The following is a 56,552-nucleotide window of genomic DNA, read 5'->3' as shown; positions in this document are numbered from 1 at the left end:
GCAGCCACGTAGGCCAGGTCCAGGCTGGCGGAGCCTGCGCGGCGGATGCCGGCGGTCTGGCCAGTCAGGGCGCGGAACATGCCCAGGTAGTTGTCCAGGTCAGCCATCTGGTTGTCACGGAACGGGAAGCCGGTGCCCAGCAGTGCGCCTTCCAGGCTGGTGCGCGAGCTGACGCGCAGGCGACGGCCATTGAGCTGGGCGCCACGGCCACGGCTGGCGGTGAATTCTTCCTGGCGAACCGGGTCGAGGACGACCGCGTGCTCGAGGCGACCGCGGTACTTGCAGGCGATGCTGACGGCGAAGTGCGGGATGCCGCGCAGGAAGTTGGTGGTGCCATCCAGCGGATCGATGATCCACAGGTAGTCCTTGCCTTCTTCGCCGGTGCCCGCGTGCATGCCCGTCTCTTCACCCTGGATCGAGTGGTTCGGGTAGGCCTTGCGCAGTGCGTCGACGATTTTCTGTTCGGCGGCGCGATCAACTTCGGAAACGTAGTCCTTAGCCTCTTTCTCGTCGACCTTGATGGTATCCAGGCGTTCGATGGAGCGGAAGATCAATTCACTGGCGCTGCGAGCGGCGCGCAGGGCGATATTCAGCATAGGCTGCATGGGCGGGTCACCTGGAGATGTTAAAGAGGAAAGCCGGCCATTCTAGCAGAAATTTTTGAAGGCAGAAGTGCCACATTTGCTTTCGTGGCGTTACGCCTGTCGGTTCTGTAAGATCGAAGGCCCTGATTCCTGCATCTGTGAGCACAACACCTTGCTGCAAAATATTCGTGTTGTTCTGGTCAATACCAGCCACCCCGGCAACATCGGCGGCGCTGCGCGTGCCATGAAAAACATGGGCTTGTCGCGTCTGGTGCTGGTGCAGCCAAAAGAGTTCCCGTCCGGCGACGCCACTGCGCGTGCCTCGGGCGCCGACGACATCCTGGCCAATGCCCAAGTGGTCGACAGCCTTGAAGACGCGCTGGTCGGCTGCAGCCTGGTCATGGGCACCAGTGCCCGTGAGCGCAGCATCCCCTGGCCTTTGATCGACCCGCGCGAATGCGGGGCCAAGGCCGTGGAGCACGCCACCGGCGGCGAAGAGATCGCCTTGGTGTTCGGGCGTGAACACGCTGGCCTGACCAACGAAGAACTGCAGCGATGTCACTTCCACGTGCACATTCCCTCGAACCCCGACTTCAGTTCGCTGAACCTTGCCGCCGCGGTCCAGGTGCTCTCCTATGAGGTGCGCATGGCCTGGCTGGCAGCCGAAGGCGCGCCCTCGAAAGTCGAGAAGTTCGATGCCAACTCGCTGCGCAGCAACGAGCTGGCGACCATGGACGAAATGGAGCTGTTCTATGAACACCTGGAGAACACCCTGGTGGACATCGGCTTCCTCGACCCTGAGAAGCCCAAGCACCTGATGGCGCGCCTGCGCCGGCTATATGGGCGCAGCTCGGTCAATCGTTCGGAAATGAGCATTTTGCGCGGCATCCTCACCGAGACCCAGAAGGTCGCACGGGGCGAGCCGCATAAACGGAAGGACTGACAGATGTTCGAGCGTCTGCGTGAAGATATCCAGAGCGTATTTCATCGAGACCCGGCGGCGCGCAATGCCTTCGAGGTGTTGACCTGCTACCCCGGCATGCACGCCATCTGGCTGCATCGCCTGGGCAACGCCCTGTGGAAGCGCGATTTCAAGTGGCTGGCCCGCCTGGTGTCGAACTTCGGTCGCTGGCTGACCGGTATCGAGATCCATCCCGGCGCGACCATCGGTCGACGCTTCTTCATCGATCACGGCATGGGCATCGTCATCGGCGAAACCGCCGAGATTGGTGACGATGTCACCCTTTATCAGGGTGTGACCCTGGGCGGCACCAGCTGGAACAAGGGCAAGCGCCACCCGACCCTGGAAAACGGTGTGGTGGTAGGGGCGGGTGCCAAGGTGCTTGGCCCGTTCACCGTCGGTGCCGGGGCCAAGATCGGCTCCAATGCGGTGGTGACCAAGGCGGTGCCGGCCGGCGCCACGGCCGTCGGCATCCCGGGGCGGATCATCGTCAAGAACAGTGAAGACACCGAGCTCGAGGCCAAGCGCAAGGCGATGGCCGAGAAGATCGGTTTCGATGCCTATGGTGTCAGCGGCGACATGCCGGACCCGGTAGCCCGGGCCATCGGCCAGATGCTCGACCACCTGCAGGCCGTCGACGAGCGCCTGGAGGGCATGTGTGGCGCGCTGACCAAGATGGGCAGTGACTACTGTGCCAAGGAACTGCCGAAGCTGCCGGAAGATGACTTTGCGGTCGAAACCCAGGCTGCCCAGCGCGACACTCAGTCGCATTGATTACGCCGCAGTGACGTCACCCTGACATATGGGGCGTGTGCTCACGCCCCATTACTGCTACAATCGCGCCCGCCTCCCAGATGCAAACCCGACTAAAGCAGTAGGTCTAATAGTTGACTTAAATGCTCGGGAATCGCATACTCGCACACATCCCGTAACTCCCGTGGTACCCAATAGCCATGCGACTGACTACCAAAGGCCGATACGCCGTGACTGCCATGCTCGACCTGGCACTGCACGCGCAGCATGGGCCGGTGTCTTTGGCCGACATTTCCGAGCGCCAGGGCATTTCCCTCTCTTATCTGGAACAGCTGTTCGCCAAGCTGCGCCGCAGCAGCCTGGTCTCCAGCGTGCGCGGTCCGGGCGGTGGCTACCAGTTGTCGCGCGGCATGGAAACCATCCAGGTGGCCCAGGTCATCGACGCGGTCAACGAGTCGGTAGATGCCACCCGTTGCCAGGGCCTCGGGGATTGCCATGCCGGTGACACCTGCCTGACCCACCACCTGTGGTGCGACCTCAGCCAGCAGATCCATGAATTCCTCAGCGGCATCAGCCTGGCCGACCTCGTCATGCGCCGTGAGGTGCAGGAAGTCGCCCAGCGCCAGGACCTGCGGCGTGTCGCAGGCCGTACTGCCCAGCTGGACAAGATTGAGACGTCCGCCGTCGACTGACCTTTTATTTTAACAGTGACGAGCGACGCCACCGCCTGATAGGAGATACCCATGAAGTTGCCGATCTACCTCGATTACTCCGCTACCACGCCGGTCGACCCTCGCGTCGCCCAGAAGATGGCCGACTGCCTGCTGGTCGACGGCAACTTCGGTAACCCGGCCTCGCGTTCCCACGTGTTCGGCTGGAAGGCCGAAGAAGCGGTCGAGAACGGTCGCCGCCAGGTTGCCGACCTGATCAACGCCGATCCGCGCGAAATCGTCTGGACCAGCGGTGCCACCGAGTCCGACAACCTCGCCCTGAAAGGCGTGGCGCACTTCTATCAGACCAAGGGCAAGCACATCATCACCTCCAAGATCGAGCACAAGGCGGTCCTGGATACCGCTCGCCAGCTCGAGCGTGAAGGTTTCGAAGTCACCTACCTGGAACCGGGCGAAGACGGCATCGTCACCCCGGCCATGGTCGAAGCCGCCCTGCGCGACGACACTATCCTGGTCTCGCTGATGCACGTGAACAACGAAGTCGGTTCGATCAACGACATCGCCGCCATCGGTGAACTGACCCGTTCGCGTGGCGTGCTGTTCCATGTCGATGCTGCGCAGTCGGCCGGCAAGGTCGAAATCGACGTTCAGAAGCTGAAGGTCGACCTGATGTCGTTCTCGGCGCACAAGGTCTACGGCCCTAAAGGTATCGGCGCGCTGTACGTCAGCCGCAAGCCGCGTGTGCGTCTGGAAGCCATCATTCACGGCGGTGGCCATGAGCGCGGCATGCGTTCGGGCACGCTGCCGACCCACCAGATCGTCGGCATGGGCGAAGCCTTCGCCATCGCCAAGCAGGAAATGGCCGCCGAGAACGTGCGCATCAAGGCCCTGAGCGACCGCTTCTTCAAGCAGGTCTCGGACCTCGAAGAGCTGTACGTCAACGGCAGCAAGACTGCCCGCGTACCGCACAACCTGAACCTGAGCTTCAACTACGTCGAAGGCGAGTCGCTGCTGATGTCTCTGAAGGACATCGCCGTATCGTCCGGTTCGGCCTGTACCTCCGCTTCGCTCGAGCCGTCGTATGTACTGCGCGCTCTGGGCCGCAACGACGAGCTGGCGCACAGCTCGATCCGCTTCTCCTTCGGCCGCTTCACCACCGAAGAAGAAGTCGACTACGCCGCGCAGCAAGTCTGCATGGCTGTCAACAAACTGCGTGAGCTGTCGCCGCTGTGGGACATGTACAAAGACGGCGTTGACATCTCCAAGATCGAGTGGGCCGCCCACTAAGCAGTCGCCGGCAAGAGCGGCTCCCTGATGAGGAAGGAATTGCACCATGGCATACAGTGAAAAGGTCATCGACCACTACGAAAACCCACGCAACGTCGGCAAGATGAACGCCGAGGACCCGGATGTCGGTACCGGCATGGTCGGCGCTCCAGCGTGCGGTGACGTGATGCGTCTGCAGATCAAGGTCAACGAGCAAGGCATCATCGAAGACGCCAAGTTCAAGACTTACGGCTGCGGTTCGGCCATCGCTTCCAGCTCCCTCGCCACCGAGTGGATGAAGGGCAAGACCCTGGACGAAGCCGAAACCATCAAGAACACCCAGCTGGCGGAAGAACTGGCGTTGCCGCCAGTGAAGATCCACTGCTCGGTACTCGCCGAAGATGCCATCAAGGCAGCCGTTCGCGACTACAAGCAGAAGAAAGGCTTGATCTAAGCCGCCCGTTGCAAGGTAAGACTCAAGGAGTTCCGATGGCTATCAGCATGACAGAAGCCGCCGCCAACCACATTCGCCGCTCCCTCGACGGGCGCGGCAAGGGTGAGGGCATTCGCCTGGGCGTGCGCACCACCGGCTGCTCGGGCCTGGCCTACGTGCTGGAGTTCGTCGACGAGCTGGCCGCAGAGGACCAGGTGTTCGAGAACCATGGCGTCAAGGTGATCATCGATCCCAAGAGCCTGGTGTACCTCGATGGCACCGAGCTGGACTTCGTCAAGGAAGGGTTGAACGAAGGCTTCAAGTTCAACAACCCCAACGTGCGCGGTGAGTGTGGCTGCGGCGAAAGCTTCAACGTCTGAGGCTGGCCGTGGGTACTCCTTGTCATTTCGCTCTGTTTGACCTCCAGCCCTGCTTCCGCCTGGACCTCGACAAACTGGCCACTCGCTATCGCGAGCTGGCCCGCGAGGTCCATCCGGACCGCTTCGCCGACGCCTCCGAACGCGAGCAGCGGGTAGCGCTGGAAAAGTCCGCGGCTCTCAACGACGCCTATCAGACCCTGCGCAGTGCGCCGCGCCGTGCCCGCTACTTGCTGGCTATCGGTGGCCACGAAGTGCCCCAGGAAGTCACGGTCCATGACCCTGATTTCCTGTTGCAGCAGATGCAGTGGCGCGAAGAGCTCGAAGAGCTGCAGGATGAAGCCGACCTCGATGGCGTGGCCGTGTTCAAGAAGCGCCTCAAGGCTGCCCAGGACACCCTCAACGAGGATTTCGCCGCCTGCTGGGATGTGCCTGCCGAGCGCGACAAGGCCGAGCGCCTGATGCGCCGCATGCAGTTCCTCGACAAGCTCGCTCAAGAAGTGCGCCAACTGGAAGAGCGCCTCGACGATTAACCCGGTGTCGCCCGTGATGACGCCTAAGGTATTCAGATAAGCATGGCCCTACTGCAGATCGCCGAACCCGGTCAAAGCCCTCAGCCGCACCAGCGTCGCCTGGCGGTGGGGATCGACCTGGGTACCACCAATTCTCTGGTCGCTGCCGTGCGCAGCGGTCGCAGCGAGCCCCTGCCCGATGCGCAGGGCAACGTCATTCTGCCGTCGGCGGTGCGTTACCTGGCTGGCCACAACGAAGTCGGCCTGGCCGCGCGCGAAGCGGCATCCAGCGACCCGCTGAATACCGTGCTGTCGGTAAAGCGCCTGATGGGCCGTGGCTTGGCAGACGTCAAGCAGCTCGGCGAGCAGCTGCCGTACCGCTTCATCGGCGGCGAGTCGCACATGCCGTTCATCGACACCGTCCAGGGGCCGAAAAGCCCGGTGGAAGTGTCCGCCGACATCCTCAAGGTGCTGCGCGAGCGTGCCGAAGCCACCCTGGGTGGCGAGCTGGTGGGTGCGGTAATTACCGTGCCGGCCTATTTCGACGATGCCCAACGTCAGGCTACCAAGGATGCTGCGCGCCTGGCCGGCCTGAACGTGCTGCGCCTGCTCAACGAACCGACCGCCGCTGCCGTGGCCTATGGCCTGGACCAGAATGCCGAAGGCCTGGTGGCCATCTATGACCTGGGTGGCGGTACCTTCGATATTTCCATACTGCGTCTGACTGCTGGTGTGTTCGAAGTGCTGGCTACCGGTGGCGATACCGCACTGGGCGGCGACGATTTCGACCACGCCATTGCTGGCTGGATCATCGAGCAGGCCGGCCTCTCCGCTGATCTCGACCCGGCCACCCAGCGCCAGCTGCTGCAGGCTGCCTGCGCCGCCAAGGAAGCCCTGACCGACGCTGATACTGTCAGTGTCAGCCACGGCGCCTGGACGGGCGAGCTGAGCCGTACCGCCTTCGAAGCGATGATCGAGCCCTTGGTTGCCCGCAGCCTGAAAGCCTGCCGCCGCGCCGTGCGCGACAGCGGCGTCGAGCTGGAAGAAGTGGGCGCAGTGGTGATGGTCGGTGGTTCGACCCGCGTGCCGCGCGTGCGCGAAGCCGTGGGCGCGCTGTTTGGTCGCACCCCGCTGACGTCGATCGACCCTGATCAGGTGGTGGCCATCGGTGCCGCCATCCAGGCCGACACCTTGGCCGGTAATCGTCGCGAAGGTGGCGAACTGCTGCTGCTCGATGTCATCCCGCTTTCCTTGGGTCTTGAGACCATGGGCGGGCTGATGGAGAAGGTGATCCCGCGCAACACCACCATTCCGGTGGCCCGCGCCCAGGAATTCACCACCTACAAAGATGGCCAGTCGGCCATGATGATCCATGTCCTGCAGGGTGAGCGCGAGCTGATCAGCGACTGCCGCTCCCTGGCGCGCTTCGAGCTGCGCGGCATTCCGGCCATGGTTGCCGGCGCTGCGAAGATTCGCGTGACCTTCCAGGTCGACGCCGACGGCCTGCTCAGCGTTGCAGCCCGTGAACTGGGCTCGGGCGTGGAAGCCAGCATCCAGGTCAAGCCGTCCTACGGCCTGACCGACGGCGAGATCGCCCGCATGCTCAAGGATTCCTTCGAGCACGCAGGCTCCGACAAGCAGGCGCGCCAGCTGCGCGAGCACCAGGTCGACGGCGAACGCCTGCTCGAAGCGGTGCAGGGCGCCCTGGATGCCGACGGTGACCGCCTGCTCAGCGAAGACGAGCGGGTCGCCATCGAGTACCAGATGCAAGAATTACGTGATTTGCTCAGCGGCACCGATGGCGCGGCCATCGAGCAGCAGACCAAGCGTCTGTCGCAGGTGACCGATGCATTTGCCGCCCGTCGCCTTGATTCGACGGTCAAAGCCGCACTGGCCGGGCGCAACCTGAATGAGATCGAGGAGTAACCGATGCCCCAGGTGATTTTCCTGCCGCACGAGAAGTTCTGCCCGGACGGGCTGGTGGTTGAGGTGGAGCCAGGTACCAACATCCTGGAGCTGGCCCACGAGCACCACATCGAGATGGAAAGCGCGTGCGGCGGCGTGTGCGCCTGCACCACCTGCCACTGCATCGTGCGCGAAGGCTTCGATTCGCTCGAGGAAGCCGACGAGCTGGAAGAGGATATGCTGGACAAGGCCTGGGGCCTGGAGGCGCAATCGCGCCTGGCCTGCCAGGTGACCGTTGGTGAGGATGACCTCACCATCGAGCTGCCCAAATATACGCTCAACCACGCTGCCGAAGCGCCGCACTGAGGTTTGCCCCATGAGCTTGAAATGGATTGATGTACTTGAGATCGCCATCCAGCTTGCGGAAAGCAAGCCGGACGTCGATCCTAAATATGTGAATTTCGTCGATCTGCACCGTTGGGTGCTGGCGTTGCCAGAGTTCAGCGACGATCCGTCACGTGGCGGTGAGAAAGTGCTCGAGGCCATCCAGGCGGCCTGGATTGAAGAAGCCGACTAAGCGTGACGCTGCAGGTTAGGCAATCCCCTGGAACCCGCGTATAATTCGCGGGTTTAATTTTTCGTAACACTCAATATTCTGGAGTTTTCCATGGCTGTTCAACGTACTTTCTCGATCATCAAGCCTGACGCCGTTGCCAAGAACGTAATCGGCAAGATCACCACCCGCTTCGAAGAAGCCGGCCTGAAAATCGTTGCCTCGAAAATCAAGCAACTGTCCAAAGCCGAAGCCGAAGGCTTCTACGCCGAGCACAGCGCTCGTGGCTTCTTCGGTGACCTGGTTGCCTTCATGACTTCCGGCCCAGTTGTTGTTCAGGTTCTGGAAGGCGAAAACGCCATCGCTCTGAACCGTGAGCTGATGGGCGCTACCAACCCTAAAGAAGCTGCTCCAGGTACCATCCGTGCTGACTTCGCCGAGTCGATCGACGCCAACGCCGTTCACGGTTCGGACTCCGAAGCTGCCGCTGCTCGCGAAATCGCTTACTTCTTCGCTGCTACCGAGGTAACCACTCGCTAAGCGAAAGCTTACGGGTGAGGGTGAATCCATGACGACATCTACTGGCAAAATCAACCTGTTGGGGCTGACCCAGCCGGAAATGGAAAAGTTCTTCGACTCGATAGGGGAGAAGCGCTTCCGTGCCGGTCAGGTGATGAAATGGATTCACCATTTTGGCGTGTCCGACTTTGCGGCCATGACCAACGTTGGCAAGGTCTTGCGCGAAAAGCTCGAGGCCGTTGCCGAGATTCGCCCCCCGGAAGTGGTCAGTGAAGACATTTCCGCCGACGGCACCCGCAAGTGGGTGATCCGCGTTGCCTCCGGCAGCTGCGTCGAGACCGTCTACATCCCCACCGACGACCGCGGTACCCTCTGCGTTTCGTCGCAAGCCGGCTGCGCCCTGGACTGTAGTTTCTGCTCCACCGGCAAGCAAGGCTTCAACAGCAACCTCACTGCCGCCGAAGTAATCGGCCAGGTGTGGCTTGCGAACAAATCCTTCGGGACCGTCCCGGCCAAGATCGACCGCGCGATTACCAATGTGGTCATGATGGGCATGGGCGAGCCCCTGCTGAACTTCGACAACGTCATCGCCGCCATGCACATCATGATGGATGACCTGGGCTATGGCATTTCCAAGCGCCGCGTCACCCTGTCCACCTCGGGCGTGGTGCCGATGATCGACGAACTGGCCAAGCACATCGACGTGTCCCTGGCGCTGTCGCTGCATGCGCCGAACGATGAACTGCGCAACCAGCTGGTACCGATCAACAAGAAGTACCCTCTGAAGATGCTGCTGGAATCGTGCATGGGCTACATGTCGACCCTGGGCGGCAAGCGCGTGCTGACCATCGAGTACACCCTGCTCAAGGACGTCAACGACCAGCCTGAGCATGCGGCACAGATGATCGAGCTGCTGCGCGACGTACCGTGCAAGATCAACCTGATCCCGTTCAACCCGTTCCCGCATTCGGGCTACGAGCGGCCGAGCAACAACGCGATCCGCCGCTTCCAGGACCTGCTGCACCACGGTGGTTTCAACGTCACCACCCGCACCACCCGTGGCGACGACATCGACGCCGCCTGTGGTCAGCTGGTCGGCCAGGTCAACGACCGTACCCGCCGCAGCGAGCGCTACATCGCGGTACGCCAGCTGTCCGCTGACGCCGAGCTGCAAGACAGCGCCGTGCGTCACTGAGTCCGGCCTTGCCATGAGCCTGCGCGCCGCGCTGTCGATCCTTGCGCTTTCGCTGCTGGCCGGCTGCGTGTCGGGCGGCGCGAGCGATCCCCTGGCCAGCCGCCAGGGGCGGACGGAGGCAGGGCGAGCCTATTCGCAGCTTGGCCTGGGTTATTTGCAACAAGGTTTGACCCAGCAGGCCAAGGCCCCCTTGGGCAAGGCCCTCGCGCTCGATGCCGGGGATGCCGATGCTCACGCGGCCCTGGCCCTGGTGTTCCAGGCCGAAGACGAGCCAGCCCTTGCCCAGGCGCACTTCGAAAAAGCGCTTGCAGCCCGCCCGGGTGACACGCGAATTCGCAACAACTACGGCAGTTTCCTATATGCTCAGCAACGTTTTGCCGAAGCCGAGCAGATGTTTCGCCTGGCCAGTGCCGATACCCTGTATCCTGAACGTTCGCGGGTGTACGAGAACCTTGGCCTGACGGCCCTGGAGCTCGACGATCGCGACCAGGCACACGCGTATCTGACCAAGGCCCTGCAACTCAATCGACGCCAGCCCAGAGCGTTGCTGGAAATGGCTGAGTTGTCCTACGAAAACAGGCATTATGTGCCGGCCCGGGATTACTACGATCGTTTCAGCCAGTTGAGCGATCACAGCGCCCGTAGCCTTCTGCTGGGCAGCCGCCTTGCCCGGGTATTCGACGAGCAGGGCACCCTGGCCGATGTGGGCCAGCAATTACAACGACTTTATCCCGGTACGCCGGAATATCAGCAATACCTGTCGGAGCAACGATGAAAGCCGCGCATCCCGAAGTAGCAGCAGCGACTGGCCAGAACCCCGGTGACCTGTTGCGCCAGGCCCGCGAGAAACGGGAGTGGTCGCAAGCCGAGGTGGCTCGCAAGCTCAATCTCACCGTAAGTTCGCTGAACCACGTGGAAACCGGCGCCTTCGACAAGCTGCCTGGGCATACCTTCGCCCGTGGTTACATCCGCGCCTATGCCAAATTGATGGACATGGACCAGGCACCACTGGTCGAGGCTTTCGACCGGTACACCGGCACCCACGCCAAGGGCAGTGAAGTGCATTCCCTGGGTCGTATCGAAGAGCCGGTGCGCCTGTCGCACAACATCATGCGCGGTGTCACCCTGTTGCTGCTGGTCGCGGTGGTCGGCGGCAGCTTCATCTGGTGGCAGGACCAGGGCAGCCTGAAAGGCAAGGACCTGGCCAAGATGGCGCTGGAGCACGTGGAAGTCGAAAGTGCCGACGGCACCACCCAGATTCACCCGCTGGACGAGCCTGAAGACCAGGCCGTGTCGGCGGGACAGCAGCCTGAGAGCGCACCGCTGCCACTGGAACCGGCCTCGGTCGAAGCCGCAGCCGAAACCACCAGCGAAGCCGCACCGTCTGCGCCTGCACCGGCTCCAGCGCCTGCTACTGCGCCGGTTCAGCAGGCACCGGCCCATGCTGTCACACCAGCCCCGGCTCCGGTAGCGCCGGCCGCGCCAGTTGCCAGCGTGCCGGCCGTCGCCGCCGCCGAGCCTGCCGCCCCTGCGGCCGTGCCGGCTGGTAGCGCCAAGGTTGCAATCCAGTTCACCGCCGATTGCTGGACCCAAGTGTCCGATGGCAACGGCAAGGTGCTGTTCAGCGCCATCAAGCGCAAGGGGGACAACCTCGAGCTGACCGGCAAGCCGCCGTTCGCGGTTCGCCTGGGCTTTGCCCGTGGCGCCCAGGTCAGCTACAACGGCCAGGCCGTCGATGTTGCCCCGTTCACCAGTGGCGAGACCGCTCGCCTGAAGTTGGGACAGTAAGTCATGCACGGCGAATCTCCGATCAAACGTCGCGAATCCCGCAAAATCTGGGTCGGCAATGTGCCGGTGGGTGGTGATGCGCCCATCGCGGTGCAGAGCATGACCAACACCGATACCAACGATGTCATGGCCACCGTGGCGCAGATCCAGCGCCTGGTTGATGCCGGTGTCGACATCGTCCGCGTCTCGGTGCCGGACATGGACGCCGCCGAGGCGTTCGGCAAGATCAAGCAGCTGGTCAGCGTGCCGCTGGTTGCCGATATCCATTTCGACTACAAGATCGCCCTGCGCGTGGCCGAGCTTGGCGTCGATTGCCTGCGCATCAACCCGGGCAACATCGGCCGTGAAGACCGTGTGCGCGCGGTGGTCGATGCAGCCCGCGACCGTGGTATCCCGATCCGCATCGGCGTCAACGCCGGTTCCCTGGAAAAGGACCTGCAGAAGAAGTACGGCGAGCCGACCCCGGCCGCGCTGGTCGAATCGGCCCTGCGTCACGTCGAGCACCTCGACCGCCTGGACTTCCAGGACTTCAAGGTCAGCGTCAAGGCCTCCGACGTGTTCATGGCCGTCGAAGCCTACCGCCTGTTGGCCAAGCAGATCATCCAGCCGCTGCACTTAGGGATCACCGAAGCTGGTGGCCTGCGCTCGGGGACGGTGAAATCCGCCGTCGGCCTCGGTATGCTGCTGGCCGAAGGCATCGGCGATACCATCCGTATCTCGCTGGCGGCCGACCCGGTCGAGGAAGTGAAGGTCGGCTACGACATCCTCAAATCGCTGCACCTGCGTTCGCGTGGCATCAACTTCATCGCCTGCCCGAGCTGCTCGCGGCAGAACTTCGATGTGGTCAAGACCATGAACGAGCTGGAAGGCCGCCTGGAAGACCTGCTGGTGCCGCTGGACGTGGCGGTGATCGGTTGTGTGGTCAACGGGCCTGGCGAAGCCAAGGAGTCCCATGTGGGGCTGACCGGTGGTACGCCGAACCTGGTCTACATCGACGGCAAGCCGGCGCAGAAGCTGACCAATGACAACCTGGTCGATGAGCTGGAGAAGCTCATCCGCCAGAAAGCGGCCGAAAAGGTCGAAGCTGACGCGGCGCTGATCGCCCGCAGCTGACACATAGATTCGTAAGGACTTTTCGTGAGCAAATCGCTGCAAGCCATCCGTGGCATGAACGACATCCTGCCAGAGCAGTCACCACTCTGGCGCTACTTCGAAGGCACAGTCGCCGGCCTGCTGGACACCTACGGGTACAGCCAGATCCGCACGCCGATCGTCGAGTTCACCGAGCTGTTCAAGCGCTCCATCGGTGAAGTGACCGACATCGTCGAAAAAGAGATGTACACCTTCGAGGACCGCAACGGCGATTCGCTCACCCTGCGCCCTGAAGGCACTGCCGCCTGCGTGCGCGCCGTGCTGGAGCATGGCATCACCGGCAACGGCCAGGTGCAGAAACTCTGGTACATCGGCCAGATGTTCCGCCACGAGCGCCCACAGAAGGGCCGCTATCGCCAGTTCCACCAGATCGGCGTGGAAGTGTTCAACCTGGACGGTCCGGACATCGACGCCGAGCTGATCATGCTGACCTGGCGCCTGTGGGGCCTGCTGGGCATCCAGGACGCAGTCAAGCTCGAACTCAACAGCCTGGGCACCAGTGAAGCCCGTGCCCGCTACCGTGATGCGCTGGTCGAGTTCCTCTCGGCGCGCCTGGAGCAGCTCGACGAAGACAGCCAGCGCCGCCTCAAGAGCAACCCGCTGCGCATCCTCGACAGCAAGGACCAGGGCACCCAGGCGGTGCTGGTCGGCGCGCCGAAGCTGGAAGACTACCTGGACGAAGATTCCCGCGTGCACTTCGAGGGCCTTAAGGCACGCCTCGACGCCGCTGGCATCCCGTTCGTGATCAACACCAAGCTGGTTCGCGGTCTGGACTACTACAGCAAGACCGTGTTCGAGTGGGTCACCGACAAACTCGGCGCCCAGGGCACCGTCTGCGCCGGTGGCCGTTACGACGGCCTGGTCGAGCAGATGGGCGGCAAGCCGACCACTGGCGTTGGTTTCGCCATGGGCATCGAGCGCCTGATCCTGCTGCTGGAAACCCTCGGCAAGGTCCCCGAGTCGATCAACCGCACCATCGACGTCTACCTGTGCGCCTTCGGCGAGCAGGCGGAACTGGCCGGCCTGCGCCTGTCCGAAGGCTTGCGCGATCGCCTGCCGGGCCTGCGCCTGGCGGTCAACGCCGGTGGTGGCAGCTTCAAGAGTCAGTTCAAGAAAGCCGACAAGAGCGGCGCGCTGTTCGCCCTGATCCTCGGCGACGACGAACTGGCCAAGCAAGAAATCGGCTTGAAGCCCCTGCGTGGTCAGGGCGAACAACAGAACATTGCCTGGGATGCTCTGGCTGAGCACCTGGAAACCGCGATCGCTCAGGCGTAACGCGGTTCAACAAGCGAATAGGCGAAAAGGAGTATTGGGGTGTCGAGTACCGATGATGAACTGGCAGGGGTCAAGGACTGGTGGAACCGCAACGGCAAGCCGCTGCTGACCGGTGCCCTGCTGGCTGGCGTGGTGGTGTTGGGCTGGAATACCTGGCACAAGTACCAGAACAACCAGTCGCAAGGTGCCTCGCAGCTGTATCAGGCCCTGCTTGAGACCAGCCTGACGCCGAATGGCCAGCCAGACGCGACCAAGGTCGCGGAGTTGGCCGGCAAGCTCAAGAGCGAGTTCGGCGGTACGGCGTACGCCCAGTACGGCAGCCTGTTCGTGGCCAAGGTCGCGGTCGAGAGCGGCAAGCTCGACGACGCCGCTGCCGAGCTGAAGAGCGTGCTGGACAAGCCGGCCGACGTCACCCTGGGCGAAATCTCGCGCCAGCGCCTGGCGCGCGTGCTCGCCGCTCAGAACAAGGCCGAAGAGGCCCTCAAACTGCTCGACGGCGATGCTGACAAGGCTTTCCTGGCCAGCCGCGAAGAACTGAAGGGTGACCTGCTGGTGCAGCTGGGTCGCGGCGACGATGCCCACAGTGCCTACGAAAAAGCCAAGGCCGCGCTATCTGATGAAGCAGCGGTCGGTGGCCTGCAACTGAAGCTGGATGACCTGGCCAAAGGGGACGCGTAAGTGATCGGTTGGAAACAAGCAGCAGTGCTGACCCTGGCCGTGCTGGCCGCAGGTTGCAGCAGCAACAGCAAGAAGGAACTGCCACCGGCCGAGCTGACCAAGTTCACCGAAGAAGTGGTGCTGAAGAAGCAGTGGAGCCGTTCGATCGGTGACGGCCAGGGTGAAACCTACAACACCCTGGTTCCGGCGATCGAGAACGACCGTATCTACGCCTCCGACGTCAACGGCGAAGTCTTCGCCCTCGACCGCATCACCGGTGACGTGGTGTGGAAGAAAGACCTCGAGCTGCCGGTGTCCGGCGCTGTCGGCGTGGGCTACGGCCTGGTGATGCTCGGCACCCTCAAGGGTGAAGTGGTCGCCCTGGACTCCAGCACCGGTGAAGAGCGTTGGCGCTCGCGCGTGACCAGTGAAGTGCTGGCGCCGCCTGCCAACAACGGTGACGTGGTGGTGGTGCAGACCCAGGACGACCGCCTGATCGGCCTCGACGCCAGTACCGGCAACCGCCGCTGGATCTACGAAAACACCCCGGCCGTGCTGACCCTGCGTGGCACCGGCGCGCCAATTGCCACCAACCGCCTGGCCGTCGCCGGCCTGTCCACCGGCAAGGTGGTGGCGGTGGATATCAACAACGGCGTGCCGGTGTGGGAGAGCCGCGTGGCCATCCCGCAGGGCCGTTCCGAGCTGGACCGCGTGGTCGACATCGACGGCGGCCTGCTGCTGTCTGGTGGTACCCTGTACGTCAGCACCTACCAGGGCCGCGTAGCGGGCCTGGACCTGGAAAGCGGCCGCGTGCTGTGGCAGCGCGATGCCTCCAGCTACGTGGGCGTCGCCCAGGGCTACGGCAACGTCTATGTCAGCGAAGCTACCGGTACCGTTGAAAGTGTCGACGAGCGCTCTTCCAGCGCGCTGTGGACCAACGATTCGATGGCCCGCCGTCAGCTGACCGCGCCTGAAGTGTTCTCCAGCTACGTGGCTGTGGGGGACTTTGAGGGTTACCTGCACCTGCTGAGCCAGGTCGATGGCCGCTTCGTCGGCCGTGAGCGTATCGACAGCGATGGCCTGCGCGCCCGCCCACTTGTGGTCGGCGACACCATCTACGTCTTCGGCAACAGCGGCAAGCTCGAGGCACTGACCATCCGCTGAAGCTATGCTTGAAGCCTTGGCGGGCTTCAGGCCGCGGCGTAGGACACGCCGCCCGAACTCCGGCCGCTGCCTTGCAGCGGCCTTTGCATTTTCAAGAATTCAAGAGTGGAGAGCCGCATGGTTCCCGTAATCGCCCTGGTGGGCCGCCCGAACGTCGGCAAATCCACCATGTTCAACCGCCTGACCAAGACCCGCGATGCCATCGTCGGTGACTTGTCGGGCCTGACCCGTGACCGTCAATACGGTGATGCCACCTGGCAGGGTCGTTCCTTCATCCTCATCGACACCGGCGGTATCACCGGTGACGAAGTGGGCATGGACGAGAAGATGGCCGAGCAGTCGCTCATGGCCATCGAAGAAGCCGACTACGTACTGTTCCTGGTCGACGCCCGCGCCGGTATGACCGCCGCAGACCAGATGATTGCCGAGCACCTGCGCAAGCGCAACAAGTCGGCCATCCTGGTGGCCAACAAGATCGACAACATCGACGCCGACGTCGCCCGCGCCGAGTTCTCGCCGCTGGGCATGGGCAACGCCATTCCGGTGGCCGGTTCCCAAGGCCGTGGCATCAACGCGCTGATGGAAAGCGTACTCGGCCATATTCCTCGTGACGCCGAGGAAGAAGCTCTGGACCAAGAAGTCGCCGAAGGCGAGGAAGCGGTTCGCATCCCCGGCCCGAGCGAGAAAGATGGCATCAAGATCGCCATCATCGGCCGCCCGAACGTGGGCAAGTCGACCCTGGTAAACCGCATGCTCGGCGAAGAGCGTGTGGTGGTATACGACCAGCCGGGCACCACCCGCGACAGTATCTACATCCCGTTCGAGCGTGATGGCGAGAAGTACACCTTCATCGACACCGCCGGCGTGCGCAAGCGCGGTAAGATCCACGAGGAAGTCGAAAAGTTCTCGGTGGTGAAGACGCTGCAGGCGATCAAGGACGCCAACGTGGTGATCTTCGTCATGGATGCCCGCGAAGGTGTGGTCGACCATGACCTCAACCTGCTGGGCTTCGCCCTGGAAGCCGGCCGCGCCATCGTCATCGCCCTGAACAAGTGGGATGGCATGGAGTCGGGCGAGCGCGACTACGTGAAGACCGAGCTGGAGCGCCGGCTGTTCTTCGTCGACTTCGCCGACATCCACTTCATCTCTGCCCTGCACGGCACTGGCGTTGGCCACCTGTACAAGTCGGTACAGGCTGCGTTCAAGTCGGCGGTCACCCGCTGGCCGACCAGCCGCCTGACGCAGATCCTCGAAGATGCCGTGAGCGAGCACCAGCCGCCGCTGGTCAACGGTCGCCGCATCAAGCTGCGCTATGCCCACCTGGGTGGTGCCAACCCGCCGCTGATCGTGATTCACGGCAACCAGACCGAGAAGATTCCGAAGTCCTACTCGCGTTACCTGGAAAACACCTACCGCCGCGTGCTGAAGCTGGTCGGTACGCCGATCCGTATCGAGTACAAGGGCGGTGAGAACCCGTACGAGGGCAAGAAGAACACCCTCACCGATCGCCAGGTCAACAAGAAGCGCCGCCTGATGTCGCACCACAAGAAGGCCGAGAAGAAGCGCCGCGACAAGCGCTGATTCCGCGTCTGCTTCTTCGCGGGCTTGCCCGCGAAGAAGCCCTTTGATCCAAAGCAATCCCCCTATTGTTTCAACCTTTTTCCTGACCGCTCGATCCGCTATGCTCGGACTCCACCCCGTGCCGGATACACCCCAGGAAAGAGGGCTCCATGATCCGCAGCAAACTGCCGAATGTCGGCACGACCATCTTCACCACCATGTCCCAGCTCGCCGTGCAGACCGGCGCGCTCAACCTGTCCCAGGGTTTCCCCGACTTCAACGGCCCGCAGGCGCTGCTCGATGCAGTCGGCCGGCACGTGGCCGCCGGGCACAACCAGTACTCGCCGATGACCGGCCTGCCGGCCCTGCGTCAGCAAGTGGCGGCCAAGGTTGCGCGGTTGTATGGCGCCCAGGTGGATGCCGATCAGGAAGTGACCATCACCCCGGGTGCCACCGAGGCGATCTTCTGCGCCATCCAGGCGGTTGTACAGGCGGGTGACGAGGTGATCGTCTTCGACCCCTGCTACGACAGCTACGAGCCCTCCGTGGAACTGGCAGGCGGGCGCTGTGTGCATGTGCAGCTGAGCGACGGCGACTTCCGCATCGACTGGCAGAAGTTCAGCGACGCCCTGAGCCCGCGCACGCGCATGGTCATCCTCAACTCGCCGCATAACCCCAGCGGTGCGCTGATCACCCGCGAAGACCTTGACCAATTGGCCCGGCTGATCGCCGACCGCGATATCTACGTGGTCAGCGATGAAGTCTATGAGCACCTGGTCTACGACGGCGTGCGTCACGCCAGCGTGCTGGCCCACGCGCATTTGTACTCGCGCGCCTTCGTGGTCAGCTCGTTCGGCAAGACTTACCACGTCACCGGCTGGAAGACCGGCTACGTGATTGCCCCGCCAGCGCTGAGCGCCGAGCTGCGCAAGGTGCACCAGTACGTCAACTTCTGCGGGGTGACGCCGTTGCAGTGCGCGCTGGCCGACTTCATGGCCGAGCACCCGGAGCATATCGATGAATTGCCGGCCTTCTACCAAGCCAAGCGCGACCTGTTCTGCGGCTTGCTGGAAGGTTCGCGATTCAGCTTTACCCCTACGGCGGGCACTTATTTCCAGCTGGTGGACTATTCGCAGATCCGCCCGGACCTGAATGATGTCGACATGTCGCTGTGGCTGACCCGTGAGCACGGCGTAGCGACCATTCCGGTGTCGGTGTTCTACCAGCAACCCATTCCCGAGCAACGCCTGGTACGCCTGTGCTTTGCCAAACGAGAGGAGACGCTGCGTCAGGCAGCGGAAAAACTATGCGCGATCTGAGCACACTGCCGAACCTGAAAGTCGCCCTGGTGCAAACCACCCTGGCCTGGCATGACCGCGAGGCCAACTATGCGCACTTCGAGGTGTTGCTGGAGCAGGTGGGCGAAGTGGACCTGGTGATTTTGCCGGAAATGTTCACCACCGGTTTTTCCATGCAGTCGGAAAGCCTGTGCGAGCCTGAGAACGGCCCGACCTACAAATGGCTGAAGGCCCAGGCGAAGAAGTACAATGCGGTGATCACCGGTAGCGTGATTATCCAGGCCGCCGATGGCAGCCACCGCAACCGCCTGCTGTGGGCACGCCCGGATGGCGAGATTTTGCACTACGACAAACGCCACCTGTTCCGCATGGCCGGTGAGCACAAGCACTACACCCCCGGCGAGCGCCAGGTGCAGTTCGAGATCAAGGGCTGGCGGGTTCGCCCGCTGATCTGTTACGACCTGCGCTTCCCGGTGTGGAGCCGCGATGCCCAGGACACGGACCTGTTGCTGTATACCGCCAACTGGCCGGCTGCGCGCCGCCAGCACTGGAACCGCCTGTTGCCGGCGCGAGGTATCGAGAACCTGTGCTATGTGGCGGCTGTTAACCGGGTGGGTACCGACGGCAAGGGCTTTGCCTATTCCGGCGACAGCCAGGTGCTGGACTTCCAGGGCGAGAGCCTGCTCAGTGCCGGGGAGGCCGATGGGGTGTTCACCGCCGTGTTGAACGCGGCTGAGCTGGCAGCGTACCGGGCCAAGTTTCCAGCTAACTTGGATGCGGACATTTTTGAATTACATTAACTACCAGATACATTGAGCCTTCCAAGCGGTGCTGGAAGGCCTTCACGCTGCATTGAGAATTTGTTGTCGAGGATGATGTTGTATCAATCACAGCATCTACCAAGGACTTAACAATGTTCAGAACAGATTTCTCCGCACAACTCTATTGCACCACAGAAGGCTATTCGGGCTACGTCGGTGTCTGTGACCGAGGTGCTGCGCCCTGGAGCACGGAACGAGATGGTTGGCTGGTCATCCGCGACCGCTTCAAGGATAACTCAAAGGACGCTCGTTTGTTGTTCCTCTTCGAAGCAGACTATGGTACTCGGGTCTACTATCGCATCAGGGGGGCCGATGATGGCCAAGGGGGGGACCTCGCAGAGGGAAAACTCGGATATAGCCTCAACGGCTATGTTGGCTTTTACGGCATTTCTACAGCAAATAAAATACTCGATCATGTGTCGCCGCTTTACGCGGCGTTCGCGACGCAAGCGACCGTCAAGCACTGGAAGCTTGAAGCAATTACCGAATGGGAAAGGTACAGCCGAAGTCTTGACGGCGTCCAACTTCATTTGCGCGACGATCAAGGACGACGGGTTGCTGCATACCAAGACCCTTTGAACGGGCTTGAATACTTGAATGTCGAGAGTGGCAAAATTCTTACATTCGAATTGCATCACATCAAAATATACTAACAGTCCTATCGATTCCGCTGCGCAGTAAAGGAATGGTTTTCTGCGCAGCGGACGACAGGAGCAAGTGTCAGTACACATCCCGCCGATACCGACCGTCCTCGATCAACTGCTGGACGACCGCGCCTCCAAGCATGGCATTGAGCGCCGCATCCACCCCCGCAGCCATCCCTTGCAGGCTGCCACAAACATACACGCAAGCCCCGTCAGCTACCCAGCGCTTGAACTCCTCAGCCTGCTGCAGCAACACGTCCTGCACATACACCTTCTCCGGCTGATCCCGCGAGAACGCCAGGTCCAGGCGTGCCAGTTCGCCCCTTGCCAGCCAGCCTTGTAGCTCATCGCCACACAGCAGGTCGTGCGCGCGGTTCCGCTCGCCGAACAGCAGCCAGTTACGTTGTTCGCCAGCATTCACCCGCGCCCGGATCAGGCTGCGCAGGCCGGCCAGGCCAGTGCCGTTGCCGATCAGTATCATTGGTGTGGTGCTCTGCGGCAGGTGAAAGCCACTGTTGCGCCGCAGGCGCAGGCTCAACGTACCGTTCAACGGCAGGTATTCGGTCAGCCACCCGGAACCCAGGCCCAGCATGCCATCGGCGTGGCGTTCCTGGCGCACGATCAGTTCCAGCACGCCATCGCTGGCAATCGAGGCAATGGAGTATTGGCGGGTGCCGATCGGCACCAATGCATCGACCAGCGCTTGCGGCTGCAAGCCGATCAGGTGATCGCGACGGATCGGCAGCTGGCGGCCGGCCAGCGCCTGGGCAAGGGTTTCGTTCAGGCCATTCACCTGTACCTGGGCAGCGGCGTCCAGTGCCATGCCTTTGAGGAACGCGTCGATCCTTGGCTGCCCATTGAGCGGTAGGATCTCCACCAAGTCGCCGGCCTCCCAGCTGGACGGCTCTTGCGGCTGCAGGCCCAGCAGATACACCGGCTGGCCCTGGCTGCCACGGTTGAGCAGTTGGCGGCTTACCAGCGACCAATTGCCGAAGCTGGACGGCTGCCAGGCGGCCACCGGCTGGGCACCGGTCAGTTGCGCCAGTTCCTGCTGCCACTGCTGCAGGGCCACCTGGTCGGCGTTGTCCACCTCTACCGGGCTGAACGCGCTGCTGGCACCGCGCTCGCCCAGCCATGCCTGCAGGCGACGGGCGAAGCCGCAGAAGTGCGGGTACTGGCGGTCGCCGAGGGCGAGCAGGGCGTAGTTGAGGTTGTTCAGCGCCCACGGCTGGCCGAGCACCTTGCGCTCGAAGCCTCGGGCGCTGTCGGGCGCTTCGCCGTCGCCGAAGGTGCTGACCACGAACAGCGCACGGCGGGCCTGGCGCAGGTCGTCTTCACCCAGCTTGGCCAGCGCGCGTACCTGCACCGGCAGGCCGGCGGCCTGCAGCTGGCCGGCGCTCTGCCAGGCCAATTGCTCGGCAAAGCCGCTCTGGCTGGCAAAGCCGATCAGCCAGCTGTCGCCGCTGGCACCGTTGCTGGCAACGTTATCGCGGGCGGCACGCACCTGGCGCTTCTTGCGGCGGCGGTCGAGGTACAACAGCCAGCCAGTAACGAAGAACAGCGGCATGGTCAGGCTGGCGATGGTGACGATGATGCGCCCCGGCAGGCCAAAGTACTCGCCAACATGCAGGGCGTAGACGCTCTGCAGCAACTGGGCCTTGAAGGACTTGTCGGTGTAGCGGTCGTGGCTTTTCACCTGGCCGGTGGCCGGGTCCAGCACCAGGGTATTGAAGGCGCGTGGGTGGTCGGCGTTTTCCAGCAGGTAGAACAGGTTGGCCGGCTGGCCACCAACCGGTGGCAGGCGCAGGTTATAGGTGGCAAGGCCAGGGCCGGCAGCGTCCTTGAGGTTGGCCCAGATGGCGTCATAGTCGACCACCAGCGGCGGGGCGTCCTTGTCGAATTTCTGCGGCCCGTGGCGGCCACGGCCTTCGCCGCGCTTTTGTTGCTGGCCAGCGGCTGGCGCGTCGGCCAACAGCTTGTTCAGGCCTTCGCGGTACCACTCGTAGGACCAGAACAGCCCGGTCAGGGCAAACAGCAGATAGAAAAGCAGGCACCATGTGCCGGCGACGGCGTGCAGGTCCCAGTTGAAGGCGCGGCCTTTCTTGGCCCAGTCGAAGGTCAGCCAGGTGCGCCAGTCCAGCGCCTTGCGCGGCCAGCGCAGGTACAGACCGGACAGGCAGAAGAACACCAGCATCAGGGTGCAGGCACCAGTGACCTGCCGGCCGGTATCACCCATGGCCAGAAAACGGTGCAGGGTGAGCATGAGGTTGAAGAAGTCTTGCCCGGCCACTTCGCCCTTGAGTTCACCAGTGTACGGGTCGGCGTAATGCAGTTGGCCACGGCGCTCGCCGGGTGACGGGGTGAAGAAGATCCGCGCGGCGTTGCCTTCGCGCACATCCACCCACAGCATCGACACCTTTTCGCCTTGCTCGGCCTCGACCCGGCGAACCAATTCGGCGGGTGGCAGTACACCCTCGGCGCGCACTTCGACCTTGAGAACATCGGCGTTGAACGCGCGCAGCAGCTCCTCCTGGAACGAGTACAGCGCACCGGTGATGCCCATCAAGGCCAGCACCAGGCCTGCGGTAATGCCAAAGAACCAGTGCAGCTGAAACAGCGTTTTTTTCATGTCGTGCGGACCTTGGAAACGGTTCGGCGTGTGATTGGCCGGGTGATGCGGAGCACAGTGAACACCGACTTATCCATTCGGGTACAAACCAATGTCACATATGTTAACAAGGAGCTTTACCGCTCAGCTTTTTATTACCGGCCAGAATTCTGACCAACGCGTGGGTGTAACACTTTCATCGACGCCAGCGCAAAGTGGCTGGTTAACGGCTGTCGACGGCAGTGATCAAAGCCTGCCAGTGGATTTCAGGTTTACATTCATCTTGAGTGAATCCAGAACGCGCCTGCATTACCTGATTTCCAGCGTCACGCGGGCGGGTGGCTACCGAGGGACGCTGCTCAACCTGAGCCTGAATGGTTATGCCGGGCTGTACCGAATAGATGCCGAAGAGACAGCCTGGAAAGTCGAGCCGCTCAATGCGTGGAACGACGAGGCCGATCTGCGCTTTCACCTGCGCTCACTCAGTGGAGAACGCCTGGGTAGAACGGCTGATGGCTTGCTCAACACCTCTCTTGGCGAGGCCGCCGTATTCAAGGCAAAGGTCATCGCCTACTGACAGAAGACAAAAAAACCCTGGGCCTGGGCTCAGGGGTTTGTACCCACGATCAGAAATGTACGCTAGTGGTCAGCAGCGCCGTGCGCCCGGCCGCCTGGTTGGCGAAGTGGGTGGAGAAGGCCTTGTCGTAGTAGACCTCGTTGGTCAGGTTCTGCACGTTAAGTTGCAGGTCGACGTTCTTGGTCAGCTTGTAGGCGGCCATAGCGTCGTAGCGCACGTAGCTGTCGACCATGGTGGTGTTGGCCACGCTGCCGTACACATCATCCACGTAGAACGCGCCGCCACCGACAGTCAGCTTTGGCGTGATCGAGTAGGTGGTCCACAGGCTGGCGCTGTTGTTCGGCGTGTTCGGCAGCTGGTTGCCGTCGTTGGCCTTGCCCAGCGGGCCGCCGTCGATCTGGCGCGCTTCCATGTAGGTGTAGCCGGCGAATACCTGCCACTTGTCGGTGATCTTGCCGCTGGCCGACAGTTCGATGCCCTGCACCCGAGTTTCGCCGACGTTTTCGTAGGTGGTGGTGTCCACCTGGACGCGGGCGTTTTCTTTCTCGGTGCGGAAGAGCGCGGCGGCCAGGGACAGGCGCTCGTTGAGCAGGTCCCACTTGGTGCCGATTTCGTAGTTGGTGGTTTCTTCCGGCTCCATGTCGCTGCTCAGCAGGTTGCCGCTGCGATCGGTGGTGTTGCCCAGCGGGTTGCCTTCAGTGCCTTCACCGAGCATCGCACCGGGTGGGGTGGCGGAGGTGGCGTAGGACACGTAGATGCTGCCGTTGTCGGCCGGTTTCCACACCAGGCCCAGCTGGCCGGTGACGAACTCACTGGTATCCTTGCCCTTGGAGACGATGCCCTTGGTACTTACCGCAGTGCTGCCGTTGGCGTTGTAGCCACGGTACTGGGTATCGAAGTGGTCGTAACGCAGGCCCATGTTCAGCAGCCACTGTGGCGACAGCTCCAGGGTATCGAACACGTAGATGGCCCGGGTGTTGCTCTTGGTGTTGGTGCCGGCGTAGTTGCGCGAGATTGCACCGTTCCACGGGTCATCCGGGTTCGGGTTGCTCAGCGAGGTGCAGTTGTAGCCGCTGGTGGCGCCGATCATGCCTGGGGTGCAGTTGGTGTTGGCTGCGCCACCGGCAACGGTGTCGGTGTCGACGTTGTAGCTTTCGCGATCGCTTTCTTCGCGGCTCAATTCGATACCGGTGGAGAAGCTGTTCTTCATGCCACCCAGGTAGAACTCGCCGAACAGGTCGGTCTGGTTGGTGGTGGTGGAAGTATTGCCCACACGTGTGTTGGCGCGGCGCCAGACGCTGCCATTGTTGACGTTGCCCTTGCTGTCGTCAGGCTGGGTCAGGATGTAGTCCTGCATGCTGTTGCCATGACGGAAGGTGTTCTTGATGGTCAGCGCATCGGTCAGGTCGTGTTCGATGGCGAAGGTGGCGATGTCGACGCGGCTCTTGCGGAAATCGCGGTCGTTCAGGCCATAGAAGTTGCTGCTGTCGCCACCGTCGTCCGGCTTGCTCGGGTGTGCCGAAGTACGCGCGCCGCTGCCTGCGGTCGGGATGCTGTACGGAATGCCCGAATCCGGCAGGTCGTCGCTCTCCAGGTGGTAATAGTCGAGGTTGACGCGGGTCGCGGTACCCAGGCCGAAGGCCAGGGATGGGGCGATACCCCAGCGGTCGTAGTTGACACTGTCACGGCCGGCGACGTTGCTTTCGTGGGTCATCAGGTTCAGGCGCCCGGCAACGGTGTCGCTGAACTGGTAGTTGCCATCGAAGGTGTAGCGCTGGGTCTGGTCGCTGCCCCAGGTCCAGGCGCCATCGAGCGAGTTGCCCAAGTGTGCACGCTTGCTCACCAGGTTGATGGTGCCGCCGGCGGCGCCACGGCCCCCGATGGCCGAGTTAGGGCCCTTGGCTACTTCGACCGACTCGATGGCGAAGATTTCGCGGGTCTGGGCGCCGGTGTCGCGCACGCCGTCCAGGTAGGTATCGCCTTGGGCGTCGAAACCACGGATGAACGGGCGATCGCCTTGCGGGTTGCCGCCTTCGCCGGCACCGAAAGTGATGCCGGGTACGGTGCGCAGGGCGTCCTGCAGGGTCAGGGCGTTGGTGTCCTTGATCACTTGCTGCGGGATCACGGTGACCGAGCGCGGGGTGTCCACCAACGGTGCGGTGTACTTCTGCGAGGAGGCCGTTTCGACCTTGTAATCGGTACTGGCCTGCTCAGCCTTGCCATTGACGCTGGTGGCGTCGAGGGTGATGGCATTGCTGGCAGCCGGGTCGGCGGCGTAGGCGCCCGAAGCGCTCAAGGCGACCCCGATGGCCGAGACGATCAGGCGTGGTGGACTCACTGCAGATGGTACGTGACGCATTGTTATTGGCCTTCCCCAAGGTGTGAAGGCCGCGGATGTTAATGTAAGGGATTGTAAGGCACAATTGAGACTCGTTACCATTCGCTAAGAATTTACAATCTTTACATATTCTCTTTACGATTTATGGACGCTGAATCGTCTAAGGCACAGCCAGGGCTTGTGCAGCGTAAAAGGGAATCAATATCATTGAGCCCTTTACAAATCTTAACGGTGCCGCCGCCATGCTGCTTCATATCCCAGGCTTGTTCGACGCCGATGAACTCGCCCGTATCCGCGAGGCGCTGGAGCAGACCGACTGGGCCGACGGTAAGGTCACGGCCGGCTACCAGTCGGCCAAGGCCAAGCACAATCTGCAGCTGCCAGAAGGGCACCCGCTGGGCAAGGAGATTGGTGGCGCACTGATCGAGCGCTTGTGGCAGACACCGCGTTTCATGTCGGCGGCGCTGCCGCACAAGGTGTTCCCGCCACTGATCAACTGCTACCGCGAGGGTGGCAACTTCGGTTTCCACATCGACAACGCCCTGCGCCAGCCCAAGGGCAGCCCGGAGCGGGTGCGCACCGACCTGTCCTCGACCCTGTTCCTCAGCGACCCGGACAGCTACGATGGCGGCGAGCTGGTGATCCAGGACACCTACGGCCTGCAGCAGGTGAAGCTGGCGGCCGGCGACCTGGTGCTGTACCCCGGCACCAGCCTGCACAAGGTCAACCCGGTGACCCGTGGCGTGCGCTACGCGGCGTTCTTCTGGACCCAGAGCCTGGTGCGCGAGGACAGCCAGCGGGCTTTGCTGTTCGAGATGGACAATGCCATCCAGCAGCTCACCGCCGATGTGCCGGACCACCCGTCATTGCTGCAACTGACCGGCACCTACCATAACCTGCTGCGCCGTTGGGCCGAGGTCTGAGCTATGTCCTATCAGTTGCGTCGTGAAGAAGTGGTGGATGCTGCCGGTCTGCAGGCCATGCTCGAACACAGCCCCGGCCAGGCGGCCCAGGCGATCCTGGCGGCGGCGGGGGAGGGCTTGGTCGAGGCGCAGTTGCTGCTTGGGCAGATCCTGCTCGATGGCCGTGGCATCGAGCAGGACGCCGGTGTCGCTCGGCGCTGGTTCGGCATTGCCGCGCAGGGCGGCAGTGCCATGGCGCACAACATGCTCGGTCGTTGCCTGGAGCATGGCTGGGGGGGCGAGGTGAATCTGGCGCAGTCGGCCATTCACTATGCGCGGGCGGCCGATGCCGGGCTGGATTGGGGGCTGTACAACCTCGGCAATCTGCTGGCTACCGGGCGAGGCCTGCCGGCCAACCAGGCCCAGGCGCTGAGCTGTTACGAGAAGGCGGCGCAGATGGGGCATGCCAAGTCGATGAACCTGTATGGGCGCTACCTGGAGCATGGTATTGCTACGGCGCCGAGCCCGGTGCGGGCGGTGCGCTGGTATCGGCGCTCGGCCGAGGCAGGGGATTTTCGCGGGATGTTCAGCCTGGCAATGGTGCTGATCGAGCGGGGTGAGGTGGCCGAGGCCGGGACCTGGCTGGAGCGGGCGCGAGTCGAGGGGAATGAGAACTTCCTGCGCAGTGCCGTGGTGACCTTGCAGGGGGCAGGGCCTGTGTTGATGGCGTTTGCCGGGCGTTATGCCGAGGAACTGGAGCGACGCGGGGCTTGATGTCGCCTGTACCGGCCCTTTCGCGGGCACAGCGCCAGCTTTTAATGGGGCGCGGTCTCTGTGGGAGCGGGTTTACCCGCGAATAGGCCCACACATGAAAACGGGGCCTTTCGGCCCCGTTGCGCATTACAGGTAGTAAGCTTTCAGCGGCGGGAAGCCGTTGAACTCCACTGCGCTGTAGCTGGTGGTGTAGGCACCGGTCGACAGCCAGTACAGACGGTCACCGATGGCCAGGTTCAGCGGCAGGCCGTACTTGTAGTTTTCGTACATGATGTCGGCGCTGTCGCAGGTCGGGCCGGCGATGACCACTTCTTCGGCTTCGCCTTTCTTCTCGGTCCAGATCGGGAACTTGATGGCTTCGTCCATGGTTTCGATCAGGCCGGAGAACTTGCCCACGTCGGTGTAGATCCAGCGCTCGACGGCGGTGCGCGACTTGCGTGCGACCAGCACCACTTCGCTGACCAGGATACCGGCGTTGGCGATCAGCGAACGGCCTGGCTCGAGGATGATTTCCGGCAGGTCGTCACCGAAGTCTTCCTTCAGGAAGCGAATGATCTCTTCGGCGTAAGTCTCGAGGCTGTTGGTACGGGTGATGTAGTTGGCCGGGAAGCCGCCACCCATGTTGATCAGCTTCAGCTCGATGCCGTCCTCTTCCTTCAGGCGCTCGAAGATCACCTTGACCTTGGCGATGGCCGCGTCCCACACGCTGATGTCGCGCTGTTGCGAACCGACGTGGAAGGAGATGCCGTAAGGCACCAGGCCCAGGTCGCGGGCGAGGATCAGCAGGTCCATGGCCATGTCGGTCTGACAGCCGAACTTGCGCGACAGTGGCCAGTCGGCCGTGGTCGAGCCTTCGGTGAGGATGCGCACGTACACCTTCGAGCCTGGCGCGGCCTTGGCGATGTTGCGCAGGTCGGCTTCCGAGTCGGTGGCGTACAGGCGCACGCCCTTCTCGTAGAAGTAGCGGATGTCCTTGGACTTCTTGATGGTGTTGCCGTAGCTGATGCGGTCGGCGCTGACACCACGGCCCAGGACCTTGTCCAGCTCGTAGATCGAGGCGATGTCGAAGCTCGAACCTTTCTCTTTGAGCAGGTCGATGATCTCGACGGCCGGGTTGGCCTTGACCGCGTAGTACACCTTGGCGAATTCGAAACCAGCACGCAGGTCGTCATAGGCCTGGCTGATCATCTGGGTGTCGATGAGTACGAACGGGGTTTCCTGCTTGTCGGCGAACGCCTTCATTTTCTGGAAGGTGTCACGCGCGAAATAGTCTTCGACCTGGATCGACATGCTCAGGGACTCCATGGGCAAACTGAAAGATTAAGTGGCTGCAAACTGAACGTCCTCCGTATCCCCACTTTGGTTCGCCTACTCAGTACTTGAGCCGGATGGATCGTTTCCAGCATGGACGTTCGGCGCGCACTTTAGGGCGTGAAGAATGCAGAATCAACAGGCAATCCGGGCGCGATCGTCGTGGAACGACGCCCTACCCGTTGAATAACCGACTCGCATGACCACCTGATGTTCCCCGGGGTGTTTCAAGCGTAAAAAATTGTGGAATGGAGCGTTTTGACCCCTGTACAGGCAAGCCCCTTTTTACAGGCTTCAAGCGATTCCTGTGGGAGCGGCCGTGCCCGCGAAAAGGCTTCAGGTGTTCATATTTATGGCCACATTCTCTGGTACTCACGTACATGAAATAAGTCATAAATTTTTTGTTACCGATTGGCGGATTTGCTGGTTTTGATGAGAAGCATTACTATTCGCACCCTCATCCGCCTCCCTGACGACCCCGACCGTGTCCGGACACAAAGGCTTCCTTGACCACTACCATGAGCTGATCGGCACCTGGACGCGCAAATTGCGCAGTCGTCAGCAGGCCGAGGACCTCACCCATGATGCCTTTGTCCGGGTACTGGAAAACCCGCTCGAGCAGGTCGAGCAGCCACGCGCCTACCTGCACCAGACCGCCCGCAACATCGCCGTGGACGGGTTTCGCCGCGAAGACCGGCGCCAGGCGCTGGAGCTGGAGGCCTTCGATGAAGGCAGCAGCGCCAGCGACGACCCGGAGGCCTACATGCATGCCCTGGAGCTGGCCGACAGCGTCGAGCGCGCACTGGCCCAGTTGCCGCTTAACTGCCGCCGGGTGTTCATCTGGCAGAAGCTTGAAGGCCTGAGTCAGGCCGAGATCGCCGAGCGCATGGGTTTGACCAAGAACATGGTCGAAAAGTATATGATTCGCACGCTCCGACATCTGCGTGAGCACCTGGATGTGTCAGCACGATGAGTCAGGAGACCTTTCCCATGAAACAGCCCGGTTCCGAGACCGTCCGTGAGCAGGCGGCCGCATGGTTCGTGCGCATGCAGGACTCGCCGCGCGATGCCGCGCTGCACAAGCAGCTACGTGCCTGGCTGGCCGCGGATCCCAGACACCGCGCCGAGTACGATGCCTTGGCCACGGTCTGGAGCGCGGCCGAGCTGATCCCGCGCCAGCGCCTCGAAGCGCTGTGCGAGCCGGACCCGGTACGCCAGCTGCCGCAACGGCGCCTGTTGCGCCAGGCGCTGGCGGCGAGTGTGGCGGTGGTGGCGTTGGGGCTGGGCTGGATGGGCTGGCACTACCAACAGCTCAACTACCAGGATCAGCTGCAGACGGCCTTTGGCGAGCGCCGCCAAGTAGAGCTGCCCGATGGTTCGCACCTCGCACTCAACGGCGCCACCCAGTTGCGTGTCGATTTCAGCCCAGGCCGTCGGCACATCCAGTTGAACGCAGGTGAGGCGATGTTCATCGTCGCCCATGACAGCAGCCGCCCGTTCGTGGTCGATACCGCCCAGGGCAGCGTGACCGTGACCGGCACCCGTTTCGATGTGCGTCTGGACCCGGCCGCGACCCGCGTTGCGGTCGAGCAGGGCTCGGTGCGTGTGCAGGGCAGTGACACCTCGCTGGCGCAACTGAACGCTGGCCAAGGTTCCTGGATCGATGCCCGTGGCCAGGTCGCGGCGCCTTATGCGGTCAATGCCGCCTCGCTGACCGCCTGGCGCCAGGGCAAGTTGGTGTTCGACAACGCTACCCTCGCCGAGGTGGTGGCCGAAGTGTCGCGCTACCGTGCCCAACCACTGCGCGTGGCACCTGGCAAGGTTGCCCAGTTGCGCCTCTCCAGCACCTTCAGCACCGATGACACGGACGCGCTGCTGCGCGCCTTGCCGAGCATCCTGCCGGTGGCGATCAAGGCCCATGAAGACGGATCACGCGAAATAATCGCGAAATAGATTCAGGTTTTTTTCCGCCCGTTCGTCTTCCTCGCCAGCTGCAACTGCCAAGCATTTCCATTCGCATGCGGTTGGCGTTTATTCCTCTTCAGGATATTTCGACGACGTGAACAACAAACCCTATCCACGCCTGAGCGCTCTGGCGCTGGCCCTGGCGCTCAGCACCGCGGCCATCAATGCTCAAGCCGAGCAGGCAAGCAGCACGATCCTGATCCCGGCGCAGCCTTTGGCCTCGGCATTGAGCCAGTTGGGCCAGCAGACCAACCTGCAGCTGTTCTTCAGCCCCGAGCTGGTGGCTGGCAAGCAGGCCCCGGCCGTGTCCGGCAACCTGGCGCCCGAGCAGGCGCTGCAGCAACTGCTGCAGGGCAGCGGGCTGACCTATGAGATGTCCGAAGACACGGTGGTGGTGAAACCGGCCCAGGCTGCCGGCACGCTCACCACCGGCAGCCTGGAGCTGGCGCCCACCGACGTGAAGGTGGTCGGTGACTGGCTGGGCGATGCCGACCAGGCCGTGGTGCAGAACCACCCAGGTGCGCGCACCGTGGTCCGTCGCGAGGCGATGGTGGAGAAGGGCGCGATGAACGTGCGCGATGTGCTGCGTGGCATCCCTGGCGTGCAGGTACAGGACAGCAACGGCACCGGTGGCAGTGACCTGTCGCTGAACGTTGGCGTGCGTGGCCTGACCTCGCGCCTGTCGCCACGCTCGACCGTGCTGATCGACGGCATTCCGGCGGCCTTTGCGCCCTATGGCCAGCCGCAGCTGTCGATGGCACCGATCTCCTCGGGCAACCTCGACAGCATCGACGTGGTACGCGGCGCAGGCTCGGTGCGCTATGGCCCGCAGAACGTCGGCGGGGTGATCAACTTCGTTACCCGGGCGATTCCAAAAAAGGCGTCGGCTGAGCTGTCCACCACGTTGGAAACCTCTCAGCATGGCGGTTGGAAGCACACCGAGTCGGCGTTCGCCGGCGGTACCGCCGACAATGGCATGGGCGTGGCGTTGCTCTATACCGGTGTGAACGGCAACGGTTACCGTGAAAGCAACAACGGCAACGACATCGACGATGTCATCCTCAAGACCCACTGGGCGCCGACCGATGTCGACGAGTTCTGGCTCAACTTTCACTACTACGATGGTCGTGCCGACATGCCCGGTGGCCTGACCCAGGCCCAGTACGACAGCAACCCGTACCAGTCGCTGCGCGATTACGACTACTTCGCCGGCCGGCGCAAGGACGTGTCGCTCAAGTGGCAGCACCAGCTCGACGACGCCACCCAGTTCGAAGTGCTGACCTATTACACCGACAGCTTCCGTGGCAGCGCCATCGCCGCGCGCGATATGAAGACCCTGTCGTCGTACCCGCGCAATTACCACACCTTCGCCATCGAGCCACGGGTGTCGCGGATCTTCTTCGCAGGCCCTACCACCCAGGAAGTCAGCGTCGGTTATCGCTACCTGAAAGAAGCCATGCGCGAACAGTCGACGCGCCTGGCGTTGATCGACAACGTGCCGACGCCCACCCCGACGTCGGACGGCCACGTGTTCCAGGACCGCAGCGGTGGCACTGAAGCTAGCGCCTACTACATCGATGACAAGATCGATGTCGGCAACTGGACCATCACCCCGGGCATCCGTTTCGAGCACATCAATACCGACTGGCGGGATCGCCCGGTGCTGGATGCCAACAACCGCCCGGTGCCGGAGAAGAACCGCAGCATCACCAGCAACGAGCCGCTGCCGGCGCTGAGCGTGATGTACCACATCTCCGATGCCTGGAAGGTGTTCGCCAACTACGAGACCTCGTTCGGCAGCCTGCAGTACTTCCAGCTGGGCCAGGGCGGCACTGGCAACAGCGCGGCCAACGGCCTGGAACCGGAAAAAGCCAAGACCTACGAGCTCGGTACCCGTTATGACAACGGCGGCTTCGCCGGTGAGCTGACCGCGTTCTACATCGACTTCGACGACGAGCTGCAGTACATCAGCAACGACGTGGGCTGGACCAACCTCGGCGCGACCAAGCACCAAGGTATCGAGGCTTCGGTGCGCTATGACCTGGCCGGGTTGGACCCGCGCCTGGACGGCCTGTCGGTGAGCGGTGGCTACACCTATACCCGCGCGACGTATGAAGGGGATATTCCGGGCTTCAAGGGCCGTGACCTGCCGTTCTATTCACGCCAAGTGGCCACGGCCGGGCTGCGCTATGCGATCAACCGCTGGACCTGGAATCTGGATGCCTATGCCCAGTCCAAGCAGCGTGCGCCGGGAACCGGGATCAATGCCGATGGCAGCTTCACGGGTGACTACATCACCGAGCCGAGTGCCGATGGGCAGTATGGCGATATTCCGGGGTATGTGACCTGGCATGCCCGTGGTGGGTACGATTTCGGGCCGCAGATGTCCAACCTGAAGCTGGCGGCGGGGGTGAAGAACCTGTTCGACAAGCAGTACTTCACGCGTTCGAGTGACAACAATGCCGGCATCTATGTGGGTGAGCCGCGGACCTTCTATGTGCAGGCCAGTGTAGGGTTCTGATACCGCGTCGCCTGCTTCGCGGGACAAGCCCGCTCCTACAGGTACAGCGATAATCTCAAGGATCGCGGAGTACCTGTAGGAGCGGGCTTGTCCCGCGAATGGGGCGCAAAGCGCCCCCAGCGATTACGAAGCCACCACCTCGGCTGGCGAAACGATGCTGGTCTTGGCCCCCCGCGAACGCCCCGAGCTCAGATAAGCCGCAATCGACTCCTGCGTCACTTCGCCGAGGAACACCTGCTCCGCATCCAGCACCGGCAACCACGCCCGGTTGAACTCGTACATCCGCGAAAGCAGGATGCGCAGATGCTCGTCATGCGATGCCGTGGCATTGAACGGCCGCAGGAAGTCGCCACAGGTGCCTTGCTGGCGGTGCATGTCACGCCGACGCACATACCCCAGCGCCTTGTTCTGCCCATCGGTCACCACCACATAACGGCGATCATGCTCGTCGAGCAGCTCCAGCGCATCGCTCACCGGGGTCTGCGGGCTCACCGACGGCGCGTTGTCCGCCGCGTCCTCCGCACGCACCAGCAGCAGGCGCTTGAGCGTGCTGTCCTGGCCAACGAAGTTGCTCACGAAGTCATCCACCGGGTGCGCCAGCAAGGTGTCCGGGTGGTCCAGCTGCAGCAGCTTGCCGGCGCGGAAGATGGCGATCTTGTCGCCCAGTTTGATCGCCTCGTCGATGTCATGACTGACCATGATCACGGTCTTGTTCAGCGCCCGCTGCATCTCGAAGAACTCGTTCTGGATCATCTCGCGGTTGATCGGGTCGACCGCGCCGAACGGCTCGTCCATCAGCAGTACCGGTGCTTCTGCCGCCAGTGCGCGGATCACGCCGATGCGCTGCTGCTGGCCGCCGGACAGCTCACGGGGGTAGCGCTGCAGGTATTGCTTGGGTTCGAGCTTGATCATGTGCATCAGCTCGCGGGCCCGCTCGTGGCACTTCTGTTTGTCCCAGCCGAGCAGGCGCGGGACCACGGTGATGTTCTCCTCGATGGTCATGTTGGGGAACAGGCCGATCTGCTGGATCACGTAGCCGATGTGCCGGCGCAGGGTCACTTCGTCGAGGGCGCTGGTGTCTTCGCCGTTGATCAGCACCCGGCCTGAGGTCGGTGCGATCAGGCGGTTGATCATCTTCAGCGTGGTGCTCTTGCCGCAGCCCGACGGGCCGAGGAACACGCAGATTTCACCTTCGTTGACGGTGAGGCTGACGGAGTCGACGGCTTTGACGTCCTTGCCGTTGACGTTGAAGGTCTTGCTGAGGTTCTGGAGTTCGATCATGAGCGCAGTCCTTCTGGAGTCAGGGCACGTTGCAGGGTTTGCAGGAGCAGGTCGGCGACGATCGCCAGCAGGCTGACCAGCACGGCGCCGACCAGCAGCATCGACATGTCGCTGCGGCTGATGGAGGTGAGGATGAGCACGCCCAGGCCGCCGGCCCCGATGGTGGCGGCGATGGTCATGACGCCGATGTTCATCACCACGGCGGTACGCACGCCGGCGAGGATCACCGGCACCGCAATCGGCAGCTCGACCAGGCGCAGGCGCTGGCCGAAGGTCATGCCGATCCCGCGCGCCGCTTCACGGATGCCGGGCTCGACGTTGGTCAGGGCCAGGTAGGTGTTGCGCAGGATCGGCAGCAGCGAATAGAGGAACACCGCAGTGATCGCCGGCAGCGGGCCGAGGCCCTGGCCGAACTTGGAGTAGAACGGCAGCAGCAGGCCGAACAGGGCGATGGACGGGATGGTCAGCAGCACCGTGGCGCTGGCCTGCAGCGGGCCGGCGACGGCCGGGAAGCGGGTCATCAGGATGCCCAGCGGCACGCCGACGATGATCGCCAGGCCCACGGCGACGCCGACCAGCATGATGTGCTGCCAGGTCAGCTGCAGCACCTGGGCCCAGTCGAGGTGGGCGAACGTGTCGAGCAGGCTCATGGCTGTACCTCGCTAGGCATTGGGTGCTCGCGCAGGAAGGCCGCGGCCACCGTGGTCGGGTTCTGGTGTTCGACGTCGACCTTGGCATTGAGCTGGCGCATGGTCTCGTCATCGAGTTGCTCGGCCAGTGGCTTGAGCAGGCCGACAAGTTTCGGGTTGGCGTCGAGCACCTGTTTACGCACCACCGGGGCGGCGGTGTAGTCGGGGAAGTAGTGTTTGTCGTCTTCCAGCAGCTTCAGGTTGAACGCGCTCAGGCGGCCGTCGGTGGTGTACACAAGGCCCGCGAACACCTGGTTGTTGTGCATGGCGGTGTAGACCAGGCCGGCATCCATCTGGCGGATGTTGGCGCGGCTCACGTGCAGGTCGTACATCTCTTTGAGGCCGACCAGGCCATCCGGGCGGTTGGCGAACTCGGTGTCCAGCGCCACCAGATGCTTGCGCTGGCTTTCGTCACGCAGCACCTGGTTGAGGTCGCTGATCGTGTTGACCTGTGGATAAGCCTCGGCCACCTGCTTGGGCAGGCCCAGGGCATAGGTGTTGCTGAACTTCGACGGGGTCAGCCAGATCAGGTCCTTTTTCGCGTCCAGCTCCTTGACCTTGGCGTAGGTGGCCTCGGCATTGGGCATGCGCTCGTCGATATGGTTGTACGAGACCAGCGACACGCCGGTGTATTCCCACATCAGGTCGAGCTGACCGGTTTCCTGGGCCTGGCGCGCGATGCTGCTGCCAAGACCGGTGGTGACGCGCACGTCGAAGCCGTTGGCACGCAGGTATTGCGCGGTGATTTCGGCGAGCACGGTCTGCTCGGTGAACACCCGCGCGCCGATGCGGATCAAGGGTTTTTCGGCTGCCTGGGCAAATCCTGCGAACAGCAGGGCCGCGCCCAGCAGCAAGGCGATTCTCTTGTTCATGGGTTCCCTCTTGTTATCCAGCCAGGCCACGTTCCAGCCAGCGTTTGCTGGAGAAACTCACCGCCGCATCCAGCACCAATGCCAGCAGTGCGGTGCAGGCGGCACCGAGCAGCAGCTGTGGCTGGTTGTTCAGGGCGATGCCGGGGAAGATCAGGCTGCCCAGGCTGTTGGCGCCAATCAGGAAGGCCAGCGGCGCGGTGCCGACATTCAGTGCCAGGGCCACGCGCACGCCGCCGACGATGATCGGCACGGCGTTGGGCAGTTCCACCTGCCAGAGTTGCTGGCGCGGCGTCATGCCGATACCGGTGGCGGCTTCCTTGAGCGAGGCGGGGACGTTTTTCAGGCCCTCGTAGGTGTTGCGCACGATGGGCAGGAGGGAGGCGAGGAACAACGCGAAGATCGCAGGCCCGGCGCCGATGCCCAGGATACTCAGGGCGATGGCCAGAACGGCCAGGGGGGGGATGGTATTGCCAACGTTGAAGAACTGCATGAAGCGCTCGGCTTTGTCGACCCGGTGCGGTCGACTCAGCGCAATGCCGGCGGGGATGCCCACGGCCAGCGCCGCCGCCATCGAAGCTAGCACCAGTACCAGGTGCGCTTGCAGATAGAACCCAAGATCGTCGCGATAACGCGCGATCGTGTCGATGCCGATCCAGTGGATCAGCAGGGCCAGGATGACGAGCACGGTGGCGCATCCCAACAGCCCTTTACCGTAGCGTGTAGCCACAGGCGGACTCCTTGTGTTGTCGGCGAGCACACTTCTTGGTAGCCGGCCAGTGCTGGCGGCGGGTGGTGTGTTCGCGAGTAGCAGCGTGAGGCAACCGAAGGCTGCGATCAGGCCATGAGCCGAACCCCGTCGGGCCCGAAAATGCTGATGAAACCAGTCCCCAACCGAAGCGGGTTGCAGGGGAGTGGACGTCTCCGTGGGCGTAAAGGTTCCCATCTGAGGCGGCATTTGGCCAGCGTTAATCACTGGGCAGGGTGAATCTTGGCGAGAAAAAACAGCGGGTTAATGCCCTGGAGGCGTTGAAATAACTGCCCTGTGGCCTTTTGTCGTGATAAAGCGATTGTCTGATGGATTTCTTTGCATCTACCGGCCTCTTCGCGGGGCAGGCCGGTCCTGCAACCACTCATGCAGCCGGCTTTGGTCCCCGCCCAACTTCAGGTATGATATCGCCCCTTTCAAATCCCCCAGTCAGGCGATTTCCCATGACCAACCAGGCCGCCGAAGTCGCGAAGCGCCGCACTTTCGCAATCATCTCCCACCCCGACGCCGGTAAGACCACCATCACCGAAAAGCTCCTGCTGATGGGCAAGGCCATTGCCGTCGCCGGTACCGTGAAGTCGCGCAAGTCCGACCGCCACGCCACCTCCGACTGGATGGAAATGGAGAAGCAGCGCGGCATCTCCATCACCACTTCGGTGATGCAGTTCCCGTACCGCGAGCACATGATCAACCTGCTCGACACCCCCGGCCACGAAGACTTCTCGGAAGATACCTACCGCACCCTGACCGCGGTGGACTCGGCGCTGATGGTGCTCGACGGCGGCAAAGGTGTAGAGCCGCGGACCATCGCCTTGATGGATGTATGCCGTCTGCGCGACACGCCGATCGTCAGCTTCATCAACAAACTCGACCGTGACATCCGCGACCCGATCGAACTGCTCGACGAGATCGAAGCCGTCTTGAAGATCAAGGCCGCGCCGATCACCTGGCCGATCGGTTGCTATCGCGACTTCAAGGGCGTGTATCACCTGACCGGCGACTACATCGTGGTCTACACCCCGGGCCACGGCCACGAGCGCACCGAAGCCAAGATCATCCAGAATCTGGACTCCGACGAGGCCCGCGCGCACCTGGGTGACCAGTACGATTCGTTCGTCGAGCAACTGGAGCTGGTGCAGGGCGCCTGCCACGAGTTCAACCAGGAAGAGTTCATCAACGGTCAGCTGACCCCGGTGTTCTTCGGTACCGCGTTGGGCAACTTTGGCGTCGACCATGTGCTCGATGCCGTCGTCGACTGGGCGCCGCGCCCGCTGGGCCGCGTCGCCCACGAGCGGACCGTCGAGCCTGTGGAAGAGAAATTCACCGGCTTCGTGTTCAAGATCCAGGCGAACATGGACCCGAAACACCGCGACCGCATCGCCTTCATGCGCATCTGCTCGGGCAAGTACGAAAAGGGCATGAAGATGCGCCATGTGCGGATCAACAAGGACCTGCGCATCGGCGACGCGCTGACCTTCTTCTCCTCCGAGCGTGAGCAGCTGGAAGAGGCCTATGCCGGCGACATCATCGGCCTGCACAACCACGGCACCATCCAGATCGGCGACACTTTCACCGAAGGCGAGGCGCTGGGCTTCACCGGTATCCCGCACTTCGCGCCGGAGCTGTTCCGCCGCGTGCGCCTGAAGGACCCGCTGAAATCCAAGCAGCTGCGTCAGGGCCTGCAGCAGCTGGCCGAGGAGGGCGCAACCCAGGTGTTCTTCCCGGAGCGCAGCAACGACATCATCCTCGGTGCGGTCGGTGTGCTGCAGTTCGACGTGGTCGCCAGCCGCCTGAAGGAAGAGTACAAGGTGGAATGTGCCTACGAGCCGATCACCGTCTGGTCGGCCCGCTGGATCGGCTGCGATGACAAGAAGAAGCTCGAGGAATTCCAGAACAAGGCCATGGAAAACCTGGCCATCGACGGTGGCGGTCACCTGACCTACCTGGCGCCGACCCGGGTCAACCTGGCGCTGATGGAAGAGCGCTGGCCGGACATCAAGTTCCGCGCTACCCGCGAGCACCACTGATCGCGGAATTGGGGCCGCAAAGCGGCCCCATTTCAATTCCCGGCTTTGATGCTGGTCCAGATTCGGGTCCTGATGCGGTCGATCTTGGCCGGCATCGCCTCCAGGGCATACAACTTGCCCATCACATCCTCGCTCGGGTAAATCATCGTATTACCCTTCATCACCGGCTCCACCAGCCCGTCCGCCTTGAGGTTGCCGTTGGCGTACTGCACATGGTTGCTGATGTTGGCCATCACTTCCGGCTGCAGCAGGTAGTTCATGTAGGCATACCCGGCCTTTTCATCCGGCGCGTCGGCCGGCATGGCCACCATGTCGAACCACATCGGCGCACCTTCCTTGGGGATCGAATACCCCACCTTCACTCCGTTTTTCGCCTCTTCGGCACGGTTCTTCGCCTGCAGCACATCTCCCGAGAAGCCCACCACCACGCAGATATCGCCGTTGGCCAGGTCGCCGGTGTACTTCGATGAGTGGAAGTAGCTGATGTACGGCCGCACCTGCATCAGCAGCGCCTTGGCCTTGTCGTAGTCGGCCGGGTTCTGGCTGTGGTGCGGCAGGCCCAGGTAGTGCAGGGCGATCGGCAGCAGTTCGGGGCCGTTGTCCAGCACTGCGACGCCGCAGCTCTTCAGCTTGCTCATGTACTCGGGCTTGAAGATCAGGTCCCAGGAATCCACCGGTGCATTGTCGCCGAGCACCGCCTTGACCTTGTCGATGTTGTAGCCGATGCCCGTGCTGCCCCACAGGTACGGGAAGCCGTACTGGTTGCCCGGGTCGTTGACCTCCAGCGCCTTCATCAGCACCGGGTTGAGGTTGTGCCAGTTGGGCAACTGCGACTTGTCCAGCGGCTTCAGGGCCTTGCCCTGGATCTGCCGGGCCATGAAGTGGTTGGACGGGAACACCACGTCGTAGCCGGAGTTGCCGGTCATCAGCTTGCCGTCGAGGGTCTCGTTGCTGTCGTACACGTCGTAGGTCGGCACGATGCCGCTGGCCTGCTGGAAGTTCTTCAGCGTGTCGGGCGCGACGTAGCTGGACCAGTTGTAGATCTTCACCGTTTCGGCGGCGCTGGCGACGCTAGCGGCCAGCATCAGGGGGGCGAGAAGGAGCGTGCGCATGTCGGGTTTACCTTGCTTTGTCTGTTGTTATCGAAGGCAGGCGATCAGCGGATCAGAAAATGAGAACGTAGGTCTTGCGCACGGTCTCCTGGATGTCCCAGATGCCGGTGCTGTTGGCCGGTAGCATCAGTGCGTCTCCGGCTTCTATGAGCAGGGGCTCGCCACCGTCGGGGGTGAAGGTGCAGCGGCCCTTGATGAAATGGCAGAACTCCTGCTGCACGATCTGCCGCCGCCAGCGCCCGGGCGTGCACTCCCAGATGCCGGTCTCGACGCCGTCGCTGCGTTCCACGCAGGTGACCGAAGCCACTGCCACGGGTTCGCCAAGTGGCACCGCGACCGGGTTGGCGCTTTCGAGCACGGCGGTGTCTGTGTGTTTGAACTGGGTAATGCTCATGACCGGTGGATCCTGTGTCGGGGTAAGGGAAGTCAGTGCATGAAGCCTTCCATGAAGTCCGCAAGGGAGCTGGCCAGGCGCCGCCTCCAAGGCGCGCTGGCGGGGTTGGCGAGGGTCCGGTCCTCGTGGACGAAGCTCTGGATGATCGCGTTGTAGCCGAGCCAGCGGCAGGGCTCGGGCGGCCAGCTGGCCAGGCTTGCAACCGGGCGGTTGTCGAGTACCCAGGGTTGCGCGGTCAGTTCGTTGTGCTGGTTGAGGATCAGCGCCGCCAGCGTGCGCCCGCCAAGGTTGGTGGCACCGACACCTTCGCCGCCGTAGCCGCCGGCCAGGGCGATGCCACGCTGGCGGTCGCAGAGCATGTGCGGGCGGAAGCGCCGCGCCATGCCCAGGTTGCCGCCCCAGGAGTGGGTGATGCGGGCGTGCTTGAGCTGCGGGAACAGTTCGCCGAACAGGTAGCGACGCAGCTCGACTTCATGCTCCTCGAGGTTGAAGTTCTCGCGCAGCCGGCCACCGAAGCGGTAGCCGCCGCGGGCGCCGAATACCAGGCGGTTGTCGGCGGTGCGCTGGCCGTAGGTTACCTGGCGGCTGCTCTCGCTGAAGGCCTGGCCCTGGCTCAGGCCGATCTGCTCCCAGGTCGATTCCGGCAGCGGCTCGGTGGCCACCAGCAGGCTCTGCACCGGCAACTGGTGCTTGCCCAGCGGCGGCAGGCTGGCGGCGTACCCTTCGACCGCAGGCACCATCCACTGGCAGCGAATGCGCGCCAGGGGCGAGCGTACTTCGCCGGGTTGCCAGTCGATGGCCGGGGTGTTCTCGTAGATCGTCACGCCCAGAGCTTCCACGGCCCGGGCCAGGCCACGGGCCAGCTTGGCCGGATGGATGGTTGCGGTGTGCGGGCTGTAGATAGCGCCGTAGGCATTGCTGACCCGTAGTTGTGCGTCCAGCTGCTCGGGGCGCAACCAGCGGTAGTCGTCCTCGGTCATGCCTTGGCGATAGAGGTCGTCGAGGTACGCGCGCAGGCTGCGTTCCTGCTCCGGGTAACGCGCGGCGCAATACAGCACGCCGCCTTTGCGGTAGTCGCAGTCGATGCCCTCGCGCTGCAGCACGCTGTGCACTTCATCAGGAATGCCATGCAACAGGTCGATGCTGGCGCGGCGCTGCTGCGGCGACAGGGTGGCGAGCAGGCGGTCTTCACCCAGCAGGTTGCCCATCAGCCAGCCGCCATTGCGCCCAGAAGCGCCGAAGCCGGCGATGTTGGCCTCGATCACCGCGATATTCAGTTGCGGAGCCTGGCGCTTGAGGTAGTAGGCGGTCCACAGCCCGGTGTAGCCGGCGCCGATGATGCACACATCGACCTCGAGGTCCTGGCGCAGGGCCGGGCGCGCGCACAGCGGCTCGTCGAGCTGGTCCATCCACAGGCTGAGCGTGCGCAGGGGTTGCATCGGGTTTTGCTCCACATCCGTCAAGGTCTGTGGGCGATGCTAGTGGTGTCGGCTGGTGGCTGTCTTACGTGCGTGCACGCAGGGAAATTTGCTTGAGATAGGCCTTGGGCGTGAGGCCGGTGTGTTCGCGGAAGCACTTGTAGAACGCCGAGAGCGAGTTGAAGCCGGCGTTGAACGCCAGGTCGTCGATCGGCGCCTCGACGCTGTCGTCGTCGAGGCTGGCCATCAGGTGTTGCAGGCGCGCCTGGTTGACGTAGCGGTAGAAGCTTTGCCCGAGCACCTGGTTGAGCAGGTAGGAGATCTGGTTACGGCTGTAGCCGCTGGCGTCGGCCACCTGCTGCAGGTCCAGCTCCGGGTCGAGGTAGGGGCGCTGGCGTTGGAAGTAGTGCTCCAGGTCCTGGGCCATGGTCGACAGCTGCCGTGGCGACAGGCCCAGGCGGCTAGTGGCCGGGCGCGGGCCGCTGCTGACCAGGCCGTTGCCGTTCTGGCGAACCAGGGTAGCGTACTCGTTGACCTGCCAGATCAGGCCGTCCTTGACGGTGATCGCTTCGCTGGACTGGAACGCCACCAGGCCGTCGCCGCCCTGCACCGTGACCTGGTACTGGATGAAGGCCGTGCAGCCGTCGACGCGGATGCGGTCGCTGTGGACGATGTCCTCGCCGGCTTCATGGGGCAGGCAGGCGCGCACGTAGTCGCGCAGCTCGCGGTAGCCGAGCACGCGGTTCTGGAAGAAGTCGTGGTACTGGATGTCGGGGTGGTAGAGCGCGATCACGCCGTCGAGGTCACGGTGCTTCCAGCACAAGTGGTAGCGCAGCACGGTGTCGGCGGTCAGCGGGGTCTGGGCGGGCGTGTCGAGAAGGGTCATGCCCGAATCATGCCCTGCCCTCGGGGGCGTCGACAAGAATGCAGAACACCTGATGCAGTTCGGCAATTCGCGCATTTTGCACGGTTGATGCGCTGATCTGATTGCTAACTTGTTGATCTGAAAGGGTGTCATTTTTTGTCACAACTGGCACAGCCGCTGCAATGGTTATTGCGCGAATGGAATTCTCGCTAACAACCCAATACAGGCGAACACATCATGATCCCCTCTGCCGACTATCCCGTTGTCGATCCCAAAACCCGCTCAGGTGTGTCCTGGGCCGCGATCTTCGCTGGTGCCGCCGCCGCTGCTGCCTTGTCCCTGATCCTCGTGGTTCTTGGGGCAGGCTTGGGCTTTGCAGCGACTTCCCCTTGGGCCAACGAAGGGGCGAGCGCCAAGGCGCTGGGCATTTCCACCATCGTCTGGCTCCTGCTCACCCAGATCATTGCATCGGGCCTAGGCGGCTACATCGCGGGTCGGCTGCGGGTGAAGTGGGCCAACCTGCATGGTGATGAAGTGTACTTCCGCGATACCGCCCACGGTTTCCTGTCCTGGGCGGTGGCGACCCTGGTGGCGGCAATGCTGGTGCTGGGCGCTGCGGGCAACGTGATTGGCGCGGGCGCCAGCGCGGCCTCCCAGGCAGCGACCGTGACCGCGGCGGCAGGGGGGGCTGCTGCGGCTGACAACAACAGCAACTCGATGGGGTATTTCGTCGATAGCCTGTTCCGTGGCGAGGGGCCGGCACCGGTCAGTGAAGATGCCGCCAATGGCGTGGCAGCACGAATTCTGGCCAAAGGAATCGCCAGTGACGGCGCCTTGCCTGCGGAAGATCGGGCCTACCTTGCGCAGCTGGTGGCCCAACGTACCCGGTTGACCCAGCCGGAGGCCGAGGCACGTGTCGACCAGGTCATGGCACAGGTACAGCAGCTGAAGGTGGATGCCAAGCAAGCGGCTGACAAAGCGGCCAAGGTGGCAGCCTGGACTGCACTGTGGACCTTCGTCGCTCTGCTTTGCGGCGCATTCTTCGCCAGCGTGGCTGCGTTGTATGGCGGCCGTCTGCGCGACCGCGTGCAATGGCTTGAAGTCGACTACGTCGCTCATCGCACCATTCAACGTTAAGGAAGGAGAATAACCATGCGCTCGATACTGCTCTGGATGCTCGGGGTTCCAATCCCGGTGATCATCCTGATTGCTCTGTTCATGCATTGATCCGAAGGGCGGCGTAAGCCGCCCTTTGTGTTGGTGCTCGATTAAGGAGATGGAACATGCGCTCTTTATTACTTTGGATGATTGGGGTGCCGATACCAGTGATCATCCTGATCTGGCTTTTCATGCATTGAGATTCCCGGGGCCGCGAAGCGGCCCCAACAATCTAAAGCTTAAAGAAACTGCTCGGCATAATGGCAAGCGACCTGCCGCGTACTCACCTGCCGCAACGCCGGCACCTCCTTGGCGCAACGTTCGGTCGCATATGGGCAACGCTTGTGGAATGCACACCCATCCGGCGGATCTAGTGGGTTGGGCAGCTCTCCGGCAATGCGGATCTTCGGTTTCAGTGGGTCCGGGTGAATCGCCGGTGTGGCCGACAGCAGCGCCTGGGTATATGGATGCAACGGCTTTTCGTAGATATCCGCCTTCGGCCCCATCTCCGCGGGCCGCCCCAGGTACATCACCAGCACTTGATCGGCCACATGCCGCACCACCGCCAGGTTGTGCGAGATGAACACGTAGGCGGTGTTGAACTCCTTCTGCAAGTCCATGAACAGGTTCAGCACCTGGGCCTGGATCGACACGTCCAGCGCCGAAGTCGGCTCATCCGCCACCAGCACCTTCGGTTGCAGCATCATCGCCCGGGCCAGGGCAATCCGCTGGCGCTGACCGCCGGAGAACATGTGCGGGTAGCGCTGGTAATGCTCGGGGCGCAGGCCGACCTGTTCCATCATCTTCTGCACTTTCTCGCGCCGCTCGGCCTTGCTCAGCGAGGTGTTGATCAGCAGTGGCTCGGCCAGTTGGTCACCGATCTTCTGCCGTGGGTTGAGCGAAGCGTAAGGGCTCTGGAATACCATCTGCACGTCGCGGCGCAGTTGCTTGCGCTCGGACTTGCTGGCGCCTTTCACTTCGGTGCCGGCAATCTGCAGCGAGCCGGAGGAGGGCTCTTCGATCAGCGTCAGGGCGCGAGCCAGGGTCGACTTGCCGCAGCCGGACTCGCCGACCACGGCCAGGGTCTTGCCGGCCTCCAGTTCGAACGACACGCCATTGAGCGCGCGCACCAGGGCGTGGCCCTTGAACAGCCCGCGGGACACTTCGTAATGCCGGGTCAGCTCCCGGGCAGTGAGAACGACGGCCATCACGCCACCTCCTGGTTCAGCGGGTAGAAGCAACGCACCAGGCTGTGGGCCTGCGGGTCGAGGGGCGGGCGCTGGTGCCGGCAGTTGTCCTGCACGTACGGGCAACGCGGCGACAGCAGGCAGCCAGTCGGGCGGTCGTAGCGGCCGGGGACGATGCCGGGCAGGGTGGCCAGGCGCTCGGCGCCGACGCTGTGCTCGGGGATCGCTGCCAGCAGCGCTTCGCTGTACGGGTGGGCGGGCACGTCGAAAAGCTCCGGCACCTGGCCGACTTCCACGGCCTGGCCGGCGTACATCACGCACACCCGTCTGGCGGTTTCGGCGACCACGGCCAGATCGTGGGTGATCAGGATGAGCGCCATGTTGCGCTCCTTCTGCAGGTTGACCAGCAGCTCCATGATCTGCGCCTGGATAGTCACGTCGAGCGCGGTGGTCGGTTCGTCGGCGATCAGCAGCTTGGGTTCGCCGGCAATCGCCATGGCGATCGCCACACGCTGGCTCATGCCGCCGGAGAGCTGGTGCGGGTAGGCGTCCAGGCGGCTTTGCGCAGCCGGGATCTCGACTTTCTTAAGCAGCTCCAGGGCACGCTGGCGTGCGGCCTTGCCTTTCAGGCCCAGGTGCTGACGCAGCACTTCCTCGATCTGGTAACCAACGGTGTAGCTGGGGTTGAGCGCGGTCATCGGGTCCTGGAAGACCATGGCGATGTCCTTGCCCACCACCTTGCGCCGCTGGCGACCGCTGAGCTTGAGCATGTCGGTGCCGTCGAAGGTGAGCGAATCGGCCGTGATGCGCCCGGGGGCGTCGATCAGGCCCATCAGGGCCATCATGGTGACGGATTTGCCCGAGCCGGACTCGCCGACAATGGCCAGGATCTCGCCGGCTTCCACCGCCAGGTCCAGGCCATCGACCACGGGCACGGCATTGGCGTCGCCGAAGCGCACGTTCAGGTTGTTGATCTGCAACAGTGACATGGCGTTCTCCTCAGGCGGCGTTCTTGAGTTTCGGGTCCAGCGCATCGCGCAGGCCGTCGCCCATCAGGTTGATTGCCAGCACACTGAGCAGAATGGTCAGGCCAGGCAGGCTCACCACCCACCAGGCGCGCTCGATGTAGTCACGGGCCGAAGCCAGCATGGTGCCCCACTCGGGGGTTGGCGGCTGCACGCCGAGGCCGAGGAAGCCCAGCGCGGCGGCGTCGAGGATCGCCGAGGAGAAGCTCAAGGTGGCCTGCACGATCAGCGGCGCCATGCAGTTGGGCAGCACGGTGACGAACATCAGCCGTGGCAGCCCGGCACCGGCCAGGCGTGCGGCGGTGACGTAGTCACGGTTCAGCTCGCCCATCACCGCGGCGCGGGTCAGGCGCACGTAGGAGGGCAACGACACGATGGCGATGGCGATGACGGTATTGATCAGGCCAGGGCCGAGGATGGCGACGATGGCCACCGCCAGTAGCAGCGAGGGCAGGGCCAGCATCACGTCCATCAGGCGCATGATCGAGGGGCCAAGCACCTGCGGGAAGAAGCCGGCCAGCAGGCCCAGCAGGATCCCCGGGATCAGCGACATCACCACCGACGACAGGCCGATCAGCAGCGACAGCCGCGCGCCCTGGATCAGGCGCGACAGCAGGTCGCGGCCCAGTTCGTCGGTGCCGAGGATGAACTGCCAGCTGCCGCCCTCAAGCCACACCGGCGGGGTCAGCAGGAAGTCGCGGTACTGCTCGCTCGGGTCATGGGGGGCAACCCACGGCGCGAACAGGGCGCAGAACACCACCAGGCACATGAAGGCCAGGCCCATTACCGCGCCCTTGTTGCGCGAGAAGGCGTGCCAGAATTCTTTGTACGGTGAGGGGTAGAGCAGGCTCTGGTCCACCGGGCTGGCCGGTGTGACGGATTTCGGAATCGGGCTAGTCATGGCGAAGGCCTCAGCGCTGATGACGGATGCGTGGGTTGGCCAGGCCGTAGAGGATATCCACGACGAAGTTGACCAGGATCACCAGGCAGGCGATCAACAGGATGCCGTTCTGGACCACGGGGTAGTCACGGGCGCCGATGGCTTCGATCAGCCACTTGCCGATGCCCGGCCAGGAGAAGATGGTTTCGGTGAGCACGGCGCCGGCCAGCAGCGTGCCGACCTGCAGGCCGAACACCGTCAGCACCGGGATCAGCGCGTTGCGCAGGCCATGCACGAACACCACGCGGGCGGGCGACAGGCCCTTGGCGCGGGCGGTGCGGATGTAGTCTTCGCGCAGCACTTCGAGCATCGACGAACGGGTCATGCGGGCGATCACCGCCAGCGGGATGGTGCCTAGCACGATGGCCGGCAGGATCAGGTGCATCACCGCATCCTTGAACGCGCCTTCCTCGTCGCTGAGCAGGGTGTCGATGAGCATGAAGCCGGTCTTCGGCTCGATGTCATAGAGCAGGTCGATCCGCCCGGAAACCGGGGTCCAGCCCAGGCTCACCGAGAAGAACATGATCAGGATCAGGCCCCACCAGAAGATCGGCATGGAGTAGCCGGCCAGGGAAATCCCCATCACCCCGTGGTCGAACAGTGAACCGCGCTTGAGCGCGGCGATCACCCCGGCTAGCAGGCCGACCACGCCGGCGAACAGCAAGGCGGCGAGGGCCAGCTCCAGGGTGGCGGGGAACAGGGTGAGAAACTCGGTCCACACGCTCTCGCGGGTGCGTAGCGATTCACCGAGATCGCCCTGGGCCAGCTTGCCGACGTAGTCCAGGTACTGGACCGGCAACGGCTTGTTCAAGCCCAGGCGCTCCATGGCCTGGGCGTGCATTTCGGGGTCGACCCTGCGCTCGCCCATCATCACTTCCACCGGGTCGCCGGGGATCAGGCGTATGAGCGCGAAGGTCAGCAAGGTGATACCGAAGAAGGTCGGTATCAGCAGGCCCAGGCGCCGGGCAATAAAACTCAACATTGTCGGGGTTACCTCATAAGCAGGTCACGCAGTGCCACCGGTGCCCGTGTGGGGTCCCGGCGATCGTTGTTGTTCTACTTCACCCGGGTGGTGGCGAAGTTGTTGTTGGTCAGAGGGTTGATCACGTAGCCCTCCACGTTGTCACGCATGGCAGTGAACATCTTCGGATGGGCCATGCTGATCCAGGGTTGATCGTCATCGTACACCTTCAAAGCCTCGGCATAGAGCCTGGCGCGTTGGTCGTTGTCGCTCACTTCGCGGGCGCGGGTGATCAGCTCCTGGAATTTGGCGTTGCACCAGCGCGCGTAGTTCTCGCCGCTTTTTGCGGCATCGCAGCTGAGCAGCGGGCTGAGGAAATTGTCCGGGTCGCCGTTGTCGCCGGCCCAGCCGGTGGACACCAGGTCGGCCTCGCCGTTCTTGGCCCGGCGCAGCATTTCGGCCCACTCCATCACGCGGATATCCAGCTTAAGGCCGATCTGCTTGAGGTCGGCCTGCAGCATTTCGGCGGACAGGCGTGGGTTGGGGTTGGTCGCGCCGCCGCCGTTGCGGGTGAACAGGGTGATCACCGTGCCTTCCGGTACCCCGGCTTCCTTGAGCAGCTCGCGGGCCTTGGCCAGGTCGCGGGGCGGGTTCTTGTTCTCGGTGTTATAGCCGATCATGGTCGGCGGGTAGGGGTTCACGCCGACCAGTGCGTTGCCCTTGCCGAACAGCTGGTCGACGTGGGTCTGGCGGTCGAAGGCCATGTTGATGGCTTTGCGCACGCGTACGTCGCTCAGGTACTTGTGTTGGGTGTTCATCGCGATGTAGCCGGTGACCAGGGCTTCGATTTCGTCGACCTTGAGTGTCGAGTCCTTCTTGATCAACGGTATGTCATCGGGCTTGGGGTAGAGCGCCACCTGGCATTCGTTGGCGCGCAGCTTCTGCAGGCGCACGTTGCTGTCGGTGGCGATTGCGAAGACCAGCGCATCGGCTGGCGGCTTGCCGCGGAAGTAGTCCGGGTTGGGCTTGTAGCGAACCTGGGCGTCCTTGTTGTAGCGCTGGAAGATGAAGGGGCCGGTGCCGATGGGCTTGCTGTTGAGGTCGCCGGTCTTGCCGGCCTTGAGCAGCTGGTCGCCGTATTCGGCGGAGTAGATCGAGGTAAAGGGCATGCCCATGTCCCGCAGGAACGGCGCTTCCGGGCGGGTGAGGGTGATCACCACCGTGTGGTCGTCGGTCTTGGCCACGGATTTCAGCAGGTCCTTGAAGGCCATGCTCTCGAAGTACGGGTAGCCGGCGCTGCTTTTGTCATGCCAAGGGTGGTGCGGGTCGAGCTGGCGATTCAGGCTCCACAGCACGTCGTCGGCGTTGAAGTCGCGGGTCGGCTTGAAGTAGTCGGTGGTGTGGAACTTCACCCCATGGCGCAGATGAAAGGTGTAGGTCAGGCCGTCGGCTGAAATGTCCCAGCGTTCGGCCAGGGCCGGCTGGATGTCGGTGGTACCGGGCTTGAAGTCGACCAGGCGGTTGAACACCGTCTCGGCCGAGGCGTCGGCGGTGACGGCGGTGGTGTACTGGACGATGTCGAAGCCTTCAGGGCTGGCTTCGGTGCACACCACCAGTGGCTTGGCCGCGAGGTTGCCGGCGGCGCCGAGGATGACTGCTGCCAGGGCAGCGCGGAGCGGTAGCGATGTCATGGAAACTCCCTGCATGCGTTGATTCCAGCGTAGCCGCCACGGCCCGGGTTGAAGCGGGCCATGGCGCCAGCGGTCAGAGAATGTTGAATGGAATGGTGGTGACCACGCGGAACTCGTCCAGGCTGCCATCGGCCTGGGCCTTGCTGGCGCGGTGTGCGGTGTAGGTGGCGCGGATGCTGGTGTCCTTGAACGGCCCGCTCTGCACGGCGTAGCTGGTGCCGATGCCCCACTCGTAGTGGGTTTCGCCGTCCAGGCCGTTCACGTCGTAGGCGGTGCCACGGTAGTGGGTGCCGTCGATGCCCCAGCCGCGGGCGTTGTACAGGTTGAACTTCAGGCCCGGCACGCCGTAGGGCGCCATGTTCAGCACATAGGCAATCTGCAGGGATTTCTCGTTGGGGCCGTTGAAGTCCGACAGCAGCGAGTTGGCCAGGTAGATACCATTGGTTTCGTGCAGGTAGTCGAAGTACTCGTTGCCGTTGACCTGCTGCCATGACGCCGTGAGGGTGTGGGCCTGGTGGGTCAGGCCGAACGACAGGCTGTACGTGTCGTTGTCGATCTCGCCCATCTTCTTGCTGCCTTCATCCACGGTCTTGTAGTAGTTCAGGCCAGTGGTCAGGGCGAGCACGGCGTTGTCGCCGAGGACGTGGTTGGCGCCGAAGTAGTACTGGTTCCAGAAGTCATCGACCTTGGTGGCGTACAGGCTGGTGGTCAGGCTCTTGAACGGCTGGTAGTTGACCCCGGCGGTGCTGGCGCGGTCGGTTTCGACGCCGGTGGCGCTGTATTCGCTGCGGAACTTGCTCAGGCTCTGTTCCGTGCGCGGCGAAACGCGGTCGAAAGTGCCCAGGTCGATCGACAGGTTGTCGAACTCGGCACTGTGCAGGAACGCGCCCTGGAAGCTCGACGGCAGCGCACGGTTACCGATGTAGGCGATCATCGGCGTGTCCACCGACTGGCGGCCGACGGTGAGGGTGGTGTTGGAGACGCGCGCCTTGACGTTGGCCAGGCCCATTTTGCTCCACTGGCCGACCGGGTCACCGTCGCTGTGGGTGAGCGTTCGGTTGTTCGGCCCGGCGATCGCGGCGCGGCCCTGCTGGATGGCGATGGCGTTGTAGCCGGCGGCCTCGACGGCAAAGCCGACAGTGCCTTGTGTGAAGCCTGAGCTGTAGTTGAGGATGGTGCCCTGCACCCAGTTGTCGCGGCTGTGGGTGTCGTGGCGGCTGCCGTCAGCCTTGTAGTACTTCCACAGCGGTGCGCGGGTGGCGCGTTCGTGGGCGTACCAGTTTCGCGTGCTGCCGGACAGGCTCTGGCCGTCGAGGAAGCCGTTTGCATCGTCCTGTTCGCTGGTGGATTTCAGGCTGATCGGGACGTAGTCCTGGCTCTGGGTGTCGGCCTCCGTCACGGCGCAAAAGGTGCCGATGGATAAGGCCAAAGCGGTCAAGGTGAATAGTCTCAAGGTTAAAGCTCCCTTTCTGTTCTTTTAGTTATTGCCTGGCCTTGTGGGCCGGGTTGCTTGCTGCGGTGTTGCCAGGGTTGCCCGGGGGCGCCGGGCCAAGTCGGGGGAGGTGTGTTGGCCATGCCGGCCCTTTCGCGGGGCAAGCCCGCTCCTACAGGGTGATCACCAACCTGTGCAGGAGCGGGCTTGCCCCGCGAAGAGGCCTGACCTGGCTATCGCCTAATCAACACTCACACCGGAAAAGTCATTGCGCCCGAACGGGCTGACCTTGAAGTCGGCCACCTTGATGCTCAGCGGCTGGTTCACCGTGGAATGCGCCACCGGGGTGATCGGCACCTGCTGCTTCAGACGCTGCTGGGCCTGCTGGTACAGCGCCGTGCGCTGCTCGCGGTCGGTAACCTGCTTGGCCTGCTTGACCAGGCTGTCGTACTGCGGGTCGCACCACCGCGAGTAGTTATTGCTGCCAATGGCGTCGCAGTTGTAGAGGGTGCCGAGCCAGTTGTCCGGGTCGCCGTTGTCGCCGGTCCAGCCAATCAGGGCGATGTCGTGCTCGCCGCTCTTCATGCGCTTGAGGTATTCGCCCCATTCGTAGCTGACGATGCGCACCTTGAAACCGAGCTTGTTCCAGTCGGCCTGGAGCATCTCGGCCATCAGCTTGGCATTGGGGTTGTACGGGCGCTGCACGGGCATGGCCCACAGGGTGACCTCGGTGCCCGGCTTGACCCCGGCCTGCTGCAGCAGCTGCTTGGCCTTTTCCGGGTCGAAGGGGGCGTCCTTGAGGCTGCTGTCATAGGACCACTGGGTCGGCGGCATGGCATTGATCGCCAGCTGGCCGGAGTCCTGGTACACCGCCTGGATAATCGCTTTCTTGTCCACCGCCATGTCCATGGCCTGGCGTACTTCCAGGCGGTCGAACGGCGGGTGCTGGGTGTTGTAGGCGATGTAGCCGAGGTTGAAACCCGGCTGCTGCATGACTTGTAGATTGCCATCGGCCTTGAGCGCGGGCAGGTCAGCCGGGCGCGGGTTCAGGGTGACCTGGCACTCGTTGCGGCGCAGCTTCTGGATGCGCACCGACGGGTCGGTGTTGATCGAGAACACCAGGTTGTCGATCTTTACTTGCTCTGGCGCCCAGTAGTTCTTGTTCCCCTTGAAGCGGATCTGCGAGTCCTTCTGATAACGCTGGAACACGAACGGGCCGGTGCCGATCGGTTGCTGGTTGATGTCGCTGGGGCGCCCGTTGGCCAGCAACGTTTCGGCGTACTCGGCCGAGAGTATCGAGGCGAAACTCATGGCCAGGTTCTGGATGAAGGCGGCATCGACCTTGTTCAGGGTGAACACCACGGTCAGCGGGTCGGCTTTCTCGACCCGGGCGATGTTCTTGTCCAGGCCCATGCCGACGAAGTAGGGGAATTCGGTAGGGTAGGCCTTACGGAACGGGTGGTTCTTGTCGAGCATGCGGTTGAAGGTGAACAGCACGTCGTCGGCGTTGAAGTCACGGCTCGGTTTGAAGGCCTTGTTGGCGTGGAACTTCACGCCCTCGCGCAGGTGGAAGGTGTACCGCAGGCCATCGTCGGAGACCTCCCATTTGGTCGCCAGTGCCGGGTGCACGGCCGTGCCGCCGCGCTCGAACTCCACCAGCCGGTTGTAGATCGGCTCGGCGGCGTCATTGTCGGTGGCACTGGTGTACTGGGCAGTGTCGAAGCCGGCCGGGCTGCCTTCGGAGCAGAATTTAAGGTTCTTGGCCTGAAGGGCAGGGGCCTGGCTCAGCAGGCCGAGGGCGAGCAGGGTCGAAAGGCGGGTGAGGTGGCGCATGGCGGTTCCTTTTCCAGCTGTTCAAGCCGCTTCGGGGTACGAATGGCGGCAACAGTTTCCCGACCCCGTCGCGGGTAGCGTCGGAGCGGGTGTGCAGTGCTTGGTTGCGGTGGAACGGCTCCCGCCGCGGTCGGGCGGGGGCCGGGATCTACCCTATTTGTCCACGCTGACGCCGTAGAAGGCGTTCAACGCGAACGGGCTGATCTTGAAGTCCTTCACCTTGGCGCTCATCGGCTGGTACACCGTGGAGTGGGCGATCGGGGTGATCGGCACCTGCTCCTTGAGGATGTGCTGGGCCTTCTGGTAAAGCTCGGTACGCTTGGCCTGGTCGGAAGTGGCCTTGGCCTGCTTGATCAGGTCGTCGTAGGGCTTGTAGCACCACTTGGAGAAGTTGTTGCCGTCGATGGCGTCGCAGCCGTAGAGGGTGCCGAGCCAGTTGTCCGGGTCACCGTTGTCGCCGCTCCAGCCGATCAGCATGGCGCCCTGTTCGCCGCCTTTGGAACGCTTGATGTACTCGCCCCATTCATAGCTGACGATCTTCGCCTTGATGCCGATCTTGGCCCAGTCCGACTGCAGCATCTCGGCCATCAGCTTGGCGTTGGGGTTGTACGGGCGCTGCACCGGCATGGCCCACAGGGTGATCTCGGTGCCTTCCTTGATGCCGGCTTCCTTGAGCAGCTGCTTGGCCTTCTCTGGGTCGTATGGCGCGTCCTTGATGCTGGTGTCATAGGACCACTGGGTGGGCGGCATGGCGTTGACTGCCAGCTGGCCGGCGCCCTGGTAGACCGATTCGATGATCTTCTTCTTGTCCACGGCCATGTCCAGCGCTTCGCGGACTTTCAGCTGGGCCAGCGGGTTGGGCTCGTTGCTGCCCTTGATCTTGTCCATCACGTTGTAGGCGATGTAGCCGAGGTTGAAGCCGGCCTGCTGTGGCATCTGCAGGTTCTTGTCTGCCTTCAGCGGCTCGATGTCGGCCGGCCGCGGGAACAGGGTGACCTGGCACTCGTTCTTCTTCAGCTTCTGCATGCGCACCGAGGCGTCGGTGGTGATGGCGAAGATCAGGTTGTCGATCTTCACGTCTTCGGGCTTCCAGTAGTCCTTGTTGCCCTTGAAGCGGATCTGCGCGTCCTTCTGGTACTTGCTGAACACGAACGGGCCGGTGCCGATCGGCTTCTGGTTGATGTCGGCGGCCTTGCCGTCCTTGAGCAGCTGGCCGGCGTATTCGGCGGACTGGATGGAGGCAAAGCTCATGGCCAGGTTCTGGATGAATGCGGCGTCCACTTCATTGAGGGTGAACTTCACCGTGTGATCGTCGAGCTTCTCCACCTTGGCGATGTTCTTGTCCATGCCCATGTCGGTGAAGTACGGGAATTCGGTGGGGTAGGCCTTACGGAACGGGTGGTTCTTGTCGAGCATGCGTTCGAAGGTGAACAGCACGTCATCGGCGTTGAATTCACGGGTCGGCTTGAAGTAGTCGGTGGTGTGGAACTTGACCCCTTCGCGCAGGTGGAAGGTGTACGTCTTGCCGTCGTCGGCCACGTCCCACTTGGTTGCCAGGCCAGGGATGACTGCGGTACCGCCGCGCTCGAACTGGGTCAGGCGGTTGAACACGGTCTCGGCCGAGGCGTCGAAGTCGGTTCCGGTGGTGTATTGCCCCGGGTCGAAGCCGGCCGGGCTGCCTTCGGAGCAGAACACCAGATTGGACGCGGCGTGGGCTAGCGGAGCGCCGGCGAGCAAGCCTGCACCGAGCAGGAACGGAATGACTGCGTGTTTAAGCATGGTGGCCTCATTGTTGTCATTTTTGATTTGAGGTGGCCTCGTGAGCCGACCTGCGGATACTTATGCAGGGGGTATTCCCAATGCAACAGGCAGAAGGATAGTTGGCGTCAGAAAAGTAGTACGGGCGTACATGGATGTCGCATTCGTATAACTTTCAGCGAAGTTGAACGTTTGCGTGGGCGAAATGATGGCTTTTTGCGGGATGTTTCTAGGCGGGGGAAGGTGTAGGACGCACCTGTGTGGTGCGTAGGAAATGTCTGAAAATGGGTTTAGGGGCGCATTGCGCCCCCAATAGACATCAAGGCATCTGTACTTCGATCAGGCCATCAGCATTCATGCTGACTTCACTGGTACCCGCCTCGATATCCGGCGCTGGTGCCGCCTCGTCAGCCGCCATGGCCTTCATCGCCATCGGCGCGCTGCGCAGGTAAGGGCGCGGGTAACCGGAGCTGTTCAGGTTCAGGCTGACCACCTTGTAGCCCTTGCCGCCCAGTGCCTCGGTGGCCAGCTGCGCCCGGGCCTTGAACGCATTCACCGCATCCTTGAGCAATTCATCCTCGCTGGCTTTGCGCGTGGCCGGGGCAATGGAGAAGTCCATGCCGCCCATCTTCAGGTCCTGCAGCAGGTCGGCAGTGAGCTGGGACAGGGCCGGGAAGTCGGCACCTTCCAGGCGCAGCTCGGCGCGCTCGCGCCAGCCGGTGATCTTCTGGCCCTTGCTGTCATACACCGGGTAGCTGTTGCGGCTGCCCTGGCTGATCTTCACGTCCTTGACCTGGCGCGCCTGCTGCACGGCCTTGTTCATGGTTTCGGTGATCTGCTTGGCGAGCTTGCCCGGGTCGGTATTCTGCGCTTCGCTGTAGAGGGTCACGACCATCAGGTCGCGCGCCACTTCCTTGCTGACTTCGGCGCGCAGCGATACCTGGTTGTAGCGCGGTTCGTCGGCCGCCAGTGCCGGCAGGCTGGCGAGCAGGCCGCAGGAAAGGATCAGGGCCGCGCCGCGACGTGGGATGTGCATGTGTTACTCCTTGGCAATAGTTGGCGTGGGTTCTGGACATCCATTCCACGCATGGCCCATGAGACCCGGAGCAGTGTAGTGGGTTCAAAAGTGCCATCATGAACTTGTGACAAAGTGTGGCGCTTTGCCGCATCGCTGCAGTGGGGCGCCCGGCTTCGGTATACTCCAGCCGATTTTCCTGGAGCACTCATCGGGAGAGCGCATGCTCGCCGCCGCACAACCGTTGTCCGCAACACGCCAGAACCTCTGGCGCCTGACTGTCATTCGCGTTCTGGTCCTGGCCGCCCAGGCAGGCTCCGTGGGCGTCGCCTACTGGACCGACCTGCTGCCGCTGCCGTGGCTCTCGCTGGCCGCGACCCTGGCCCTGTCGTCGCTGCTCTGCGCCTTCACCGCCTTGCGCCTGCGTTTGTCGCTGCCGGTCACCGAGACCGAATATGCCTTGCAGCTGGCCTGCGACCTGCTGATTCACAGCGCCTTGCTGTACTACTCAGGGGGTTCGACCAACCCGTTCGTGTCCTATTACCTGGTGCCGCTGGCTATCGCTGCGGTGACCTTGCCGTGGCTGTATTCGCTGATCCTCTCGGGTATCGCCCTGACTGCCTACAGCCTGCTGCTGGTGCAGTTCTACCCGCTCGAGGGGCTGCCGATGGCGCGGGACAAGATGCAGGTCTACGGCATGTGGCTGAGTATCGCCCTGGCCGCCGCCGTAATTACCTTCTTCGCCGCGCGCATGGCCGAGGAGCTGCGTCGCCAGGAGCAACTGCGTTCCGAGCGCCGCGAAGAAAGCCTGCGTGATGAACAGCTGCTGGCCGTGGCCACCCAGGCTGCCGGTGCGGCCCACGAACTGGGCACACCCTTGGCGACCATGAGCGTGCTGCTCAATGAAATGCGCCAGGACCACACCGACCCATTGCTGCAGGAAGACCTGCAGATCCTTCAGGACCAGGTCAAGCTGTGCAAGGAAACCCTGCAACAGCTGGTGCGCGCCGCCGAGGCCAACCGCCGCCTGGCGGTGGTCGAACA

General features: G+C 63.0%; 53 protein-coding genes (2 of these 53 running past the window's edge). 31 read left to right on the top strand and 22 right to left on the bottom strand.

Translation table 11 applies throughout. The features are described 5' to 3' along the window. A protein-coding gene (gene suhB / locus BGP85_RS25065) for a type III secretion system regulator SuhB (RefSeq protein ID WP_103445625.1) crosses the window boundary here: on the bottom strand, positions 1-605 show its 5' portion. It extends 214 nt beyond the left edge of the window; 605 of the gene's 819 nt are visible here — the first part of the coding sequence; it begins with the start codon at positions 603-605; the stop codon falls past the left edge of the window. 151 nt (positions 606-756) lie between these two features. Here suhB and trmJ point away from each other — a divergent pair, with 151 nt between their 5' ends. From trmJ to BGP85_RS24955, 22 genes are all read left to right on the top strand, one after another. Then, on the top strand, positions 757-1,527 hold the full coding sequence (gene trmJ / locus BGP85_RS25060; protein ID WP_103446229.1) for a tRNA (cytosine(32)/uridine(32)-2'-O)-methyltransferase TrmJ: 771 nt from the start codon (positions 757-759) through the stop codon (positions 1,525-1,527). Positions 1,528-1,530: 3 nt separating this feature from the next. Next, positions 1,531-2,319 carry a serine O-acetyltransferase gene (gene cysE / locus BGP85_RS25055; protein ID WP_103445624.1) on the top strand — a complete coding sequence of 263 codons (789 nt, stop codon included), beginning with the start codon at positions 1,531-1,533 and terminating at the stop codon, positions 2,317-2,319. 179 nt (positions 2,320-2,498) lie between these two features. Beyond that, on the top strand, positions 2,499-2,990 hold the full coding sequence (gene iscR, locus BGP85_RS25050; protein WP_008092572.1) for a Fe-S cluster assembly transcriptional regulator IscR: 492 nt from the start codon (positions 2,499-2,501) through the stop codon (positions 2,988-2,990). A 51-nt stretch (positions 2,991-3,041) separates the two neighbouring features. Beyond that, positions 3,042-4,256 (top strand): IscS subfamily cysteine desulfurase, encoded by a 1,215-nt coding sequence (locus tag BGP85_RS25045; RefSeq protein ID WP_103445623.1) that lies wholly within the window; start codon positions 3,042-3,044, stop codon positions 4,254-4,256. A 46-nt stretch (positions 4,257-4,302) separates the two neighbouring features. Continuing rightward, entirely contained in the window at positions 4,303-4,689 is a 387-nt protein-coding gene (iscU, locus tag BGP85_RS25040) for a Fe-S cluster assembly scaffold IscU (protein ID WP_007929523.1), read from the top strand. Between the two features lie 35 nt (positions 4,690-4,724). Next, the gene (gene iscA / locus BGP85_RS25035; RefSeq protein WP_023630636.1) at positions 4,725-5,048 is read left to right on the top strand and encodes an iron-sulfur cluster assembly protein IscA; all 324 of its coding nucleotides are present in this window, start codon (positions 4,725-4,727) and stop codon (positions 5,046-5,048) included. 8 nt (positions 5,049-5,056) lie between these two features. Then, positions 5,057-5,578, top strand: a complete 522-nt coding sequence (gene hscB, locus BGP85_RS25030; protein ID WP_027920280.1) for a co-chaperone HscB — start codon at positions 5,057-5,059, stop codon at positions 5,576-5,578. A gap of 42 nt (positions 5,579-5,620) precedes the next feature. After that, positions 5,621-7,483: a Fe-S protein assembly chaperone HscA gene (gene hscA, locus BGP85_RS25025; protein ID WP_103445622.1), complete on the top strand. Its 1,863-nt coding sequence runs from the start codon at positions 5,621-5,623 to the stop codon at positions 7,481-7,483. 3 nt (positions 7,484-7,486) lie between these two features. Further along, positions 7,487-7,828 (top strand): ISC system 2Fe-2S type ferredoxin, encoded by a 342-nt coding sequence (gene fdx / locus BGP85_RS25020; protein WP_103445621.1) that lies wholly within the window; start codon positions 7,487-7,489, stop codon positions 7,826-7,828. Between the two features lie 10 nt (positions 7,829-7,838). After that, complete coding sequence (gene iscX / locus BGP85_RS25015) at positions 7,839-8,039, top strand: Fe-S cluster assembly protein IscX (RefSeq protein ID WP_027920277.1); 201 nt, start codon at positions 7,839-7,841, stop codon at positions 8,037-8,039. A 90-nt stretch (positions 8,040-8,129) separates the two neighbouring features. Further along, positions 8,130-8,555 carry a nucleoside-diphosphate kinase gene (ndk, locus tag BGP85_RS25010; protein WP_011532343.1) on the top strand — a complete coding sequence of 142 codons (426 nt, stop codon included), beginning with the start codon at positions 8,130-8,132 and terminating at the stop codon, positions 8,553-8,555. Positions 8,556-8,583: 28 nt separating this feature from the next. Further along, positions 8,584-9,729, top strand: a complete 1,146-nt coding sequence (gene rlmN / locus BGP85_RS25005; RefSeq protein ID WP_054887568.1) for a 23S rRNA (adenine(2503)-C(2))-methyltransferase RlmN — start codon at positions 8,584-8,586, stop codon at positions 9,727-9,729. Positions 9,730-9,742: 13 nt separating this feature from the next. Further along, entirely contained in the window at positions 9,743-10,504 is a 762-nt protein-coding gene (gene pilW, locus BGP85_RS25000) for a type IV pilus biogenesis/stability protein PilW (RefSeq protein WP_103445620.1), read from the top strand. Next, the gene (locus BGP85_RS24995; RefSeq protein WP_103445619.1) at positions 10,501-11,517 is read left to right on the top strand and encodes a RodZ domain-containing protein; all 1,017 of its coding nucleotides are present in this window, start codon (positions 10,501-10,503) and stop codon (positions 11,515-11,517) included. The genes pilW and BGP85_RS24995 overlap by 4 nt, the downstream gene beginning before the upstream one ends. 3 nt (positions 11,518-11,520) lie before the next feature. Continuing rightward, positions 11,521-12,630, top strand: coding sequence for a flavodoxin-dependent (E)-4-hydroxy-3-methylbut-2-enyl-diphosphate synthase (gene ispG, locus BGP85_RS24990; RefSeq protein ID WP_027920273.1), 1,110 nt, complete (start codon positions 11,521-11,523; stop codon positions 12,628-12,630). A gap of 24 nt (positions 12,631-12,654) precedes the next feature. After that, positions 12,655-13,944 carry a histidine--tRNA ligase gene (gene hisS, locus BGP85_RS24985; RefSeq protein WP_085673698.1) on the top strand — a complete coding sequence of 430 codons (1,290 nt, stop codon included), beginning with the start codon at positions 12,655-12,657 and terminating at the stop codon, positions 13,942-13,944. A 39-nt stretch (positions 13,945-13,983) separates the two neighbouring features. Further along, a complete protein-coding gene (locus BGP85_RS24980; protein ID WP_085673696.1) occupies positions 13,984-14,622 on the top strand; it encodes a tetratricopeptide repeat protein in 639 nt (212 codons plus the stop codon). Further along, positions 14,623-15,765: an outer membrane protein assembly factor BamB gene (gene bamB, locus BGP85_RS24975; protein ID WP_103445618.1), complete on the top strand. Its 1,143-nt coding sequence runs from the start codon at positions 14,623-14,625 to the stop codon at positions 15,763-15,765. It abuts the gene before it with no gap. 117 nt (positions 15,766-15,882) lie between these two features. Next, positions 15,883-17,346, top strand: a complete 1,464-nt coding sequence (der, locus tag BGP85_RS24970) for a ribosome biogenesis GTPase Der (RefSeq protein WP_103445617.1) — start codon at positions 15,883-15,885, stop codon at positions 17,344-17,346. Positions 17,347-17,495: 149 nt separating this feature from the next. Next, positions 17,496-18,644 (top strand): pyridoxal phosphate-dependent aminotransferase, encoded by a 1,149-nt coding sequence (locus BGP85_RS24965; protein ID WP_103445616.1) that lies wholly within the window; start codon positions 17,496-17,498, stop codon positions 18,642-18,644. Beyond that, positions 18,632-19,423: an amidohydrolase gene (locus BGP85_RS24960; protein ID WP_103445615.1), complete on the top strand. Its 792-nt coding sequence runs from the start codon at positions 18,632-18,634 to the stop codon at positions 19,421-19,423. Before BGP85_RS24965 ends, BGP85_RS24960 begins: the two co-directional genes overlap by 13 nt. Before the next feature lie 113 nt (positions 19,424-19,536). Continuing rightward, positions 19,537-20,097, top strand: a complete 561-nt coding sequence (locus BGP85_RS24955) for a hypothetical protein (protein WP_103445614.1) — start codon at positions 19,537-19,539, stop codon at positions 20,095-20,097. A gap of 67 nt (positions 20,098-20,164) precedes the next feature. Here BGP85_RS24955 and BGP85_RS24950 read toward each other — a convergent pair whose 3' ends face one another. Beyond that, the gene (locus BGP85_RS24950) at positions 20,165-22,717 is read right to left on the bottom strand and encodes a PepSY domain-containing protein (protein ID WP_103445613.1); all 2,553 of its coding nucleotides are present in this window, start codon (positions 22,715-22,717) and stop codon (positions 20,165-20,167) included. 262 nt (positions 22,718-22,979) lie between these two features. Between BGP85_RS24950 and BGP85_RS28785 the strand changes: the two genes are divergently transcribed. Continuing rightward, complete coding sequence (locus tag BGP85_RS28785) at positions 22,980-23,273, top strand: hypothetical protein (protein ID WP_146049004.1); 294 nt, start codon at positions 22,980-22,982, stop codon at positions 23,271-23,273. A gap of 49 nt (positions 23,274-23,322) precedes the next feature. Here the strand turns inward: BGP85_RS28785 and BGP85_RS24940 are convergent, their stop codons facing one another. Next, positions 23,323-25,632, bottom strand: coding sequence for a TonB-dependent receptor (locus BGP85_RS24940; protein WP_103445611.1), 2,310 nt, complete (start codon positions 25,630-25,632; stop codon positions 23,323-23,325). 221 nt (positions 25,633-25,853) lie between these two features. Between BGP85_RS24940 and BGP85_RS24935 the strand changes: the two genes are divergently transcribed. Continuing rightward, positions 25,854-26,534 (top strand): Fe2+-dependent dioxygenase, encoded by a 681-nt coding sequence (locus BGP85_RS24935; protein WP_103445610.1) that lies wholly within the window; start codon positions 25,854-25,856, stop codon positions 26,532-26,534. A gap of 3 nt (positions 26,535-26,537) precedes the next feature. Further along, positions 26,538-27,287, top strand: coding sequence for a tetratricopeptide repeat protein (locus tag BGP85_RS24930; protein WP_103445609.1), 750 nt, complete (start codon positions 26,538-26,540; stop codon positions 27,285-27,287). Between the two features lie 126 nt (positions 27,288-27,413). Here BGP85_RS24930 and BGP85_RS24925 read toward each other — a convergent pair whose 3' ends face one another. Beyond that, a complete protein-coding gene (locus BGP85_RS24925; RefSeq protein WP_025337787.1) occupies positions 27,414-28,577 on the bottom strand; it encodes a type III PLP-dependent enzyme in 1,164 nt (387 codons plus the stop codon). A gap of 505 nt (positions 28,578-29,082) precedes the next feature. Between BGP85_RS24925 and BGP85_RS24920 the strand changes: the two genes are divergently transcribed. The 3 genes from BGP85_RS24920 (at position 29,083) to BGP85_RS24910 (ending at position 33,084) form a co-directional block, all read left to right on the top strand. Then, positions 29,083-29,571 carry an RNA polymerase sigma factor gene (locus tag BGP85_RS24920; protein ID WP_103445608.1) on the top strand — a complete coding sequence of 163 codons (489 nt, stop codon included), beginning with the start codon at positions 29,083-29,085 and terminating at the stop codon, positions 29,569-29,571. Between the two features lie 17 nt (positions 29,572-29,588). After that, a complete protein-coding gene (locus BGP85_RS24915) occupies positions 29,589-30,551 on the top strand; it encodes a FecR family protein (RefSeq protein ID WP_103445607.1) in 963 nt (320 codons plus the stop codon). Positions 30,552-30,657: 106 nt separating this feature from the next. Then, positions 30,658-33,084, top strand: a complete 2,427-nt coding sequence (locus tag BGP85_RS24910) for a TonB-dependent siderophore receptor (protein WP_103445606.1) — start codon at positions 30,658-30,660, stop codon at positions 33,082-33,084. Positions 33,085-33,207: 123 nt separating this feature from the next. Here the strand turns inward: BGP85_RS24910 and BGP85_RS24905 are convergent, their stop codons facing one another. The 4 genes from BGP85_RS24905 to BGP85_RS24890 are packed head-to-tail and all read right to left on the bottom strand — an operon-like array spanning position 33,208 to position 36,653. Continuing rightward, positions 33,208-34,365, bottom strand: coding sequence for an osmoprotectant ABC transporter ATP-binding protein OsmV (locus tag BGP85_RS24905; RefSeq protein ID WP_103445605.1), 1,158 nt, complete (start codon positions 34,363-34,365; stop codon positions 33,208-33,210). Next, positions 34,362-35,015, bottom strand: coding sequence for an ABC transporter permease (locus BGP85_RS24900; protein ID WP_103445604.1), 654 nt, complete (start codon positions 35,013-35,015; stop codon positions 34,362-34,364). Before BGP85_RS24900 ends, BGP85_RS24905 begins: the two co-directional genes overlap by 4 nt. Beyond that, the gene (locus tag BGP85_RS24895; RefSeq protein ID WP_103445603.1) at positions 35,012-35,926 is read right to left on the bottom strand and encodes a glycine betaine ABC transporter substrate-binding protein; all 915 of its coding nucleotides are present in this window, start codon (positions 35,924-35,926) and stop codon (positions 35,012-35,014) included. Before BGP85_RS24895 ends, BGP85_RS24900 begins: the two co-directional genes overlap by 4 nt. Before the next feature lie 13 nt (positions 35,927-35,939). Beyond that, positions 35,940-36,653: an ABC transporter permease gene (locus BGP85_RS24890; protein WP_060485333.1), complete on the bottom strand. Its 714-nt coding sequence runs from the start codon at positions 36,651-36,653 to the stop codon at positions 35,940-35,942. A 482-nt stretch (positions 36,654-37,135) separates the two neighbouring features. Here BGP85_RS24890 and BGP85_RS24885 point away from each other — a divergent pair, with 482 nt between their 5' ends. Further along, positions 37,136-38,719, top strand: coding sequence for a peptide chain release factor 3 (locus BGP85_RS24885; protein ID WP_103445602.1), 1,584 nt, complete (start codon positions 37,136-37,138; stop codon positions 38,717-38,719). Between the two features lie 32 nt (positions 38,720-38,751). Here the strand turns inward: BGP85_RS24885 and BGP85_RS24880 are convergent, their stop codons facing one another. The 4 genes from BGP85_RS24880 to BGP85_RS24865 all read right to left on the bottom strand — a co-directional run bounded on the left by BGP85_RS24880 (position 38,752) and on the right by BGP85_RS24865 (position 42,529). Beyond that, on the bottom strand, positions 38,752-39,831 hold the full coding sequence (locus BGP85_RS24880) for a polyamine ABC transporter substrate-binding protein (RefSeq protein WP_103445601.1): 1,080 nt from the start codon (positions 39,829-39,831) through the stop codon (positions 38,752-38,754). Between the two features lie 52 nt (positions 39,832-39,883). Next, the gene (locus BGP85_RS24875; protein ID WP_103445600.1) at positions 39,884-40,225 is read right to left on the bottom strand and encodes a cupin domain-containing protein; all 342 of its coding nucleotides are present in this window, start codon (positions 40,223-40,225) and stop codon (positions 39,884-39,886) included. Positions 40,226-40,257: 32 nt separating this feature from the next. Continuing rightward, positions 40,258-41,664 carry an NAD(P)/FAD-dependent oxidoreductase gene (locus BGP85_RS24870; RefSeq protein ID WP_103445599.1) on the bottom strand — a complete coding sequence of 469 codons (1,407 nt, stop codon included), beginning with the start codon at positions 41,662-41,664 and terminating at the stop codon, positions 40,258-40,260. A gap of 64 nt (positions 41,665-41,728) precedes the next feature. Continuing rightward, complete coding sequence (locus BGP85_RS24865; RefSeq protein WP_103445598.1) at positions 41,729-42,529, bottom strand: AraC family transcriptional regulator; 801 nt, start codon at positions 42,527-42,529, stop codon at positions 41,729-41,731. 216 nt (positions 42,530-42,745) lie between these two features. Here BGP85_RS24865 and BGP85_RS24860 point away from each other — a divergent pair, with 216 nt between their 5' ends. Continuing rightward, positions 42,746-43,645: a hypothetical protein gene (locus tag BGP85_RS24860; RefSeq protein WP_103445597.1), complete on the top strand. Its 900-nt coding sequence runs from the start codon at positions 42,746-42,748 to the stop codon at positions 43,643-43,645. Between the two features lie 79 nt (positions 43,646-43,724). Here the strand turns inward: BGP85_RS24860 and BGP85_RS29390 are convergent, their stop codons facing one another. The 10 genes from BGP85_RS29390 to BGP85_RS24815 form a co-directional block, all read right to left on the bottom strand. Next, the gene (locus BGP85_RS29390) at positions 43,725-43,859 is read right to left on the bottom strand and encodes a hypothetical protein (protein WP_258035827.1); all 135 of its coding nucleotides are present in this window, start codon (positions 43,857-43,859) and stop codon (positions 43,725-43,727) included. 46 nt (positions 43,860-43,905) lie between these two features. Continuing rightward, entirely contained in the window at positions 43,906-44,874 is a 969-nt protein-coding gene (locus BGP85_RS24855; protein WP_103445596.1) for a peptide ABC transporter ATP-binding protein, read from the bottom strand. Continuing rightward, positions 44,874-45,842 carry an ABC transporter ATP-binding protein gene (locus BGP85_RS24850; RefSeq protein ID WP_103445595.1) on the bottom strand — a complete coding sequence of 323 codons (969 nt, stop codon included), beginning with the start codon at positions 45,840-45,842 and terminating at the stop codon, positions 44,874-44,876. Before BGP85_RS24850 ends, BGP85_RS24855 begins: the two co-directional genes overlap by 1 nt. A gap of 10 nt (positions 45,843-45,852) precedes the next feature. Then, complete coding sequence (locus tag BGP85_RS24845) at positions 45,853-46,779, bottom strand: ABC transporter permease subunit (protein WP_103445594.1); 927 nt, start codon at positions 46,777-46,779, stop codon at positions 45,853-45,855. A 10-nt stretch (positions 46,780-46,789) separates the two neighbouring features. Continuing rightward, positions 46,790-47,800: an ABC transporter permease subunit gene (locus BGP85_RS24840; RefSeq protein WP_103445593.1), complete on the bottom strand. Its 1,011-nt coding sequence runs from the start codon at positions 47,798-47,800 to the stop codon at positions 46,790-46,792. A gap of 74 nt (positions 47,801-47,874) precedes the next feature. Further along, positions 47,875-49,470 carry an ABC transporter substrate-binding protein gene (locus BGP85_RS24835; RefSeq protein ID WP_103445592.1) on the bottom strand — a complete coding sequence of 532 codons (1,596 nt, stop codon included), beginning with the start codon at positions 49,468-49,470 and terminating at the stop codon, positions 47,875-47,877. A gap of 73 nt (positions 49,471-49,543) precedes the next feature. Further along, a complete protein-coding gene (locus tag BGP85_RS24830) occupies positions 49,544-50,923 on the bottom strand; it encodes an OprD family porin (protein ID WP_103445591.1) in 1,380 nt (459 codons plus the stop codon). A 219-nt stretch (positions 50,924-51,142) separates the two neighbouring features. Then, on the bottom strand, positions 51,143-52,735 hold the full coding sequence (locus tag BGP85_RS24825) for an ABC transporter substrate-binding protein (RefSeq protein ID WP_103445590.1): 1,593 nt from the start codon (positions 52,733-52,735) through the stop codon (positions 51,143-51,145). Between the two features lie 153 nt (positions 52,736-52,888). Beyond that, entirely contained in the window at positions 52,889-54,514 is a 1,626-nt protein-coding gene (locus BGP85_RS24820; protein ID WP_103445589.1) for an ABC transporter substrate-binding protein, read from the bottom strand. A gap of 298 nt (positions 54,515-54,812) precedes the next feature. Then, positions 54,813-55,529, bottom strand: coding sequence for an SIMPL domain-containing protein (locus tag BGP85_RS24815; RefSeq protein WP_079229624.1), 717 nt, complete (start codon positions 55,527-55,529; stop codon positions 54,813-54,815). Positions 55,530-55,731: 202 nt separating this feature from the next. Between BGP85_RS24815 and BGP85_RS24810 the strand changes: the two genes are divergently transcribed. Beyond that, positions 55,732-56,552, top strand: partial view of an ATP-binding protein gene (locus BGP85_RS24810; protein WP_027920241.1) — the 5' portion only. It continues 436 nt past the right edge of the window; only the first 821 of its 1,257 coding nucleotides appear in the window; the start codon lies at positions 55,732-55,734; the stop codon falls past the right edge of the window.

The sequence above is a fragment of the Pseudomonas putida genome, from assembly GCF_002906855.1.
GTDB classification, from domain to species: Bacteria; Pseudomonadota; Gammaproteobacteria; order Pseudomonadales; family Pseudomonadaceae; genus Aquipseudomonas; species Aquipseudomonas putida_N.
The sequence above is the reverse complement of the archived record's forward strand: the minus strand, read 5'-3'. Positions and strand labels throughout refer to the sequence as shown.

Bases quoted from the DNA above. Each gene is read 5' to 3' on its own strand.
- cysE (WP_103445624.1), top strand. From the start codon at position 1,531: ATGTTCGAGCGTCTGCGTGAAGATATCCAGAGCGTATTTCATCGAGAC.
- iscR (WP_008092572.1), top strand. From the start codon at position 2,499: ATGCGACTGACTACCAAAGGCCGATACGCCGTGACTGCCATGCTCGAC.
- BGP85_RS25045 (WP_103445623.1), top strand. From the start codon at position 3,042: ATGAAGTTGCCGATCTACCTCGATTACTCCGCTACCACGCCGGTCGAC.
- iscU (WP_007929523.1), top strand. From the start codon at position 4,303: ATGGCATACAGTGAAAAGGTCATCGACCACTACGAAAACCCACGCAAC.
- iscA (WP_023630636.1), top strand. From the start codon at position 4,725: ATGGCTATCAGCATGACAGAAGCCGCCGCCAACCACATTCGCCGCTCC.
- hscA (WP_103445622.1), top strand. From the start codon at position 5,621: ATGGCCCTACTGCAGATCGCCGAACCCGGTCAAAGCCCTCAGCCGCAC.
- fdx (WP_103445621.1), top strand. From the start codon at position 7,487: ATGCCCCAGGTGATTTTCCTGCCGCACGAGAAGTTCTGCCCGGACGGG.
- iscX (WP_027920277.1), top strand. From the start codon at position 7,839: ATGAGCTTGAAATGGATTGATGTACTTGAGATCGCCATCCAGCTTGCG.
- ndk (WP_011532343.1), top strand. From the start codon at position 8,130: ATGGCTGTTCAACGTACTTTCTCGATCATCAAGCCTGACGCCGTTGCC.
- rlmN (WP_054887568.1), top strand. From the start codon at position 8,584: ATGACGACATCTACTGGCAAAATCAACCTGTTGGGGCTGACCCAGCCG.
- pilW (WP_103445620.1), top strand. From the start codon at position 9,743: ATGAGCCTGCGCGCCGCGCTGTCGATCCTTGCGCTTTCGCTGCTGGCC.
- BGP85_RS24995 (WP_103445619.1), top strand. From the start codon at position 10,501: ATGAAAGCCGCGCATCCCGAAGTAGCAGCAGCGACTGGCCAGAACCCC.
- ispG (WP_027920273.1), top strand. From the start codon at position 11,521: ATGCACGGCGAATCTCCGATCAAACGTCGCGAATCCCGCAAAATCTGG.
- der (WP_103445617.1), top strand. From the start codon at position 15,883: ATGGTTCCCGTAATCGCCCTGGTGGGCCGCCCGAACGTCGGCAAATCC.
- BGP85_RS24965 (WP_103445616.1), top strand. From the start codon at position 17,496: ATGATCCGCAGCAAACTGCCGAATGTCGGCACGACCATCTTCACCACC.
- BGP85_RS24960 (WP_103445615.1), top strand. From the start codon at position 18,632: ATGCGCGATCTGAGCACACTGCCGAACCTGAAAGTCGCCCTGGTGCAA.
- BGP85_RS24955 (WP_103445614.1), top strand. From the start codon at position 19,537: ATGTTCAGAACAGATTTCTCCGCACAACTCTATTGCACCACAGAAGGC.
- BGP85_RS24950 (WP_103445613.1), bottom strand. From the start codon at position 22,717: ATGAAAAAAACGCTGTTTCAGCTGCACTGGTTCTTTGGCATTACCGCA.
- BGP85_RS24940 (WP_103445611.1), bottom strand. From the start codon at position 25,632: ATGCGTCACGTACCATCTGCAGTGAGTCCACCACGCCTGATCGTCTCG.
- BGP85_RS24935 (WP_103445610.1), top strand. From the start codon at position 25,854: ATGCTGCTTCATATCCCAGGCTTGTTCGACGCCGATGAACTCGCCCGT.
- BGP85_RS24930 (WP_103445609.1), top strand. From the start codon at position 26,538: ATGTCCTATCAGTTGCGTCGTGAAGAAGTGGTGGATGCTGCCGGTCTG.
- BGP85_RS24925 (WP_025337787.1), bottom strand. From the start codon at position 28,577: ATGTCGATCCAGGTCGAAGACTATTTCGCGCGTGACACCTTCCAGAAA.
- BGP85_RS24915 (WP_103445607.1), top strand. From the start codon at position 29,589: ATGAAACAGCCCGGTTCCGAGACCGTCCGTGAGCAGGCGGCCGCATGG.
- BGP85_RS24905 (WP_103445605.1), bottom strand. From the start codon at position 34,365: ATGATCGAACTCCAGAACCTCAGCAAGACCTTCAACGTCAACGGCAAG.
- BGP85_RS24900 (WP_103445604.1), bottom strand. From the start codon at position 35,015: ATGAGCCTGCTCGACACGTTCGCCCACCTCGACTGGGCCCAGGTGCTG.
- BGP85_RS24895 (WP_103445603.1), bottom strand. From the start codon at position 35,926: ATGAACAAGAGAATCGCCTTGCTGCTGGGCGCGGCCCTGCTGTTCGCA.
- BGP85_RS24885 (WP_103445602.1), top strand. From the start codon at position 37,136: ATGACCAACCAGGCCGCCGAAGTCGCGAAGCGCCGCACTTTCGCAATC.
- BGP85_RS24880 (WP_103445601.1), bottom strand. From the start codon at position 39,831: ATGCGCACGCTCCTTCTCGCCCCCCTGATGCTGGCCGCTAGCGTCGCC.
- BGP85_RS24875 (WP_103445600.1), bottom strand. From the start codon at position 40,225: ATGAGCATTACCCAGTTCAAACACACAGACACCGCCGTGCTCGAAAGC.
- BGP85_RS24870 (WP_103445599.1), bottom strand. From the start codon at position 41,664: ATGCAACCCCTGCGCACGCTCAGCCTGTGGATGGACCAGCTCGACGAG.
- BGP85_RS24865 (WP_103445598.1), bottom strand. From the start codon at position 42,529: ATGACCCTTCTCGACACGCCCGCCCAGACCCCGCTGACCGCCGACACC.
- BGP85_RS24860 (WP_103445597.1), top strand. From the start codon at position 42,746: ATGATCCCCTCTGCCGACTATCCCGTTGTCGATCCCAAAACCCGCTCA.
- BGP85_RS29390 (WP_258035827.1), bottom strand. From the start codon at position 43,859: ATGAAAAGCCAGATCAGGATGATCACTGGTATCGGCACCCCAATCATC.
- BGP85_RS24855 (WP_103445596.1), bottom strand. From the start codon at position 44,874: ATGGCCGTCGTTCTCACTGCCCGGGAGCTGACCCGGCATTACGAAGTG.
- BGP85_RS24850 (WP_103445595.1), bottom strand. From the start codon at position 45,842: ATGTCACTGTTGCAGATCAACAACCTGAACGTGCGCTTCGGCGACGCC.
- BGP85_RS24845 (WP_103445594.1), bottom strand. From the start codon at position 46,779: ATGACTAGCCCGATTCCGAAATCCGTCACACCGGCCAGCCCGGTGGAC.
- BGP85_RS24840 (WP_103445593.1), bottom strand. From the start codon at position 47,800: ATGTTGAGTTTTATTGCCCGGCGCCTGGGCCTGCTGATACCGACCTTC.
- BGP85_RS24835 (WP_103445592.1), bottom strand. From the start codon at position 49,470: ATGACATCGCTACCGCTCCGCGCTGCCCTGGCAGCAGTCATCCTCGGC.
- BGP85_RS24825 (WP_103445590.1), bottom strand. From the start codon at position 52,735: ATGCGCCACCTCACCCGCCTTTCGACCCTGCTCGCCCTCGGCCTGCTG.
- BGP85_RS24820 (WP_103445589.1), bottom strand. From the start codon at position 54,514: ATGCTTAAACACGCAGTCATTCCGTTCCTGCTCGGTGCAGGCTTGCTC.
- BGP85_RS24815 (WP_079229624.1), bottom strand. From the start codon at position 55,529: ATGCACATCCCACGTCGCGGCGCGGCCCTGATCCTTTCCTGCGGCCTG.